General features: G+C 66.0%; 49 protein-coding genes and 1 pseudogene (2 of these 50 running past the window's edge). 29 read left to right on the top strand and 21 right to left on the bottom strand.

Annotated features, from left to right (window positions below):
• Both F7R19_RS16125 and F7R19_RS16120 read left to right on the top strand, forming a co-directional pair.
• A protein-coding gene (locus F7R19_RS16125) for a hypothetical protein (RefSeq protein WP_061958809.1) crosses the window boundary here: on the top strand, positions 1-572 show its 3' portion. The gene continues 361 nt to the left of window position 1, outside the view; the window shows 572 of its 933 coding nt (coding positions 362-933); its start codon lies beyond the left edge, outside the window; it ends in the stop codon at positions 570-572.
• 17 nt (positions 573-589) lie between these two features.
• Positions 590-1,408 carry a hypothetical protein gene (locus tag F7R19_RS16120; protein ID WP_150981237.1) on the top strand — a complete coding sequence of 273 codons (819 nt, stop codon included), beginning with the start codon at positions 590-592 and terminating at the stop codon, positions 1,406-1,408.
• Here F7R19_RS16120 and F7R19_RS16115 read toward each other — a convergent pair.
• Positions 1,372-1,737, bottom strand: a complete 366-nt coding sequence (locus F7R19_RS16115) for a hypothetical protein (protein ID WP_150981236.1) — start codon at positions 1,735-1,737, stop codon at positions 1,372-1,374. The genes F7R19_RS16120 and F7R19_RS16115 overlap by 37 nt on opposite strands.
• Before the next feature lie 94 nt (positions 1,738-1,831).
• Between F7R19_RS16115 and F7R19_RS16110 the strand changes: the two genes are divergently transcribed.
• On the top strand, positions 1,832-2,965 hold the full coding sequence (locus F7R19_RS16110) for a hypothetical protein (RefSeq protein WP_150981235.1): 1,134 nt from the start codon (positions 1,832-1,834) through the stop codon (positions 2,963-2,965).
• A 90-nt stretch (positions 2,966-3,055) separates the two neighbouring features.
• On the opposite strand, the gene F7R19_RS16105 is transcribed toward F7R19_RS16110, so the two are convergent.
• Positions 3,056-4,045, bottom strand: a complete 990-nt coding sequence (locus tag F7R19_RS16105) for an NADPH:quinone reductase (protein ID WP_150981234.1) — start codon at positions 4,043-4,045, stop codon at positions 3,056-3,058.
• 114 nt (positions 4,046-4,159) lie between these two features.
• Between F7R19_RS16105 and F7R19_RS16100 the strand changes: the two genes are divergently transcribed.
• Positions 4,160-4,507 (top strand): winged helix-turn-helix transcriptional regulator, encoded by a 348-nt coding sequence (locus F7R19_RS16100; RefSeq protein ID WP_061958805.1) that lies wholly within the window; start codon positions 4,160-4,162, stop codon positions 4,505-4,507.
• A gap of 104 nt (positions 4,508-4,611) precedes the next feature.
• Here F7R19_RS16100 and F7R19_RS30195 read toward each other — a convergent pair.
• The 3 genes and pseudogenes from F7R19_RS30195 to F7R19_RS16085 form a co-directional block, all read right to left on the bottom strand.
• A pseudogene (locus F7R19_RS30195) lies at positions 4,612-4,731 on the bottom strand (transcription initiation protein); the annotation flags it as partial.
• A gap of 94 nt (positions 4,732-4,825) precedes the next feature.
• Positions 4,826-6,940, bottom strand: a complete 2,115-nt coding sequence (locus F7R19_RS16090) for a LamG-like jellyroll fold domain-containing protein (RefSeq protein WP_150981233.1) — start codon at positions 6,938-6,940, stop codon at positions 4,826-4,828.
• A gap of 213 nt (positions 6,941-7,153) precedes the next feature.
• Positions 7,154-8,050, bottom strand: a complete 897-nt coding sequence (locus tag F7R19_RS16085; protein WP_150981232.1) for a LysR family transcriptional regulator ArgP — start codon at positions 8,048-8,050, stop codon at positions 7,154-7,156.
• A gap of 101 nt (positions 8,051-8,151) precedes the next feature.
• Between F7R19_RS16085 and F7R19_RS16080 the strand changes: the two genes are divergently transcribed.
• Positions 8,152-8,769, top strand: a complete 618-nt coding sequence (locus tag F7R19_RS16080; protein WP_061958803.1) for a LysE/ArgO family amino acid transporter — start codon at positions 8,152-8,154, stop codon at positions 8,767-8,769.
• Between the two features lie 134 nt (positions 8,770-8,903).
• Here F7R19_RS16080 and poxB read toward each other — a convergent pair whose 3' ends face one another.
• The 4 genes from poxB to F7R19_RS16060 all read right to left on the bottom strand — a co-directional run bounded on the left by poxB (position 8,904) and on the right by F7R19_RS16060 (position 16,577).
• On the bottom strand, positions 8,904-10,631 hold the full coding sequence (poxB, locus tag F7R19_RS16075; protein ID WP_150981231.1) for a ubiquinone-dependent pyruvate dehydrogenase: 1,728 nt from the start codon (positions 10,629-10,631) through the stop codon (positions 8,904-8,906).
• A gap of 164 nt (positions 10,632-10,795) precedes the next feature.
• Positions 10,796-12,199: an efflux transporter outer membrane subunit gene (locus F7R19_RS16070; RefSeq protein ID WP_150981230.1), complete on the bottom strand. Its 1,404-nt coding sequence runs from the start codon at positions 12,197-12,199 to the stop codon at positions 10,796-10,798.
• Positions 12,196-13,383: an efflux RND transporter periplasmic adaptor subunit gene (locus F7R19_RS16065; RefSeq protein WP_150981229.1), complete on the bottom strand. Its 1,188-nt coding sequence runs from the start codon at positions 13,381-13,383 to the stop codon at positions 12,196-12,198. Before F7R19_RS16065 ends, F7R19_RS16070 begins: the two co-directional genes overlap by 4 nt.
• Positions 13,380-16,577, bottom strand: a complete 3,198-nt coding sequence (locus tag F7R19_RS16060) for an efflux RND transporter permease subunit (protein ID WP_150981228.1) — start codon at positions 16,575-16,577, stop codon at positions 13,380-13,382. The genes F7R19_RS16065 and F7R19_RS16060 overlap by 4 nt, the downstream gene beginning before the upstream one ends.
• A gap of 188 nt (positions 16,578-16,765) precedes the next feature.
• On the opposite strand from F7R19_RS16060, the gene F7R19_RS16055 reads away from it, so the two are divergent.
• Together F7R19_RS16055 and F7R19_RS16050 are read left to right on the top strand one after the other, a co-directional pair.
• Entirely contained in the window at positions 16,766-17,440 is a 675-nt protein-coding gene (locus tag F7R19_RS16055; protein WP_061956925.1) for a heavy metal response regulator transcription factor, read from the top strand.
• Entirely contained in the window at positions 17,437-18,873 is a 1,437-nt protein-coding gene (locus tag F7R19_RS16050; RefSeq protein WP_061956873.1) for a heavy metal sensor histidine kinase, read from the top strand. Before F7R19_RS16055 ends, F7R19_RS16050 begins: the two co-directional genes overlap by 4 nt.
• Before the next feature lie 20 nt (positions 18,874-18,893).
• On the opposite strand, the gene F7R19_RS16045 is transcribed toward F7R19_RS16050, so the two are convergent.
• Positions 18,894-20,306, bottom strand: a complete 1,413-nt coding sequence (locus tag F7R19_RS16045; protein WP_150981227.1) for an FAD-binding oxidoreductase — start codon at positions 20,304-20,306, stop codon at positions 18,894-18,896.
• A gap of 96 nt (positions 20,307-20,402) precedes the next feature.
• Positions 20,403-22,010, bottom strand: coding sequence for a MocR-like pyridoxine biosynthesis transcription factor PdxR (pdxR, locus tag F7R19_RS16040; protein WP_061956875.1), 1,608 nt, complete (start codon positions 22,008-22,010; stop codon positions 20,403-20,405).
• A gap of 110 nt (positions 22,011-22,120) precedes the next feature.
• Between pdxR and F7R19_RS16035 the strand changes: the two genes are divergently transcribed.
• The 13 genes from F7R19_RS16035 to F7R19_RS15975 all read left to right on the top strand — a co-directional run bounded on the left by F7R19_RS16035 (position 22,121) and on the right by F7R19_RS15975 (position 38,356).
• The gene (locus tag F7R19_RS16035) at positions 22,121-23,449 is read left to right on the top strand and encodes an ArgE/DapE family deacylase (protein ID WP_150981226.1); all 1,329 of its coding nucleotides are present in this window, start codon (positions 22,121-22,123) and stop codon (positions 23,447-23,449) included.
• Between the two features lie 130 nt (positions 23,450-23,579).
• Entirely contained in the window at positions 23,580-25,178 is a 1,599-nt protein-coding gene (locus F7R19_RS16030; protein ID WP_061956877.1) for an ABC transporter substrate-binding protein, read from the top strand.
• 76 nt (positions 25,179-25,254) lie between these two features.
• Positions 25,255-26,259 carry an ABC transporter permease gene (locus F7R19_RS16025; RefSeq protein ID WP_061956926.1) on the top strand — a complete coding sequence of 335 codons (1,005 nt, stop codon included), beginning with the start codon at positions 25,255-25,257 and terminating at the stop codon, positions 26,257-26,259.
• Positions 26,256-27,095, top strand: coding sequence for an ABC transporter permease (locus F7R19_RS16020; protein ID WP_061956878.1), 840 nt, complete (start codon positions 26,256-26,258; stop codon positions 27,093-27,095). The genes F7R19_RS16025 and F7R19_RS16020 overlap by 4 nt, the downstream gene beginning before the upstream one ends.
• An 11-nt stretch (positions 27,096-27,106) precedes the next feature.
• Positions 27,107-28,759, top strand: a complete 1,653-nt coding sequence (locus F7R19_RS16015) for an ABC transporter ATP-binding protein (RefSeq protein ID WP_061956879.1) — start codon at positions 27,107-27,109, stop codon at positions 28,757-28,759.
• 37 nt (positions 28,760-28,796) lie between these two features.
• The gene (gene gabT / locus F7R19_RS16010) at positions 28,797-30,059 is read left to right on the top strand and encodes a 4-aminobutyrate--2-oxoglutarate transaminase (RefSeq protein ID WP_150981225.1); all 1,263 of its coding nucleotides are present in this window, start codon (positions 28,797-28,799) and stop codon (positions 30,057-30,059) included.
• 22 nt (positions 30,060-30,081) lie between these two features.
• Positions 30,082-30,381, top strand: coding sequence for a cupin domain-containing protein (locus tag F7R19_RS16005; protein WP_150981224.1), 300 nt, complete (start codon positions 30,082-30,084; stop codon positions 30,379-30,381).
• Complete coding sequence (locus F7R19_RS16000) at positions 30,378-32,072, top strand: thiamine pyrophosphate-binding protein (RefSeq protein WP_150981223.1); 1,695 nt, start codon at positions 30,378-30,380, stop codon at positions 32,070-32,072. The genes F7R19_RS16005 and F7R19_RS16000 overlap by 4 nt, the downstream gene beginning before the upstream one ends.
• A gap of 38 nt (positions 32,073-32,110) precedes the next feature.
• Complete coding sequence (locus F7R19_RS15995; RefSeq protein ID WP_061956883.1) at positions 32,111-33,184, top strand: histone deacetylase family protein; 1,074 nt, start codon at positions 32,111-32,113, stop codon at positions 33,182-33,184.
• 16 nt (positions 33,185-33,200) lie between these two features.
• Positions 33,201-34,454: a Zn-dependent hydrolase gene (locus F7R19_RS15990; RefSeq protein WP_150981222.1), complete on the top strand. Its 1,254-nt coding sequence runs from the start codon at positions 33,201-33,203 to the stop codon at positions 34,452-34,454.
• Positions 34,451-35,956 (top strand): aldehyde dehydrogenase, encoded by a 1,506-nt coding sequence (locus tag F7R19_RS15985; RefSeq protein WP_150981221.1) that lies wholly within the window; start codon positions 34,451-34,453, stop codon positions 35,954-35,956. The genes F7R19_RS15990 and F7R19_RS15985 overlap by 4 nt, the downstream gene beginning before the upstream one ends.
• A gap of 147 nt (positions 35,957-36,103) precedes the next feature.
• A complete protein-coding gene (locus tag F7R19_RS15980) occupies positions 36,104-37,045 on the top strand; it encodes a LysR family transcriptional regulator (RefSeq protein ID WP_150981220.1) in 942 nt (313 codons plus the stop codon).
• 102 nt (positions 37,046-37,147) lie between these two features.
• Positions 37,148-38,356 carry an MFS transporter gene (locus tag F7R19_RS15975; protein ID WP_211922740.1) on the top strand — a complete coding sequence of 403 codons (1,209 nt, stop codon included), beginning with the start codon at positions 37,148-37,150 and terminating at the stop codon, positions 38,354-38,356.
• A 126-nt stretch (positions 38,357-38,482) separates the two neighbouring features.
• On the opposite strand, the gene F7R19_RS15970 is transcribed toward F7R19_RS15975, so the two are convergent.
• On the bottom strand, positions 38,483-38,674 hold the full coding sequence (locus F7R19_RS15970; RefSeq protein WP_061956927.1) for a hypothetical protein: 192 nt from the start codon (positions 38,672-38,674) through the stop codon (positions 38,483-38,485).
• Positions 38,675-39,066: 392 nt separating this feature from the next.
• Here F7R19_RS15970 and F7R19_RS15965 point away from each other — a divergent pair, with 392 nt between their 5' ends.
• Entirely contained in the window at positions 39,067-42,012 is a 2,946-nt protein-coding gene (locus F7R19_RS15965; RefSeq protein ID WP_150981219.1) for an HD domain-containing phosphohydrolase, read from the top strand.
• A 45-nt stretch (positions 42,013-42,057) separates the two neighbouring features.
• Here the strand turns inward: F7R19_RS15965 and F7R19_RS15960 are convergent, their stop codons facing one another.
• The gene (locus F7R19_RS15960) at positions 42,058-42,540 is read right to left on the bottom strand and encodes an RrF2 family transcriptional regulator (protein ID WP_150981218.1); all 483 of its coding nucleotides are present in this window, start codon (positions 42,538-42,540) and stop codon (positions 42,058-42,060) included.
• Between the two features lie 84 nt (positions 42,541-42,624).
• Between F7R19_RS15960 and F7R19_RS15955 the strand changes: the two genes are divergently transcribed.
• Positions 42,625-43,599, top strand: a complete 975-nt coding sequence (locus F7R19_RS15955) for an alpha/beta fold hydrolase (protein WP_150981217.1) — start codon at positions 42,625-42,627, stop codon at positions 43,597-43,599.
• A 212-nt stretch (positions 43,600-43,811) separates the two neighbouring features.
• Complete coding sequence (locus tag F7R19_RS15950; protein WP_150981258.1) at positions 43,812-44,648, top strand: class I SAM-dependent methyltransferase; 837 nt, start codon at positions 43,812-43,814, stop codon at positions 44,646-44,648.
• A gap of 99 nt (positions 44,649-44,747) precedes the next feature.
• Here the strand turns inward: F7R19_RS15950 and F7R19_RS15945 are convergent, their stop codons facing one another.
• On the bottom strand, positions 44,748-45,194 hold the full coding sequence (locus F7R19_RS15945) for a winged helix-turn-helix transcriptional regulator (RefSeq protein ID WP_150981216.1): 447 nt from the start codon (positions 45,192-45,194) through the stop codon (positions 44,748-44,750).
• A gap of 97 nt (positions 45,195-45,291) precedes the next feature.
• Between F7R19_RS15945 and F7R19_RS15940 the strand changes: the two genes are divergently transcribed.
• From F7R19_RS15940 to F7R19_RS15925, 4 genes are all read left to right on the top strand, one after another.
• A complete protein-coding gene (locus tag F7R19_RS15940; RefSeq protein ID WP_223506044.1) occupies positions 45,292-46,524 on the top strand; it encodes an MFS transporter in 1,233 nt (410 codons plus the stop codon).
• 100 nt (positions 46,525-46,624) lie between these two features.
• The gene (locus F7R19_RS15935; RefSeq protein WP_061956928.1) at positions 46,625-46,954 is read left to right on the top strand and encodes a hypothetical protein; all 330 of its coding nucleotides are present in this window, start codon (positions 46,625-46,627) and stop codon (positions 46,952-46,954) included.
• A gap of 219 nt (positions 46,955-47,173) precedes the next feature.
• The gene (locus F7R19_RS15930; protein WP_061956894.1) at positions 47,174-47,548 is read left to right on the top strand and encodes an ArsR/SmtB family transcription factor; all 375 of its coding nucleotides are present in this window, start codon (positions 47,174-47,176) and stop codon (positions 47,546-47,548) included.
• Complete coding sequence (locus F7R19_RS15925; RefSeq protein ID WP_061956895.1) at positions 47,514-48,005, top strand: SRPBCC family protein; 492 nt, start codon at positions 47,514-47,516, stop codon at positions 48,003-48,005. Before F7R19_RS15930 ends, F7R19_RS15925 begins: the two co-directional genes overlap by 35 nt.
• A gap of 87 nt (positions 48,006-48,092) precedes the next feature.
• Here F7R19_RS15925 and F7R19_RS15920 read toward each other — a convergent pair whose 3' ends face one another.
• The 6 genes from F7R19_RS15920 to F7R19_RS15895 form a co-directional block, all read right to left on the bottom strand.
• Positions 48,093-49,397, bottom strand: coding sequence for a CaiB/BaiF CoA transferase family protein (locus F7R19_RS15920; protein WP_150981215.1), 1,305 nt, complete (start codon positions 49,395-49,397; stop codon positions 48,093-48,095).
• A gap of 17 nt (positions 49,398-49,414) precedes the next feature.
• Entirely contained in the window at positions 49,415-50,308 is an 894-nt protein-coding gene (locus tag F7R19_RS15915; RefSeq protein WP_150981214.1) for a MaoC family dehydratase, read from the bottom strand.
• A gap of 14 nt (positions 50,309-50,322) precedes the next feature.
• Positions 50,323-50,721, bottom strand: a complete 399-nt coding sequence (locus F7R19_RS15910; RefSeq protein WP_061956898.1) for a Zn-ribbon domain-containing OB-fold protein — start codon at positions 50,719-50,721, stop codon at positions 50,323-50,325.
• Between the two features lie 12 nt (positions 50,722-50,733).
• Entirely contained in the window at positions 50,734-51,900 is a 1,167-nt protein-coding gene (locus tag F7R19_RS15905) for a thiolase domain-containing protein (RefSeq protein WP_150981213.1), read from the bottom strand.
• A gap of 113 nt (positions 51,901-52,013) precedes the next feature.
• On the bottom strand, positions 52,014-53,123 hold the full coding sequence (locus F7R19_RS15900; protein ID WP_150981212.1) for an acyl-CoA dehydrogenase family protein: 1,110 nt from the start codon (positions 53,121-53,123) through the stop codon (positions 52,014-52,016).
• Between the two features lie 17 nt (positions 53,124-53,140).
• On the bottom strand, positions 53,141-54,334 hold the full coding sequence (locus tag F7R19_RS15895; RefSeq protein WP_150981211.1) for an acyl-CoA dehydrogenase family protein: 1,194 nt from the start codon (positions 54,332-54,334) through the stop codon (positions 53,141-53,143).
• Between the two features lie 213 nt (positions 54,335-54,547).
• Here F7R19_RS15895 and F7R19_RS15890 point away from each other — a divergent pair, with 213 nt between their 5' ends.
• Together F7R19_RS15890 and F7R19_RS15885 are read left to right on the top strand one after the other, a co-directional pair.
• A complete protein-coding gene (locus tag F7R19_RS15890) occupies positions 54,548-56,056 on the top strand; it encodes a class I adenylate-forming enzyme family protein (RefSeq protein ID WP_150981210.1) in 1,509 nt (502 codons plus the stop codon).
• Positions 56,057-56,074: 18 nt separating this feature from the next.
• On the top strand, positions 56,075-57,094 hold the full coding sequence (locus tag F7R19_RS15885) for a tripartite tricarboxylate transporter substrate binding protein (protein WP_061956903.1): 1,020 nt from the start codon (positions 56,075-56,077) through the stop codon (positions 57,092-57,094).
• 42 nt (positions 57,095-57,136) lie between these two features.
• Here F7R19_RS15885 and F7R19_RS15880 read toward each other — a convergent pair whose 3' ends face one another.
• Positions 57,137-57,671, bottom strand: partial view of an enoyl-CoA hydratase/isomerase family protein gene (locus F7R19_RS15880; RefSeq protein WP_170292597.1) — the 3' portion only. It continues 263 nt past the right edge of the window; 535 of the gene's 798 nt are visible here — the last part of the coding sequence; its start codon lies beyond the right edge, outside the window; its stop codon occupies positions 57,137-57,139.

Here is a 57,671-nt window from a genome sequence, read left to right as displayed (position 1 = left end):
AGAGCATGCTCGTCGGCGGCAGCGCAGGGGCGGTGGGCGGTGCCACGCTGGCCGCCGGCGCCTGGGGGCTGGCCGGCATGGTCGGCACTGCCTCGACGGGCACTGCCATCGGCACGCTGAGCGGTGCGGCGGCCACCAATGCCACGCTCGCGTGGTTGGGCGGAGGTGCCGCATCGGCTGGCGGGCTTGGCATGGCCGGCGGCGCAGCCGTGCTCGGTGGCATCGCACTGGTGCCGGCGGCAATCTTTGCGATGTACTTTGGCCATAACAAGGCGAAGGTTCAGCTCGACGAGGCCCGCAATTTCCGCGACGAAGTCGAAGTATTCGTCGAGGAGGTCAACACAATGGTCAGTCAGATGTCGAAGGTGACCGAAGCTGCCGAACTGATGATCGACGTGATTCGCGCGCTGGACACCGTGGTGCGCGGCCAGAACGCACGCATGCATGCCGCCATCTCACTCACGGGCCAGCGCGCGGCGGCGCTCCAGAACGCGCTCGATATCGAAATCGTCGATGCCGCCGGCAAGCTCGTGCCGGACGCCCTCGACGGATTCCGCACGCTTGCCGCCTGACTCGCCAAATTTCCATCATGTCGAATTTCAAATTCTCAAGCTTCCTGCGCTTTGGGTCTGATCTGCGCGCGGCCAGCCGCGCCCGCCAGCAAGACGCGGCACAACACATCAAGGCGACGCGCGCGCGTATCGCGCAAGCCGGCAAAGCGGCCGCCGAAGCGCTACGGCAGATCGATGCCACCAGGGCGGCGCTCTTCGAACGATCGATCGTGCCGATTCAGGCGCTGCGTCGCGGCAGCATTGTGATGACCGCCACCGCGCCGGCGATGGGTCAGGCAGAGCGCTTCCTGGCCGCCGCGCCGGTCGCGCCCGAGATCCCGTCCCTGCGATCGGCCAGCGTGGGTGTCGCCGCGTCGGTGCTTGGCGCGGCAGGCGTTGCAGCGGCAGCGATTGCTTTGATGCCGTCCGCGGGCGTTGTTTTGCCAGTCGCCGTGGCAGGCGTCGGTGCCCTGTTGTGCTCGATGGGCGTGGCATATCGCGTGGCGCACGCCAATGCGCAAACGATTGATGGCTTTGCCGCACAGGTGGGCGACTTCGGCGTGGCCGCGGATCGGTTCGCGGCGCAAGCGCATGCTATCGAGACCGGCGCCGACGACGCGCGCAGGGCGCTCGAAGCGCTGGCCAGTGAGGCCGATGCTTCCGTCACGCAACTGGAACCTGTGGTCATGGAGGCTGCCAATGCGGCCGTGCTGCTGCGCGGCGTGCTGGAGACGGCTTTGCTGGATGGCGAAGGTGCGCTGGTGCCAAATATCATGGCGCAGCTTGGCGGCCACAGGCAGGCCATCGAGACGTTTGACCATCAGACGGCGGCAACGCCGGTACTGTCCGCCGCATGAGCCAGCCGTCCGTTCCTTTCCCGGCTGTGCGGGACATTTGCGATAGGCCGGATGAAGATATCCGCGACGCAGCGGGCGCGACGATGGTGGCGCAGCAGACCATCGCCATCATGATCGAGCGATTCGGCCGCGCGACCGCCGAGCACTACGGCAGTCACGCCGATTTGTCCAAGATCGCCGGCCATCGGGTCAATCCAGACTATCGCGATCAGAACCTGCGGCAGCAGGCAGGCTTCTCGGCAGAGGTCAAGCAAGTGGCGCGGCAGAATGCGGAATCGATTGCTGCGCGCGATGGCCGGCGCATCATCCGGACGGATGACCTGGGACACGTCAACCATCCGGTGGCCGACATCGTCGCCGTGGACCCGCACACCGGGGGCGCCGCAACTGAACCCGGACGGCACCTTTGCGGATGGCGCCCAGATGAAGGTCCACAAGGACCTGAAGAAGTACCGGCAGTTGTACGGCGAGAACTTCGAGAAGTACCGGAGCGTCGATCTGGTGCTGCCGCCCGATCAGTTCGATGCAGTGATGGCGGACTGGGACGCGCAGGTAAAGTCGCTCGAAAAGCAACGCGACAAGCTGGCTGGCAACGGCAACGCCGAGGTTGCCGCGCAGAAGCAGCAACAGATCGACGCGATCGAGGACGCCCGGCGTCGCGCGCGCAAATCGGATGTCACCACCGCCGACGCGATGGAGGCACGCACTGCACCAACCACCAGCGTGGCGCGCGACGTGCTCGATTTGTCGCATCGCGCCGGTCTGGAAGCCGCAGCGCAGGGGGCCATGATCGGTGGCACGTTCAGCGTGGTCCGGAACACGTACCAGGTGGTGCGCGCCGACAAGGACATCCGCGAGGCCGCTGCCGACGTGGCCATCGACACCGGCAAGGCGGCGCTGGGCGCTTACGCCGTCGGCGCGTCGTCCACGGCTTTGGCCGGGGCCATGCAGAATGCCGGCAACCAGCTCGTGCGCAACATGGGTCGCTCCAATGCGCCGGCGGTCATCGTGCAATCGGCGGCGATGCTCGCCACGGCGTTCTACCGCATGCTCGACGACGATCTGCCGCCCAGCGAGTTTGCCGCGCATGTCAGTCGCGAAGGCGTGCTGCTGGCGACTTCGATGACGGGCTCCAATCTCGGCGCCATGGTTGGAACGCTGGTGATGCCGGGCGTGGGCACGCTGGTGGGCGGACTGGTCGGTGGCATGGTGGCAACGATGCTAAGCGGCAGCCTCTATGCGGAGTTGCAGCGTTCCGCGCGTTCCGTTGCGCTGTCCGAACTGAAGCGGCAGCAGACCGCGGCCATGTGCAGTGCACTGATCGCACAACATCGGCAGTATCGCGCCGACATGAACGCGATGTTCGACACCTGGTTTGCCGAAAGCCGCGAACGAATCGGCGCCGGTTTCCAGTCCATGTCGGACGCGCTGGTCGCGGGACGCAGCATCCATGACGGGCTGGGGCAGGTGGCATCGGCAATGGGATTGACGCTCCGGTTTGCGGACAGCGATGCATTCGGCGAGCACCTGCGCAGCGGTAGGCCGTTGGTAATTTGAGCCGGGCAGCGTGGTCGGAAGGCGCTCAAGCACGCCGTGCCGACCGATCGTCCTCCTTTATGCCGAAAACCCTCAGTGATTCAATCTGAGTCAGCCGCGCGGCGTAACAATGATCTTGCCGATGACCCGCCCGGATTCCTGAGCTTCGTGCGCCTCGACGATGCGCTCCAGCGGCAGGCGCAGGCCTATCGTGGGCGCATAGGCCCCGTCCGCCAGGCATTGCCCGATCGCGGACACAGCGGCGAGCTTGGCGGCCGCTGGCACCGTATAGATGTAGACAAAGCGGAATGCGCTGCCTGCGATCATGGCGCGCAGCAGCGGAAGGGGCAGATGGTCTGACGCCGTCTGCACGGCATAGGCGCTGATGACACCGCCATGCGCCAGACACTGCAGGTCGATCTCGAAGTTGTCCTGCAGGCTGACATCGACGATGCGGTCGACACCTCGCATGTCGGTTTCCGACCTTACGATCTTGGCAACGTCCTGTGACCATCGGTCGATGACGATATCCGCGCCCGCACGTCGCGCAGCTTCCGCCTGGGCCGGTGAAGAAACGGTGGTGGCGACCCAGGCGCCCGCCCATTTCGCCAACAGGATGGCTGCCGTACCGACGGCCCCCGCTCCACCGTGGACGAGCACCGCGCGGCCCTTCAACTCGCCGTCGGCGAAAAGGCAGCGATGCGCAGTGAGTGCCGGAACGCCCAGACAGGCCCCCACTTCGAACGAGCAGTTGTCAGGCAAGGCAATGGCCTGCTGCGTCGGCACGATCGCATATTCTGCGGCCGTGCCGAAGGCGCGCTGATATTGCGCTTCATATAGCCATACCCGTTCGCCAATGCGCGTGGCTGCAACCCCGGCTCCGACCGCGTCGATTACACCTGCTCCATCCTGATGCGGAATCACCAATGGAAATTTGGCCGGGCCGGAGAAACCGGTGCGCGCCTTGATGTCGCTAGGATTCACACCGGACGCATGGATCCGCACGCGGACCTCGCCCGGCGCCGGCTGCGGATCGGGAAATTCGCCAAGCCTCAGTACCTCCGAAGCCTTGCCCTGACGCTCGTAATATGCGGCCCTCATCGATCTGACTCCCTGCTTGCAATGAAAGCACCACTATCGGCAGGCAGGGGCTTTTGTACAAGTAGGCACATCTTTGGTATATAGGGATACAAAGTATCCTATTGGGAGCAAACATTGACTTCTTCGGCTACCACGTATCAATGCTCAGTCGCCGCAACGGTAGACGTTGCGGGAGGGAAATGGAAACCGCTGATCGTGCATTACCTGCTGGATGGCACCAAGCGGTTTGGCGAGTTGCGGCAGTTGATTGGAACCGTGACGCAGCGCTCGCTGACGCTGCAACTGCGCGAACTCGAGGCGGACGGCATCATTACCCGCAAGGTGTTTGCCGAGGTGCCGCCCCGGGTCGAATACTCGTTGACCGAGTTTGGGAAGACGCTGGCGCCCGTGCTGAAAGCGATGAAAAAATGGGGAGACGCCTATATCGATCGCCTGGAGGCTCGACCATCGGGACGCCGCTGACGGTCAATCGCCGAGTCAGGGTGTCAACCGGCCATCGCGATCGATGTGAGCGATGTGGTCGATGCGGTCGATGCGGTCGATGCGGTCGATGCGGTCACTGCCCGTCAGCTTTCCGGGTCATATCCAAACTCCCGGAGTTCCTGTGCGCAGCGGCAAGCGTTGGCGATCTTTGCCGCCCACTGAATGGCGGCTTCGCGCGATGCAAGCTCCAGCACACAGAAGCCTGACGCTGGCGCGCGCCGCCACGCAATGTCGCATGGCGGCGCGGACCATCCAGCGCTGTTATGCCGCGCGGCGTTGGCGCTCAAGCGCCGTGGTTCAGGCGCGGCGTGCCGTCAGCCATTTGTCCGACGTGAGCGGTTCCGTGCAGATGCGCACTTCGCCGATCTGGCCGAGAAAGCCGTTTGACGGAACGTTGGCATAGACGCCGCCGCCCACGAAGAAGCGGCTGGTGGCGCCGACGGTGGCAATGCCGCGCGTATTGGACGTGTTGCGCAGCACCGGAGCGCCTTCCACATACATCACCGTCTCGTTGGTCGACGGATCGTTGACCACGGCGACGTGGACCCATTTTTCGACGATGATCTCGCCGGACCAGCTCGCGGCAGGGTTCTTGGCGCCGGCCGTGCTTGGCGTCACTTCCCATTGCACTTCGCGCAGGCTGGAGATGGCGAAGATCAGCGGGCTTTCGTCGCCGTCGCCGCTGCCAAAGCCCGCCACCGCGCTGCGCTGGCCTTCGCGCTCCATGATGTTCATCCATGCGTTGTTGGCTGCCGTCCACGATGCCGGCACCTTGATGAACGCTTCCACGGTGTAGCCGCTGTCGAACGTCATCGCATTCAGTGCCGCGGTGGTCTGGGTCGTGAAGTAACTCATGCGCTGCGGACTATTCGTCGAATTGGCGAACTTCACGCTGCCGGGCGCAGCCGACAGGTAGTGATGATCGTTCGACCACGTCAGGTCGCCCAACTGGGCCGCGCCGCCGTTGGCCAGCGCCTCGCGCGTCAGCGGATTGGCACCGGTTACGTCGGCGATCACTTGGCCTACCGGCACGGCCGCACCGTCGGCGCCGCCGAAGAAGCGCCAGTGCGCCACGGTGGACGCCACCTGCGGGTAGTCGTTGGCGTCGGCGGCGGCCTTCTTGTCGGCCACGTTCGGCTCGGTGTAGTTGGCCAGGATCGCGGCCTTGGCGCGATCGTTGATCGGATCGTTGCCGGCCGGGGGCACAGCGAAATCGGGGTTGAAGCGTGCAAAACGCTTGCGGAAATCGAAGGAAAACTCGAACTGATGGTTCTTGTCGGTCAGCACCGCCACGTCGAACTCGTTCAGTGTCTCCGCAGGCTTTTGCGGCACCCACGGCGAGAACGAGATGACTTTAATCTTGCTGTTGGTCAGGTCGAATTCGTACAGGCGCATCAGGCCGTTGCCGCCCATGTACGCCATCTGGTAGTCGACCACCATTTCCTCGACCGGGTTGCCGAAGTCGTTGGTCTTGGTGAGATGCGCCGCGCCATGGTAGTGGCCGTTCAGCGTCATGAAGATCTGGTCGTTATCCCTGATCAGCTTGTCCCACAGCATCAGCCCATACGGCACTTCCAGCGGGCTCACGCCGTCCGGGCCGATGTTGAGCAACTGGTGCGTGGATAGGATGACCGGCACCTTCGGGAAGCGCTTGAGCACCCCGCGCGCCCACGCGATGGCGGCGTCGGACGCGCGCCACGACATCGACAGGACCATGAAGCGGTTACCGTCCACCTCGAAGAAATGGTACTCATGGAAGCCCGACGGATCGCGCCCGCCGAAGGTGGCCTGACGCTGCGCGCGAGTGGTCGTAAAAGTCTTCAGATACGGCTCGTTGGCCAGGTTGCGCTGCGCGTCGGTGTTCGACGCCTGGCTGCTTGCGTCGACGTAGTCCACATCCGAGATCACGTCGTGGTTGCCCGCCAGAATCGAATACGGCGCGCGGGCGGCCTCCATGACTTGCATGGCCTCGTCAGCGATCTGCCATTGCAGCGGCTTGCCTTGCTGATCCACTACATCGCCGAGGTGAATGGTGAAGGGAATGCGCAGCGCGGCGGCGTTCTGCGTGATCCACTTGGTCTGCGCCAGGAACGGCGTGGAGCCGTACTTGCGTTGGAACTGCAGGTTCTCGTCGGTGGTGGCGTAGCGCGAATAGAACTGCGTGTCCGGCAGCACGGCGAGCGCGAAACTCGATACCTTGGCCGACGGCGCGCCGCCCCCGGGCGTAGCGCCGGGCGTCGTGGCCGGCGAGCTGGCGCCATCGTCGCCGCCGCCGCACGCGGCCAGCAGCGCCGAGCTGCCGAGCGACAGGCCAAGGCCCGCTCTGAGCAGCAGGCGGCGCTGGCGGTCTGGAATGCCTTCGAGGCTGGCAATATCGATGTTGGCTGGTTTGCCCGATGTTTTGTTTTGCATTTCCACTTCCCCGTTGTCCCACGAAAAGTTCGGGATTCTGGGGCGCGCCCGTGACAGCGTGTTGATCGAACTGTGACGGTTCGAAGTCGCGGGAGAGAAGGGGCAATGGCGCGGCATGCGACCGGCCAGTTGGATATCGGCGTTGCTCTTTGCCGGACTCTTGTAAAGCGCCTGATGCCCGCAGCGGTTGCCTTTTTGAGATCGATTGACCCTTTACTCGACCAACGCCACGGCAGCGGCCGCCTGTAAGGCGCGGGTGATGTGCTGCAGCGTGCTGGAACGCACGGCGGCGTGTTGCCAGTACAGGGGCACATCGAGCCATCGTGCGGGTTCGAGGACCACGATACGTCTGGCGCGCAGCGCGGGTTCGATCAGGGTCTCGGGTGCCAGGCACCAGCCCAGGCCGAGCGCAGCGGCCTCGACAAAGCCGGTGGACGTGGGTAGGTAATGAACCGGCGGCTTGATGCGTGCGCGCGTGATGCGCCGCATGAATCGCCATTGCAGTTCGTCCTTGCGGTTGAACACGATCATCGGCGCGTGGGACAGCGCAGTCGCCTCCATGCCGTCGCCGAAATGACTTGCTGCAAATGCCGGAGAGGCGATGGCGCGATAACGCAAAGCGCCCAGCGCGTGGGACTCGCAACCTTGCAGCGGCTCTGCCTGGGCGGTGACGGCGCCCAGGACCGCGCCGGCGCGAAGAAATTCGAGCGTGTGGTCCTGGTCGTCAACGCGCAGGTCGAACAGGAAGCCATGTTCACGATGCAGCGTAGCCAGTGCCGCTAGCAGCCAGGTTGCCAGCGAGTCGTCATTGACTGCAATGGCGACCGGGCGCGCCAGCGTCGTGCCGTTCTTTTCGGGAAGAAAATCGGCCAGCGCTTCGGCTTGCAGCGCCTGCATGGGTCGGACGCGCCGCAACAGCAGTTCGCCCGCGGGCGTGGGGCGGCATGGCGTCTGACGCACGACGAGTACCTGCCCCAGCCGCTCTTCCAGCGCCTTGATGCGCTGGGACACTGCCGATGGCGTGACGGAGAGCATCCGCGCGGCGGCCTCGAAGCTGCCTTCCTCGATCACCACGGCAAAGGCCGCCAGTTGCGGATGGATCAGGTCCATTTTTTGCCCATTAGTTTTACTTCAGTGGATTCAGAAATATTAGCTTTTCTTTTGTGGATGGGATAGGGCACCATGCGGGCTTTTCCATTGCGAGACTTTCCATGTTTGCTGCTGCCGCGTCTGCCGGCTTCATGACAGGTGCCGGACTCATCATCGCCATTGGTGCGCAGAACGCATTTGTGCTGCGACAGGGCCTGCAGCGCAGAAACGTCGGCCTTGTCGTCGCGGTTTGCTCGCTCGGCGATATCGCGCTGATACTTTGTGGTGTCGCGGGCATCGGCGCGTTGGTACAGGCGTGGCCGGGGATGTTGGAGACTTTGCGGTTTGGCGGTGCGGCGTTTCTGGGCTGGTATGGTTTCCAGGCGGCACGGCGGGCGTGGCGTGGAACGGGCGGGCTGGCACCGAGCCAGGGCGACGAATCAAAGTGGTCGCGCGTGTTGCTTGCCTGTCTTGCCTTTACCTTCCTGAACCCGCACGTCTACCTCGACACCATGGTGCTGGTCGGCAGCCTTTCCACGCGGTACACGGGAATGGTGCGCTGGGCGTTCGGACTGGGCGCCTGTGCGGCCAGCCTCTTGTGGTTCTCCACGCTCGGCTACAGCGCCCGCCTGCTGGTGCCGGTGTTTCGCAAGCCGATGGCATGGCGCGTGCTCGATGCGGTCATTGCGCTGTTCATGCTGGTGCTGTGCGTGACGCTGCTGCGCCATCCGCTTTCCTGATTTGCGGCCCGTGGCCCGATACATGGCGCCAGGTCGCGCAGCCCGGTTCGATCGTTGGCTTCGTGAAACACAGCAGACCGGCTCCTGCGGTCAGCCCACAAAGCCCCTTGCCTGATCGGCAAGGGGCGTCCGCTCTAGCGCAGCAGGTTGGTGCGAGCCAGTTCCACCAGCTCGTCGGCGCGGCCGTTCATCACCGCCTTCATCGCCCATACGCTGAAACCTTTGACCTGCTCGGCCTTGAGCTTCGGCGGCATCGCCAGTTCCTGGGTGTTGGTCACCACGTCGAGCAATGCGGGGCCGTCATGAGCCAGCATGCCGTCGATGGCCTGGGGCAGCGCCAGCGGGTCTTCCACGCGCTCGGCATGCACGCCCGCCGCGCGCGCCATCGCCGCGAAATCGGGATTCTCCAGCGCCGTGCCCGATTCCAGAAAGCCGGACGCCTTCATTTCCAGCGCCACGAAGCCGAGCACGCTGTTGTTGAAGATCACCACCTTGATCGGCAAGCGCTGCTGCACCAGCGTCAGGAAATCTCCCATCAGCATGGCAAAGCCGCCGTCGCCGGAAAACGTGATGACCTGGCGGCCCGGAAATGCGCATTGCGCGCCGATGGCCTGCGGCAGGGCGTTGGCCATCGAGCCATGGGACAGCGATCCGATCATGCGCCGCCGCCCGTTCATGCGAAGGTAGCGCGCCGCCCAGATAGTCGTCGTGCCGACGTCGAACGTGAATACTGCGTCGTCCGATGCCTTGTCGCTCAGCAAGCGGGCCAGGTACTGCGGATGGATCGGCCGGCGGCCGCTGTCGCCGGTGGCCAGTTCGTCCAGTTGCCCGCGCGCGCTATGGTAGTGGCGCAATGCGGTGTTCAGGTGAGCGTCGTCTTGCTGCGGCGAAAGCCGGGGCTGAAGCTTGTCGAGCGTGGCGGCGATGTCCCCAACCACACCCATGTCCAGCCGCGTCCTGCGGCCCAGGTTTTCCGGCCTGACGTCGATCTGCACGATCGTGGCGTTCTCGGGATAGAACTGTCGATAGGGAAAATCGGTGCCCAGCATGACCAGGGTGTCGCAGCTCTCCATCGCGTGATAGCCGGAACTGAAGCCGATCAGCCCCGTCATTCCCACGTCGCACGGATTGTCGTACTCGACGTATTCCTTGCCGCCCAGCGCGTGCACCACAGGCGCCTTCAAGGTCTGCGCCAGGCGAACCACCTGGTCGTGGGCCCCGGCGCAACCGCGGCCGCACAGCAGCGTGGTCTTGCGGCTGCTGGCCAGCAGGCTGGCCAGCGCATCGAGCTGCGCGTCGGTCGGCGTCACGACCGGCGCGGCGAGCGTCAGCGATGCCGGTGCCGAGATCGCGGCAGCGGCTTGCCTGAGCGCCACGTCGCCCGGGATCACCACCACCGCGACGCCGCGCCGGCCAATCGCTGTACGGATGGCGGTCTCCAGCACGCCCGGCAATTGCTCGACGCTGGTCACCAGCTCGCAGTAATGGCTGCATTCGCGGAACAACTGATCCGGATGCGTTTCCTGAAAATAGCCCCGGCCGATCTCGGCGCTGGGGATATGGGCGGCAATCGCCAGCACCGGCACGCGCGACCGATGACAGTCGAACAGGCCGTTGATCAGGTGAAGATTGCCGGGACCGCAGCTTCCGGCGCATACAGCCAGGTTGCCGGTCAGGTGAGCCTCGGCGCCGGCCGCGAATGCCGCGGTCTCCTCATGGCGCGTGTGAATCCATTCGATGTCCTTGTGCCGGCGCAGCGATTCTGTGATGCCGTTGAGGCTGTCGCCGACGACGCCATAAATTCGCCTGACGCCGACGCCGTCAAGCACACTGGTGATCAGATCTGCCGCGGTTGTCGCCATGGAATATCTCCTGGTGGGAAATGGACGTAGGGTTTGGTGCGCCCAGGATGGTAGCTATCAGACTAGATCCCGCCGGGCCGCCTGTCTTGCTTCGGCGCCCGACGTTTTTCGGTTGGCACGTTCGGGCGCGCTCCGCCTGCACAATGATAGGCGCGGCGAATGTGTCAGGCGGGATCCCCTGCGCCATCCCATCCGCCGCCAAGCGCCCGGAACAACGCGACGCTGGCTGCGAGCTGGCGTCGATGCACGGCCTCCAGGGCACGCGCATCGTTAAGCGCGGCGGCTTGCACCACGTTGACGTCGAGATAGGTGGCGGCGCCTTTGCGATACCGTTCGGTGGCCTGCTGCAGCGCGCGGCCGGACGCCGCCACCGCGGCCTGCTGGCTGCGCGCCTCGTCGTCGAGGATCCGCAGTGCAGCGTAGTTGTCTTCCACATCCTGCACGGCCTTGAGCACGGTCTCGCGGTAGTCGGCCGCGCTGGCGTCGAACTGCGCATGCGCGCTGTCCACGCCGGCCTGGCGCTTGCCGCCGTCGAAGATCGTTGCGGCCAGGGCCGGCCCCACGGCCCAGAAACGGCTTGGCGCCGTCAGCCACCCGGCTAAACCCGAGCTTTCGAGTCCGCCAGTGAGATTCAACACCAGCGTCGGGAAGAATGCCGCGCGCGCCACGCCGATTTGCGCATTGGCTGCCGCCACGCGGCGCTCCGCCGCAGCGATATCGGGGCGGCGTTGCAGCAGCATCGCCGGCACGGCGGCCGGCGCGGCAGGTAGCGCGATCGTCGCATCGGCACGGGTGGATTCGCCAGGCAGCTCGAAAGTGCTGGCGGGCTCGCCTGCCAGCGTCGCCAGCGCATGCAGCAACTGCGCGCGGGCCAGCCGCAGATCGGCCAATTGGGCGCGCGTGCTTTCCACCTGGGCCTGTGCCTGCGCGACGTCGCCTTCGGCGGCAATGCCGCCGCGGTAGCGGTTGGTCACCAGTTGCAGCACCGATTCGTAGGCGTCCACGGTCTGCTGCAGCAGCGCCGCCTCGCGATCGAGCGAGCGGATGCCGAAGTAGTCGATCGCGGCTTCTGCCTGCAGGCTGAGGCGCACTGCGGCCACGTCGTCGGCGCTGGCCTGGACGCGATCCTCGGCGGCATCGACGTTATTGCCGATGCGGCCGAACAGGTCGGGCTCCCATGTGGCGCCCAGGCCGATGAGGTGATCGGGCGTGGTCTTGCCGGCCAGCGAATGGCCTTTCACATTGGCCGACAAGTGCGTGCTGCTGACGCTGGCCGTGGCGCCGATAGTCGGAAAGTAGTCGGCCCGCGCCGCGCTGACCTGCGCGCGGGCGTCGCGCAGCAGCGCCATCGACTTCAGTACGTTCTGGTTCGATGCGCCGATGCGGGTCAGCAGCGCGTCGAGCGTCGCGTCGTGGTAAGCGCGCCACCAGTCCGGCGCGATGGCGTCAGCGCCCACGCCGTGGCTTTCGCGGTAGGCGGCCGGCATCGGCATCGCGGGAGGCTGATAGGGCACGCTGGCGCAGCCGGCCAGCCACGCGCAGGCCAGAATCGCGGCGGCGCGCTTCATGCCGGGCCTCCGTTCGACGCGGCGGCCACCTGCACCGCCATGCCGGTCACGATGCCGTCGCCCGGATTGACCACGACCCGCTCATTGCCCGTCAGCCCGGCCAGTACTTCGACGTGCGAGCCAAAATCGCGGCCGAGATCGACGTGACGCAGCGTCAGCCGGTTGTCCGCGCCCACCACGGCCACCATCGGGCCACCAGCCGGGAACATCAGCGTGCTGGCCGGCAGGTCCAGCGCGGCCTGCGCGCTGCCGATGCGCAGATGCGCCTGCGCGTAGGCGCCGGGCAGGATGTGCCCGTCCTGGCTGTCGACGTCGAGCTCGACGCGCAGGCTCCGCGTGACCGGATCGATGGCGCCGGCGGTGCGCGCCACGGTTGCGGGATAGCGTTGACCCGGCGCTTGCGGCAGCGTCAGCCAGGCCTGCGTGCCGGGCCCGAGCGTTGCGTCGGCGTCGTCCTGCGGCACCTGCACATAGACGCGCAGCCGCGTGCCGGCCGAGAGATGGAACAGCTCGCGACCCTGGCCCGGCGCGCTGCCGGCATCGACCAGCGCGCCGGTATCGACATTGCGCGCCGTGATCACACCATCGAACGGCGCGTGAATCTCGGTGTAGCGCTGCAGTTGCGCAAGCCGCGACGTATTCGATCGGGCTGCGGCCAGTGCCGCTGCCTTGGCATGCATGTCGGCCACTTTCTGATCGGTCTCCTGTTGCGCCACGGAATGGGTGGCCTGCAGGTCCAGCCAGCGTTGGGCCGTGCTGCTGGCCAGTTGCCAGTTGGCGGCGGCCGTGGCCTCGTCGGCGCGCGCCTGGCGCAGTTGGTCGGCCACTTCGGGGGCGTCGATGATCGCCAGCAACTGGCCGGCCTTCACGCGCGCGCCGATGTCGACGTACCAGCGACGCAGATAGCCACTGACGCGCGCGTGGATCGCGGCGTCCTCATAGGCGTGCACGTCGGCCGGCAGGACGATCTCGTGCGCGGCCGTCGCGGCGTGCGGCAGCACCACGCGCACGATGGGCGTCTGCGCGGCCTGCGCACGTTGCTGCAGCACGGCGCGGCTTTGCCAGCGCGGTACAACGCCGGCGGTCAGCGCCAGCGCCATGCACAGGCCGGCCGCTGCCAGCATGGCCAGGCGTGCATTGCGGTGCGGCGCGACGGTCTCGATGTCGGGTTCGGTGGGTTTCATGCCAGGCTTTCGTGAGGGATCGGATGGTTGTCGGAGTGGGCGCGCCGGGCCATCCAGCCATGCAGCGCGGCAAAAAAGACCGGCACCAGCACCAGCGTGGCGATCGTGCCGAATGCCAGGCCGCCGATCACGGTGCGGCCCAGCGGTGCGTTCTGGGCCCCGGCGCCGCCGGACCCGAGCGCCATCGGCACCATGCCGAACAGCATGGCCAGCGCCGTCATCGCAACCGGACGAAAGCGGCTGAAGCCGGCTTCCCATGCGGCATCGCGCGGGGATTTGCCGGTGGCCAGGCCGTCGCGCGCGTGGCTGATCACGAGAATGCTGTTGGCGGTGGCGATCCCCACGCAGATGATGGCGCCGGTGAGTGCCGGGACGCTGATCGTGGTGTCCGTGGCAAACAGGATCCACGCCATGCCCGCGAGCGCCACTGGCAGTGCGCCGACGATCGCCAGCGGATCGAGCCACGACTGGAAGTTCACCACCATCAGCAGGTACACCAGCACGATCGCGGCCGCCAGTCCGGTCAGCAGTCCGGCAAAAGATGCGTGCATGGTCTGCACCTGGCCGCGCACCACGATGTCCGACCCGGCAGGCAACTGCGTGCGCGCCTGGTCGACAATGTGCTGCACGTCGGCCGCCACTGCGCCCAGATCGCGGCCACGCACCGCGCCGAACAGATCCAGCACGGGCTGGACGTTGTAGTGCGACACCACGCCCTGCTGGCTAGCTCGCACGATGGTGCCGAACTGCCCAAGCTGACCGGCACCGCCCTGCAGCGCCGTGTCGGCGCCGAGCCCCAGCGGAATGCTGGACAGCGTCTGCAGCGAGTTCATCGCGTACTGCGGCACCGAAACCGCCAGCGGATAACTGACGCCGTTCCTGGGATCGAGCCAGAAATTCGGCGCGGTCTGGCCGCTGCCGGATAGCGCAATCAGCAGGTTCTGCGCCACCTCGCGCTGCGAAAGCCCGGCCTGCAGGGCGCGGGTGCGGTCCACCTCGACGGTCAGCGCCGGCTGGTCCGCCGGCTGCTGCAGGTGCAGATCCGCCAGGCCCGGCACGCCGGCCAGCTTGCGCAGCAACTGATCGGCCACCTTGCGGTTGCCAGCCAGGTCTTTGCCCACGATCTGGATGTCGATCGGCGCGGGCAGGCCGAAATTGAGAATCTGGCTGACCATGTCCGCCGGCAGGAACGAGAAGCTCACGCCCGGGAAGTCCTTGCGCAACGCCGCGTCGAGCTGTTCGATCAGCACGCCCGAACGCTCGGCGCCCGGCTTCAGCGACACCAGAATCTCGGCGTCTGCGGTGCCGATCGGCAGCGCCGCGTCATAGGTGAGGTTGATGCCGCTGACCGGCAGGCCGATGTTGTCGACGATGCCGGCCACGTAATCGGGCCCCGCCACGCGCCGGATCTCGCCTTCGACCCCATCGGCAATGCGCGCGGTTTCCTCGATGCGCGTGCCGGTGCGCACGCGCATGTGCAGCCGGATCTCGTTGCCATCGACGGCGGGGAAGAAATCCTGCCCGAGGAACGGCACCAGCGTCATCGATGCGGCGCAGGCGAGCGCAAACACCAGCATGGTGCGGCGCGGCATGGCCAGCGCCGCCGCCAGCAGGCGTGCATAGGCGGCGCGCACGCGTTCAAACGCGGCCTCGAAGCGCGCATGCGCCTGACCACACCAGCGCGCAATCGGGCCGGTGGCGGGACGCGCCGCTGCCTCGCCGCGCAGCAGGTAGTGCGCCAGCGTGGGGATCAGCGTGCGGGACAGGAAATAGGACGCCATCATCGCAAATACCACGGCCTCCGCCAGCGGTACGAACAGGTAGCGCGCCACGCCGCTGAGCAGGAACATCGGCAGGAACACGATGCAGATGCACATCGTCGACACCAGCGTGGGCAGCGCGATCTCGCCCGCCCCGTCGAGGATGGCCTGTTCCAGCGGCTTGCCCGTTTCACGATGGTGGGCAATGTTCTCGATTGCCACGGTGGCGTCGTCGACCAGCACCCCCACGGCGAGCGCCAGACCGCCCAGCGTCATGATGTTGAGGGTTTGGCCGAGCGCCGCGAGCGCGATCAGCGCGGCCAGCACCGACAACGGGATGGTGATCGCAATGATCAGCGTGGCGCGCCAGCTGCCGAGAAACAGCAGGATCATCGCCGCCGTCAGGCATGCGGCCACCAATGCCTCGTGCAGCACGCCATCGATGGCCGAGGTGACGAACACGGACTGGTCCGACAGCGGCTGCACCTGCAAGGACTTCGGCAGGCCGGCCAGGATGTGCGGCAACAGTGCGCGGATCTGCGCCACCACGGTGAGGGTGGACGCGCTGCCGGTCTTCTCGACCTCCAGCAGTGCCGCGCGCTTGCCGTCGTGTCGCACCACGTTGGTCTGCGGCGCGTAGCCGTCGCGCACCTGGGCCACATCGCGCACCAGCACCGTGCCGTCCGGGCCGCTGCGCACGGGCAGGTCGTTGAGTGCGGCCACGGTCTGCGTGCTGCCGTTGAGGTCCACGCGGTATTCGAGCGCGCCGATCTTGGCGGAGCCGCCGGGCAGCACCAGGTTTTGCGCGTTGATGGCGTTGACCACGTCCAGCGGGGCCAGGCCGCGTGCCTGCAGCGCCGGCATGTTCAGGTCCACCATCACCTGGCGCACCTTGCCGCCGTAGGGCAGCGGCACCGCAGCGCCCTGCACCGTGGCAAGCTGGGTGCGGATGAAGCTGTTGCCCAGGTCGTACAGCTGCTGCTCCGGCAACGTGTCGCTACCGAGCGCCAGCCGCAGGATCGGCACGGTCGACGCGTTGTAGCTCAGCACCAGCGGCGGCGTGGCGCCGGGCGGCATCTGCTTGAGGATCGATTGCGCGCCGGCCGTGGCTTGCGAAATCGCACGGTTGATGTCGGCGCCGGGATGGAAGAACACCTTGATCACCGCCACGCCGGGCAGCGATTGCGACTCGATGTGCTCGATGTTGTCGACGTCGGTGGTCAGCGACCGCTCGTAGCCGGTGACGATGCGCTGCGCCATGTCCTGTGCGGACAGGCCGTTGTAGCTCCACACCACGCTCACCACCGGGATGTCGATCGACGGAAAGATATCGGTCGGCATGCGCACGATGGCTACCGCGCCGCCCAGCAGGAGCAGGATGGCAAGGACGATGAAGGTATAGGGCCGGCGCAGGGCGAGCCTGACAATCCACATGCAATGTCTCCCGGCGCGTGGCGGCGCGGCAATCGGTTCAGGAATGAATGGCGATTCTAAAAAGCGGCCGCCCTGTGCAATCCGGTCAAAACGATTACAGTCTTGTCATCCATACGCGCGATGCCGCCCGCTACCATGTTGCGGGCGATGTACAAGCGTGTGCGCTGCCGCAAGCAAGGGACTGGACCATGAAGATCCTGGTGATCGAAGACGAACCGAAAACCGGCGAATATCTGCGCAAGGGGCTTACCGAGTCGGCCTTTGTGGTGGATGTCGCGCGCACCGGCGCGGACGGCCTGCATCAGGCGATGGAAGCCGATTACGACCTGATCATCCTCGACGTGATGCTGCCCGGCATGAATGGCTGGGACGTGTTGCGCCGGCTGCGCGAATCCAAGGACACACCGGTGCTGTTCCTGACCGCGCGCGACGAAGTGGAGGATCGCGTGCGCGGTCTGGAACTAGGCGGGGACGACTATCTGGCCAAGCCCTTCGCATTCGTGGAACTGTTGGCGCGGGTCCGTACGCTGCTGCGGCGCGGCCCGGTGCGCGAGGCCGACCGCATCGAGGTGGGCGATCTGGAGATCGATGTGCTCCGGCACCGTGTGACGCGCGCCGGCCAGCGCATCGATCTGACGCCGCGCGAATTCGCGCTGCTGCATTTCCTGGCGCGCCGCTGTGGCGAAGTGCTGAGCCGCACCCAGATCGCATCGCACGTCTGGGACATGAATTTCGACAGCGACACCAATGTGGTCGACGTGGCGATCCGTCGCCTGCGCGTCAAGATGGACGACCATTTCACGCCGAAGCTGATTCACAGCGTGCGCGGTATCGGCTATGTGCTGGAGAACCGCAAGCCGTGAACGCGCGCCGGCTTGCCCGTTCGCTGACCGCGCGGCTGGCGCTGGCGTTCGCGCTGACTGCGGGCTGCGCGTTCGCCGGCGTGGGCCTGTATCTCTATCGCGCGCTGGCCATGCAGATCATCGAGCGTGACGACTCCGAACTGCTGCGCAAGGCCATGCGCGCGCGAACCGAACTGGCCAGCCTGCCCGCTGGCGCGCCCCCGGCTGAGCAGTGGCGCGAAATCAGCGGCATTGTGAGCGGCAACGAGGAATTCGGCCTGCGGCTCCTGGCGCCCGACGGCACCCTGATGATCGAGGCCGGCGCACGGCCGGGCGAGGTGCCCGCGATGACACCGGTGGGCTTGAACGATCCACCATCGGCCACCGCAATCCAGACCTGGCAGACGCGCGGCGACATTCCCGTGCGCGGTCTCTCGATGCTCGCGCGCACGGGCGCCGCGCCCGAAACGATGCGGGTGGACCTGTACCAGGTGGCCACTTCGCGGGTGGCGTTGCTGCGCGACTATCGTCTGAAACTGAGCATCGCCGTCTGTCTCGGCGCACTGGCGGCGGGCCTGCTCGGTTACGCCGCATTGCATGCGGGCATGGCGCCACTGCGGCGCATTGCGGCGGGCACCGCATCCGTGACATTTGCCAGCGGCACGCTGCCGGTGGACCCGTCGCGCCTGCCGGCCGAACTGGACGAACTGGCGCGGGCGCTGCAACGAATGATCGACCGGCTGCGCGAGCGCTATGAACGGCTGTCGCAGTTTTCGGCCGACCTGGCGCACGATTTCCGCACGCCCATCGGCAACCTGCTGGGCCAGACCCAGGTGGCGTTGTCGAGCGAGCGGCCGGTGGAGGAATACCAGGCGTTGCTGGCCTCCAATGTGGAAGAGTACGAGCGGCTGTCGCGCATGATCGAGAACATGCTGTTCCTGGCTCGCGCGGACAATGCGCAGGTGGCGATGAAGCGCGTGACGCTGGATCTTGGCGCCGAGCTGGCGCGGCAGGCCGACTATTTCGAACTGCTGGCCGACGCGCGCGGCATCGCCATCGAGGTGGCAGCCAGTGGCACGCTCGAGGCCGACGCCACGCTGTTCCGGCGCGCGTTGGGCAACCTGCTGTCGAACGCCGTGCAGTATTCGCCCGAAGCGGCCGTGATCACGCTGCGCAGCTGGCGCGAGCAAGATCGGGTGGTGATCGAGGTGGCCAATCCCGGCCCCGGCATCGCGGCCGAGCACCTGCCCAGGCTGTTCGACAGATTCTTCCGTGGCGACCCCGCTCGCGCCAATTCCGGCGAGTCGTCGGGCATCGGCCTGGCCATCGTCAAGACCATCATGGATCTGCACCACGGCAGCGTGCAGGTGGAGTCTGTGGTGGACGGACTGACCGCGTTCCGGCTCGTGTTCCCGGACGCCCCGACCGGCCCCGGCACGCCTGCCGCGGCCTGAACGCCTGCCGCCCGGGTTTGCTACGGCGACGGAACGTCGATCACCCTGCCCGGATTCAGAATGCCCTTCGGGTCCAGCGCCTGCTTGATGGCGCGCATCAGCGCCAGTTCCGCGGGGCTGCGCGAGTGGTGGAGGAACGGCTTCTTGTGCACGCCGATGCCGTGCTCGGCCGATATGCTGCCGGCAAACTGGCGGACGACCTGGTAGGCCACGGCGTCGATGGCGGCTTCGGGAAAGTCCGCTGCGGCCACGCCGGGCAGGTGCACGCTGAAATGCAGGTTGCTGTCGCCGACATGACCGAAGTTCACCAGTTCGGCGCCGGGCCACTGCGCCAGCACCGCGGTGCGCAGCGCGTCGGCAAACGCGCCGATCCGGCCGATCGGCAGGCTCACGTCGAACGCGGCGTTCGGCGCCCACATCTGCGGAAATTCCGCCACGGCGTCGCGCAGTTTCCAGAAGCTCTCGGCTTCCTTGCCGCTGGCGGCGATGGCTGCGTCGACGATCAGTCCTTCGCTCATGGCGTCCTCAAGCATGCGCTCGAATGCCGCACCGTCTGCATCGGCGTCGCTGCCTTGCAGGTCGACGAGCACATAGAACGGATGGCCTGAGGGGAGGGGCGCACGCACGCCGGGTACGCGCGTGGTGACCAGCGTGTAGTAGTCGGCCCACATCGCCTCGAACGCCGAGACCCGGCCCGACAACGCACGCTGCGCATGACGCAGCAGCTTCACCACGTCCTCGAACGATGCCAGCGCGCAAAGTGCGGTCTGCGTGCTCGAAGGCAAGGGCGCCAGCCGCAGCACCGCGCGCGTGATGACGCCAAGCGTGCCTTCGCTGCCGACGAAATACTGGCGCACGTCGTAGCCAGCGTTGTTCTTCAACATCTTGTTCAGCGATGTCAGCACCGTGCCATCGGCCAGCACCACTTCCAGGCCAAGCACCTGATCGCGCATCATGCCGTAGCGGATCACGCGATTGCCCCCAGCATTGGTGGCGATATTGCCGCCGATCTGGCAACTGCCGCGCGCGCCAAGGTCGACCGCCAGCAGCCATCCCGCTTCGCGCGCCGCATCCTGCGCGGCCTGCAGCGTGGTGCCCGCGAGCACGGTCATGGTGCCGGACTGCGCGTCGATTTCCTCCACGCCGCGCATGCGCTCCAGCGACAGCACCAGTTCGCCAGCGTGGGGCGTAGCGCCGGCCGCCAGCCCCGTCAGCCCGCCCTGGGGCACCACGGGCTGACCGTGGCGATGGCACAGCGCGAGGATCGCGGACACTTCCTCGGTCGAGCGGGGCCGCGCCACGGCAAGCGGCGGCGCGCCGAGCGGCGCATACCAGTCCTTGCGGAAGCGCATCTCGATGGCGTCGCCGGTTTGCAATCCGGCGGGATCGAGTAGCGCGGCGAGTTCGGCTAACAGGGGCGTATTGGCAGTCATGGAAACAAGTAGAGGGACGTCGTCACGATGATGCGCAACCTACTTGGCGCATGCCGTCGCGTAAAGAACCATTCGCGGGCGGCGCGATGGCACCAGTCATGCACCGCTCCAGGCCTGCTCACTGATGCGCGCGGCAATCGTCCTGGGCGGCTCCTGCATGCGCGCCATATGTTCCAGCGCGGGCTCGATCACTTCCGCCAGCTTGCGGAATGCGGGCCCGATCTCGGCTTCGGGCACGCATGCATAGCCCAGCAGCAGGCCCTGCTGCGTCGCCGCGCCTTCACTGTAGTAGCGCGACAGCGGCCGCGCCGACAAGCCTTGCGTGCGCGCCGCCATGCTGATGCCAAGATCGTCGGCGCCCGGCGGCAGATGCATCACCATGTGCAGGCCGGCCTCGTGCGTGGAGGTGGGCCAGTCGTCGCCGAAGCGGGTGGCGATCGCCTCGCGCAGCAACGCCTGGCGCTGCGCATAGCGTTGCCGCATGCGGCGGATATGGGTGGCGTAGTGGCCTTCCTCGATAAAGTCCGCCAGCACGGCCTGCTGTACCAGCTGGCCTTCGCGATACAGCTCCGACAGCCCCGTGGCGAAATGCGGCGCCAGCGGCTTTGGCAACACCATGAAGCCCATGCGCAGGCCCGGGAACAGGGTCTTCGAGAACGTGCCCATGTAGATCACGCGGTCGTTGTCGTCGAGCCCCTGCAGCGATGCGACGGGACGGCCCTCGAAGCGGAACTCGCTGTCGTAGTCGTCCTCGATGATCCACGCGCCGCGCTGTCGCGCGTATTCCAGCAGCATGCGGCGCCGCGACAGGCTCATCATCATGCCCAATGGATACTGGTGCGACGGCGTGACAAAGATGAAGCGCGGCGGATCCTGCAGCGTGGCGGCCGTCGGTGCGATGCCTTCGTCGTCCACCGGCACCGGAATCGGCTCCACGCCGGCGCTGTATAGCAGGCTGCGGGTGCCCCAGTACCCGGGGTCTTCCATCCACGCCTTGTCGCCGGGGTCGGCCAGCAGGCGCGCGATCAGGTCGACGGCCTGGTGGATGCCGGTGGTCAGGATGATCTGGTCGGGCTCGCACCGCACCGATCGCACCAGCCGCAGATGCTCGGCCAGCAGTTTTTTCAGCGGCAGGTAGCCGCCGTGGTGCGCATACGTCAGCAATTGCGGGCTCGGATTGCGCCAGTGCTTGTTAAGCAGACGCGCCCACACGGCGTGCGGAAACAGCGAGACATCGGGCACGCCGGCCACGAACGCGCCCCATTGCCGGTCCGATGCACTGGCATGGGACACCAGATGCTGGCCGCGTCGCGATAACGCATATCGGTTGGGATGTTGCTGCATTGCGGGCACATCGATGGTGCCAGTCGGCGCACTGCCGTTGTGCAATGCACGATGGTCGGGAACCGTATGCGACACGAAGGTGCCACTTCCGCTCGACGCGGTGACGTACCCCTCGGCGAGCAACTGCTCATAGGCATATAGCACCGTGTTGCGCGATACGCCGATCTCCTTTGCCAGCACGCGCGACGCGGGCAGCTTGCTGCCCGCAGGCACAGCACCAGCAAGGATTTCCTGCCGGATGATCACATAAAGCTGGCGATTCATATGCTCGCCGGCCTTGCCGTTCCATGCACCATCCTGGGTTGCTGCGCGACGTTCCAGACGTTGCAGCAGCAGCTCGGAGAGAAGGGTCTCTTTCAAAGTGGCTCCGGACAAAAAACTGCATATGGACCTACCGATGGTACCAACCATCGGCTAATTTTCCATCCGTGCCGATGCAGATTTTTTCGATGTCCGTTTGTGGAGCCCCCATGCCGAATACTGCCACTGCCCTTGCACCCGATCTCGCCACGCAGTCGCTTGCCGAAGCGGTACGCGCGCTGACGCCGTACATGGTGGAAACCCTGAGCGGCTTCGTTGCCGCGAAGAGCCCGTCGGGCGCCGAACAGCCGGCGGTGGACTTTCTTGAGGGCGCGCTGCGCGACCTCGGCCTCACGTCCGAGCACATCATGCTCAACACGGCGCAACTGAAAGACCTGCCGCTGTTCTCCACACCATGTTGTCCCGATGGCGGCCGCTACAACCTGCTGGCCACCCATCGTCCGCGCGAACGCGGTGGCCGCTCGGTGCTGTTCAATGGCCATCTCGACGTGGTGCCGACCGGGCCCGATGCGATGTGGGCCGAATCGCCATTCAAGGCGTATGTCGAAGATGGCTGGCTGTTCGGCCGCGGCGCTGGCGACATGAAGGCTGGCATCGTGTGCGCGCTGGCCGCGTTCAAGGCGCTCAAGAACCTCGGCGTGCAGCCCGCGGGCAATGTCGGATTCAATGCCGTGCTGGAAGAAGAAAGCACCGGAAACGGCGCGCTGGCCACGGTGGCGGCACTGCGCAACGCGGTGGGCGCGGGCAAGCTTGCGTCGTTCGATACGGTGCTGATCCCCGAGCCGCTTGGCGAGTCGCTGATGACGGCGCAAATGGGCGTGTTCTGGATGTTCGTCGACCTGACGGGACGCCCCGCGCACGCTGCGTACATGACCACGGGCGTGAATCCGGTGGAAGCCGGCATTGCCGTAATGGCGGACCTGCGCGAGTTGGAAGCCGAGTGGAACCTGCCGCGCAATCGCCCGGCCGCGTATCGCGATCACGCGCATCCGATCAACTTCAATCTTGGCCAGATCCACGGCGGCGAATGGAATTCGTCGGTGCCCTGCACATGCACGCTGGGCATCCGCATCGGCTTCTATCCGCATATGGATGTGAACGAGGCCAAGGCCATCGTCGCCCAGCGCGTGCGCGATACCCTGGCGCGGCTGGGCAGCACGCTGCAGTTGGAGATTCGCTACGAAGGGTTCCACGCGCCGGGCTGCGAGTTCGATCTCGACAACGCGCCGATGCGCGCGCTGGCCGAGGCGCATCGCAAAGTGCACGGCAGTGAGGTGGCACGCACGGCCACTACCGCCACCACCGACGCGCGGCACTTCCGCATCACGCTCGATACGCCGGTCACGTGCTACGGCCCCGAGGCGCGCAATATCCACGGCATCGACGAATCGGTGTCGATCGACAGCATGGTGCGCGTCACCACTACGTTTGCGCAGTTTCTGGTCGACTGGTGCGGCGTGGAGCCGGCCGTGGACTGACGGCCGCCTGACGTGCAACCGCGGCGCCATCGCGCGCCGTTGATTTTCCCTCGTTGTAAGCAACCCCCGGACAACGTGCGCCGCACGCTGCCCGATGACCCTGCCTGTCCCAAAAAAAAGGAAACGACCGATGAAATGCATCACTGCCAGCGTCCAGTCACGCATCAGGGGGAGCCTGGTGTCGATGGCTTTCGTTGCCGCGGCCGGCCTGATGGCCGGCGCCGCGCTTGCCCAGACCACCGGCGGCACACTGTCCGGCATCGTGCAGCCGGAACCGCCGATCCTGGTCAGCGCGCTCAATTCGCAAGCCCCCACGCAGTACATCGCAGGCAAGATCTACCAGGGCCTGCTGACCTACGGCCCCGATCTGAAGCCGCGTCCGGAGCTGGCCAAGTCGTGGAAGATCTCGCCCGACGGCCTCACCTACACCTTCGAGCTGCAGCAGGGCGTGAAATGGCATGACGGCAAACCGTTCACGTCCGCCGACGTGGTGTTCTCGATCGACAAGATGCTGCGCGAAGTGCATGTGCGCACCCGCGCGGTCATCAACAAGTACATGGCGTCGATCCGCGCGGTCAACGACAGTACGGTCGAGATCAAGCTGAAGGAGCCGTTTCCGCCGTTCATCTCGATGTTCGAGACCGGCACCATGCCGATGATGCCCAAGCACATCTACGACGGCACCGACTACCGCAACAACCCCGCCAACCAGAAGCCGGTGGGCACGGGTCCGTTCGTGTTCAAGGAATGGAAGAAGGGCGCGTACATCAAGCTCGCCAAGAATCCGAACTACTGGAAAAAGGGCCAGCCGTACCTGGACGAACTGGTCTTCTACGTGATTCCCGATTCGGCGTCGCGTGCCGTGGCGTTCGAGAAGGGCGACGTGCAGGTGCTGCGCGGCGGCGACGTGGACAATGTCGACGTCAAGCGTCTGCGTGCGCTGCCCAACGTGGAATACACCACCAAGGGCTGGGAGATGTTCGCGCCCATGGCCAGCCTGTTGCTGAACCAGCGCAAGCCGCCGTTCAACAACGTGCAGGTGCGCCAGGCCGTGATGCATGCGCTGAACCGCAAGCTGATTGTCGACAACATTTTCTTCGGCATGGGCAAGCCCGCGGTCAGCCCGTTCTCGTCGAGCACGCTGTTCTTCGACAAGAACATGCCGACGTTCGATTTCAGCATCAAGAAGGCGCGCGACGAGATCAAGGCGTCCGGCGTGGACGTGGGCAAGTACCCGGTCAAGATCCTGTCGACGTCGTACGGCGCCAACTGGGATCGCCTGGACGAGTACATCAAGCAGATGCTCGAGCAGCTCGGTTTCAAGGTCAGCATCGATTCGGCCGATGCCGGCACGTGGTCGGCGCGCGTGGGCAACTGGGACTTCGACATGACCGTGACGTACACGTACCAGTATGGTGATCCGGCGCTGGGCGTGGAGCGCCTGTACGTGACGCGCAACATGGTCAAGGGCACGCCGTTCGCCAATGTGCAGGGCTACAGCAACCCCACCGCGGACGACTTGTGGGCCAAAGCCGGCGCCACCATGGATGGCGCCGAGCGCCAGAAGCTCTACAGCGAGCTGCAGAAGATCCTGGTGAACGACGTGGCCAACGCCAACCTGTTCGAGATCGAGTTTCCGACGCTGTATCGCAAGAACGTCAAGAACCTGGTGACCACGGCCATTGGCCTGAACGAGTCGTTCGACAACGTTTCGATCGAGAAGAACTGATCGACGCCGGCATCGCGCGCTGGCGGACTGCCGCCGGCGCGCCGTGCCACAAGGTCATGGTTGTGCGGAGGTGATCGTGAGTTTTCTGTCTTTCCTGATGTCCCGGCTGGCCAAGGCGCTGGTGGTGGTGATCGGCGTGGTGGTCATCAATTTCTTCCTGATCCGCATGGCGCCCGGCGATCCGGCCACCGTCATGGCAGGCGAGGCCGGCGCTGGCGACGCGGCGTACGTGACGCAGCTGCGCGAGCAGTTCGGGCTCGACAAGCCCGTGCTCACGCAGCTGGGCATCTATCTCAAGGGCGTGGCCACGCTCGATCTGGGCTACTCGTACCGCAACCATCTGCCCGTGCTGGACCTGATTCTCGATCGGCTGCCTGCCACGTTCCTGCTGATGAGCGGCGCGTTCGTGTTCTCGATCGCGATGGGCGTGCTGCTGGGCGTGATCTCCGCGCGAACCCGCTATGAGAACCGGCGGCGATGGATCGACAGCGCGGTGATGTCCGGTGCGCTGCTGCTCTATGCGACGCCGCTGTTCTGGTTGTCGCTGATGGCCATCATCCTGTTCTCGGTCGTGCTGGGCTGGCTGCCGGCCTTCGGCATGGAAACGGTCGGCGCCAACCTGACCGGCATGGCGCGCGCCAAGGATATCGCGCTGCATTTGGTCCTGCCGACGATCTCGCTCGGCTGCTTCTTCATGGCAGTGTATGTGCGGCTGACGCGCGCGTCGATGTTGGAGGTAATGGGCATGGACTTCGTCAAGACCGCGCGCGCCAAGGGCGTGCCAGCGCGTCGCGTGATCCGCGTGCATGTGCTGCGCAATGCGCTGCTGCCAGTGATCACGTTTGCGGGCATCCAGCTGGGCCAGATGGCTGGCGGCGCGGTGCTGACCGAGACCGTGTTCTCGTGGCCCGGCATCGGCCGGTTGATGTTCGACGCGCTGCTGCAGCGCGACTACCAATTGCTGCTGGGCATCTTCTTCGTGACGTCGGCGCTGGTGGTGTTTTTCAACCTGGTAACCGACGTGATCTATCGCTTCATCGACCCCCGCATCGCCATCGGCGGCAAGGAGGCCACTGCATGAAATCGTTCGTCAAACGCTATTGCCGCAATTACGGCGCGGTGATCGGCCTGCTGCTGCTGGCCGCCGTGGTGGCGGTGTCGTTCGTGGCGCCGCTGCTGTACGAGGAATCGCCGTGGCTGATGGTGGCCGATCCGCTGATGAAGCCGTTTGCCGACATGGCTTACCCGTTCGGCACCGACATGCTCGGGCGCGACATCACGGCCGGGCTGCTGTACGGCGCGCGCGTGTCGCTGCTGGTCGGCGTGATCTCGACGGCCGTGGCGCTGGTGCTGGGCGTCATGGTGGGCGCCGTGGCCGGCTATTGCGGCGGGCGCATCGACGACGCGCTAATGCGCCTGACCGAGTTCTTCCAGACCATTCCCCAACTGGCGATGGCCGTGGTGATCGTGGCCATCTTCAATCCTTCGATTTATTCGATCGTCGGCGCGATCTCGGTGGTGTCGTGGCCGCCCGTGGCGCGGCTGGTGCGCGGCGAATTCCTGTCGCTCAAACAGCGCGAATTCGTGCAGGCCGCCGTGGTGATCGGGCAGCGTCCGCTGCGCATCATCGTCACGCAGATCCTGCCCAACGCGATGTCGCCCATCATCGTCTCGGCATCGTTCATGGTCGCCACGGCAATCCTGACCGAATCGGCGCTGTCGTTCCTGGGCCTGGGCGATCGCAACATGATGAGCTGGGGCTTCATGATCGGCGCGGCGCGCACGATGATCCGCGAGGCATGGTGGATGAGCGTGTGGCCCGGCGTGGCCATTCTGCTGACCGTGCTGGCCATCAACCTGATCGGCGAAGGGCTCAACGACGCCCTGAACCCGCAACTGCGCCGCCGTGGCGAGTAAGGAGCGCTCCCATGACGCAAACCAGCCATTCCCCGCAATCGCCCCAGCCGCTGCTGTCGATCCGCAACCTGTCGATCGCGCTGCCGCGCGGCGGCGACCGTCCGCACGCCGTGCGCGATATCTCCTATGACCTGCACGCGGGCGAGATCCTGTGCATCGTGGGCGAATCGGGCTCGGGCAAGTCGATGAGCGCCAACGCCATCATGGGCCTGCTGCCCACCTACCTGAAGCCCGAGTCTGGCCAGATCCTGTTCCAGGGGCGCGACCTGTTGGCGCTGGACGAGTCCGCCTTGCTCGGCATGCGCGGCAAGGACATGGCGATGGTGTTCCAGGAGCCGCTGTCGGCGCTGAACCCGGTGATGACCGTGGGCGACCAGATCGCCGAGGTCATGCGCGTGCATCGCGCCTATCCGGGCGATGCGTGTCGGCGCCGCGTGCTGGACCTGCTGGAATTCGTCGGCCTGCCTGATCCGGCCACGCTGGTGCACAGCTATCCGTTCCGCTTGTCGGGCGGACAGCGCCAGCGCGTGGTCATCGCCATGGCCCTGGCGCTGGAGCCAAAGCTGCTGATCGCCGACGAACCGACCACCGCGCTGGACGTCACCACACAGGCCCAGATTCTGCGGCTGATCCGCCGTATCCAGGCGGAGAAGGGCATGGGCGTAATGTTCGTCACCCACGATTTTGGCGTGGTGGCCGAGATTGCAGATCGCGTGGCCGTGATGGAAAAGGGCGAACTGGTGGAGATTGGCGCGGCACGCCAGGTGCTCGAACATCCGCAGCATCCGTATACGCGCCGGCTGATCAGCGCCGTGCCGCACGGCCGCGCCAGGGACGCCGGCCACGATGCCGGCGCCACCGTGCTCAAGGTGCGCAACCTGCGCAAGACCTACGTGTCGGGCGGCGGGCTGTTTTCAAAAAAACGCGTGACGCACGCGGTGGACGACGTGTCGTTCCAGGTGTGCCGCGGCCAGACGCTGGGCATCGTCGGCGAGTCGGGTTCGGGCAAGTCCACCATCGGCAAATGCCTGCTGCGGCTGACCGGCGTCGATGGCGGCCAGATGCTGTTCGACGGCCAGGACATCGCGCGGCTGTCCGAGCGCCAGTTCCGACCGTTCCGGCGCGATGTGCAGATGATCTTCCAGGATCCGTTTGCATCGCTGAATCCACGCCACACGGTGGGCCGCATCATCACCGACGGCCCGGTCGCCAACGGCGTGCCGCTGGACGATGCACGCAAGCGCGCGCGCGAACTGCTGCAACTGGTGGGGCTGGAGCCCTCGGCGTTCGATCGCTATCCGAACCAGTTTTCGGGCGGGCAGCGCCAGCGCATCGGCATCGCGCGGGCGCTCGCCCTGGAGCCCAAGCTGCTGGTCGCCGACGAATCGGTTTCCGCACTCGACGTTTCGGTTCAGGCCCAGGTGCTGCAACTGCTGGCCGACCTGCAGAAGAAGCTCGACATCGCGCTTATCTTTATCACGCACGACCTGCGCGTTGCCGCGCAGATCTGCCATCACATCATCGTCATGCATCGCGGCCGCGTGGTGGAGTCCGGTCCGCCCGCGCAGATTTTTGACGCCCCCGAACACGATTACACGCGCAGGCTGATCGACGCCATTCCGGGCAAGTCGTGGGACCCCACGCTGATCCGCGCCGCCGCCTGACGCCTTTGTCCCTGACGCATTCACTGGAGCCATACACATGAAGAACGCAGAACTGGTCCGCCGCAAGGACGCCGCCACCCCGCGCGGCGTGGGCGTGATGTGCAATTTCTACGCCGAACGCGCCGAGAACAGCGAGATCTGGGATGTCGAAGGCAAGCGCTATATCGACTTTGCCGCGGGCATCGCCGTGCTCAACACCGGCCATCGCCATCCGCGCCTGGTGGCCGCGCTGCAGGAACAACTGAACCGCTTCACGCATACCGCCTACCAGATCGTGCCGTACGCCAGCTATATCGAGCTGGCCGAGAAAATCAACCAGCGCGCACCGGGCCGCTCGGCGCGCAAGACGGCGTTTTTCACCACCGGCGCCGAAGCCGTCGAGAACGCCATCAAGATCGCGCGCGCCGCCACGGGACGGCCGGGCGTGATTGCCTTCTCGGGCGGTTTTCACGGCCGCACGATGATGGGCATGGCGCTGACTGGCAAGGTGGCGCCTTACAAGGTGGGCTTCGGCCCGTTCCCGGGCGAGGTCTATCACGCACCGTATCCGTCGGCGCTGCACGGCGTGAGCGTCGACGACGCGCGTCGCGCGCTCGATCATCTGTTCAAGGCCGATATCGATCCGCGCCGCGTGGCCGCGATGATCTTCGAGCCGGTGCAGGGCGAGGGCGGCTTCAATGTGGCGCCGCCGGAGTTCGTGCGCATGTTGCGCGCCATCTGCGACGAGCACGGCATTCTGCTGATCGCCGACGAAGTGCAGACCGGTTTTGGCCGCACCGGCAAGCTGTTTGCGATGGAGCACTACGACGTAGCGCCGGACCTGACCACCATGGCCAAGAGCCTGGCGGGCGGGATGCCGCTGTCTGCGGTGTGCGGACGGGCCGAGATCATGGACGCGCCGTCGCCGGGCGGGCTGGGCGGCACCTATGCGGGCAACCCGCTGGCCGTGGCGTCGGCGCTGGCCGTGCTGGACGTGCTGGAGTCGGAGAACCTGATCGCCCGTGGCGCCGCGCTGGGCGAACGCCTGACGGAGCGGCTCAACAGTCTTAAGCCGCGCGTGCCGCAGATCGCCGAGGTGCGGGGCATCGGCGCGATGGTGGCCGTGGAATTCCGGCGCGCCGACGGCAGTCCCGACGCTGATTTCACGCGCGACGTGCAGAACCGCGCGCTGGAGAAGGGTTTGCTGCTGTTGTCGTGCGGCGTGTACGGCAACGTTATCCGCTTCCTGTTCCCGCTCACGATCGAGAACGCCGTGATGGACGAGGGCCTCGACATCCTCGCCGAAGTACTGACCCGCTGATCCGCCGACCAAGGACCAACCCATGACCCGACCGCAAGCCGTACCGACCGTCCAGGTCGACAACGATCGCGTGATCGTGACCGAATGGCGCTTCGCGAAGGGCGCCGAAACCGGACACCATCGCCATGGCCATGACTACGTGGTGGTGCCGATGACCACCGGCGCGCTGCTGCTGCAGACCCCGCAGGGCGAGATCACCAGCCAGCTGGTGGCCGGCCAGGCATATTCACGACCCGCCGGTGTCGAACACAACGTGATCAATGCGCACGATGGCGAATGCGTGTTCGTTGAAATCGAGATCAAGCGTGGAGGCCTCGCATGAGTACGCTGCGCGAGCGCAACGGCGGCCAGATCCTGGTCGACCAGCTGCGAATCCACGGCGCGCGGCGCGTATTCCTGGTGCCCGGCGAAAGCTATCTGCCCTGCATCGACGCGCTCAATGAGCACCGCGACGCCATCGCGCCGATCGTCTGCCGCCAGGAAAGCGGCGCGGGTTACATGGCCGAGGCCTACGGCAAGCTGACGGGCGAGCCCGGCGTGTGCTTCGTCACGCGCGGCCCCGGCGCCACCAATGCCAGCATCGCTGTGCATACCGCGTTCCAGGACTCCACGCCGATGATCCTGTTCGTTGGCCAGGTCGGCAACGATTTCTACGAGCGCGAGGCGTTCCAGGAAATCGATTACCGGCGCATGTTCGGCCAGATGGCGAAGTGGGTGGCGCAGATCGATCGCACCGATCGCATTCCGGAATTCATCGCGCGCGCCTATGCGGTGGCCACCAGCGGACGGCCGGGGCCGGTGGTGCTGGCATTGCCCGAGGACACGTTGTGGGGGCGGGCCAGCGTGCCCGACATGCCGCGCTACCAACGCGCGTACGGCGCGCCCACGCCGGCGTCGATCGATCGGCTGGGCACGATGCTGGCCGGCGCGCAGCGGCCGTTCCTGTTGGTGGGCGGATCGGGCTGGACGCCCGCCGCGCTGCGGCAGATCGAGGGGTTTGCCGAACGGTTCGCGCTGCCGGTCGGCGTGGCATGGCGTCGGCTTGAATGCTTCGACAACGACCATCCCAACTTTGCCGGACATGTCGGCTGGGGCATGACCGACGCGCTGCGCCAGCGCATCCGCGATGCCGATCTGGTGATCGCCGTGGGCACGCGCATGGGCGAGGCGACGACCGAGGGCTACACGCTGATCGAAAGTCCGCTACCCAAACAGCAACTGGTGCACGTGTACCCCGACCCCGACGAGCTGGGCCGCGTGTTTCGCGCGACGCTGCCGATCGCGGCCGACGTGGTGTCGTTCGCGGCGGCCGTCGCGCAACTGTCGCCCGCCACGGCGCCGGCGCGCGCGGCGGTGGCCGAGGCGCACGCCAGTTTCCGCGCCGGGCAGGCGCCCCAGGCAGCGCCGGGCGCGTTGAACCTGAACCGCGTGGCATGCCACGTGCGCGACCACGTGCCGGCCGATGCGTGCATCACGGTCGGCGCCGGCAACTACGCGCTGTTTGCGCATACCTATCACCGTTTTCACGGCGTGGGCACCAGCCTGGCGCCAACCGTCGGATCGATGGGGTACGGGCTGCCCGCCGCGATTTCCGCCAAGCTCGAGCGGCCCGATCGCACGGTGGTCTGCTACGCGGGCGATGGCTGCTTCCAGATGAATCTGCAGGAGCTGGGCGTGGCCATGCAGTACCGGCTCGGCATCGTGATCCTCGTGTTCAACAACGGCATGTGGGGCACGATCCGCGCCCACCAGGAACGCGAGTTTCCGGGCCGCACGATTGCGCTGACCTTCGACAATCCTGCATTCAGCGAGCTGATCCGCGCGTATCGCGGGCATGGCGAAGTGGTCGACAACGATGAGGCGTTCGGTCCCGCCTTTGCGCGCGCACTGGAGTTTGCCGCGCGCGAAAACCTCCCGGCGCTGATCGAGCTGCGCTACGAACCCGATGGCATCGCGCCCGGCGTGACGCTGTCAGGCATCCGCGCGGCCGCGCTGGCGCGGCAATCGCACTGACCGGCCCATCCACCAGAACCTTTTTCGTGAATCCCACAATGCGCGCCTTCTTTTCGGATGACCAGTTGCTGCACCAGCCTCGGCAGTTCATGCGCGCAGGCCGGCTGTGCGAGCCGACCGATGTGCCGGCTCGCGCCGCCGCGCTTCAGCGGGCGCTCGATGCCCGCGGTATCGAGCTTGCCACGCCCCCGGACTACGGCCGTGCGCCGCTGGAAACCGTGCACAGTCCGGCCTACCTCGATTTCCTTTCCACTGCGCACGTGCGCTGGATGGCCATGGCGTCGCCCACGCTGGACCCAGGTATCGAGGTGCTGCCCAATCTCTCGCCGTACTACAACGGCCGGGTCGACAAGACGCGGCGCGGGCCTTGTCCGTCCGGCAGCGTGATTGCCGAAGCTGGCTATTACCTGGGCGACCTGAGCTGCCCGCTGGGACCGGACAGCTGGCGCTCGATCCTGCGCTCGGCGCATAGCGCGGTGGCCGCGGCGCGGCATGTCTGCGCGCCGCACGACGGCAACGGCATGGCCTATGCGTTGTGCCGGCCGTCAGGTCATCACGCACATGCCGACCGGGCCAGCGGATTCTGCTACGTCAACAACTCGGCCATTGCCGCACAGACGCTGCTGGAGCGCTTCGACAAGGTAGCGGTGCTGGACGTCGACGCCCATCACGGCGACGGCACGCAGCAAATTTTCTATCAACGCTCGGACGTGATGACGATTTCGCTGCATGCCGATCCGGGCGCGTATTACCCGTTCTATACCGGCTATGCCACGGAGCGTGGCCACGGCGCGGGTTACGGCTACAACCTCAATTTTCCGCTGCCGCACGGCACGGCCGATGCGGGTTTTCTGTCCGCGCTGGACAGTGCGCTCGATGCGCTGCGCGACTACCGCCCGCAGGCGCTGGTGCTTGCGCTCGGTTTCGACACCTACCGCCATGATCCGATCAGCGTGCTGCAGGTGGGCATCGATGCGTATCGCAGCATTGGCGAACGCATCCACGCGCTGGGCGTGCCAACCGTGGTGGTGCAGGAGGGCGGCTATGAGGTCGACGCCATCGGCATGGCGCTGGAATCGTTCCTGGCTGGCTTCGCGCCGGCCATCGCATGAACATCGGGAGCAAGCGATGACGACTTTGCATATCGACGGCAAGCGGCTGTGGCAGTCGCTGATGGATCTGGCCGCGATCGGCGCGACGCCGAAGGGCGGCAACGCGCGGCTCGCGCTGACCGCACTCGACGGCCAGGGCCGCGACCTGGTGACCGGCTGGATGCGCGATGCGGGCCTGACGGTGACCGTGGACCGCGTCGGCAATATCTTCGGCCGCCGCGCCGGCCGCGATGACAGCCTGCCGCCGGTGATGACCGGCAGCCATATCGACACCCAGCCCACCGGCGGCAAGTTCGACGGCTGTTTTGGCGTGCTGGCCGGGCTGGAAGTGATGCGCACGCTGAACGATCACGGCGCGCGGACCGAGGCGCCGCTGGAACTGGCGATCTGGACCAACGAGGAAGGCACGCGGTTTGTGCCGGTGATGATGGGCTCCGGCGTGTTTGCCGGCGTCTTTCCGCTGGAGGTGGCGCTGAACGCTGTCGACACGGCCGGCAAGCGCGTCGACGACGAACTCCGCGCGATCGGCTACGCGGGCGATCTGCCCGTGGGCGGCCGTCCGGTCGGCGCGTATTTCGAAGCCCATATCGAGCAGGGCCCGATCCTGGAAGCCGAGGACAACGTGATCGGCGTGGTGACGGGATCGTTGGGGCTGCGCTGGTACGACGTGACCGTGACCGGCATGGAGGCGCACGCCGGGCCGACGCCGATGCCGCTGCGCCGCGATGCGCTGTATGGCGCCACGCACCTGATGCAGGAAGTCGTCCGCATCGCTCACGACTTTGCACCCCATGGCCGCGGCACGGTGGGCGTGGTCAACGTGCATCCGGCGTCGCGCAACGTGATTCCGGGCAGCGTCACCTTCACGGTCGATCTGCGCCATCAGGACGCGCAGCAGTTGCAGGCGATGGACAGGCGTTTTCGCGACGCTTGTGCAGCGCTGGCGGAGGGCGCCACCACGGGTGCCGCGCTCGACGTAAAGATCGTCGATGTGCAGTACTTCGCGCCGACGCCTTTCGCGCCGGAACTGGTAGCGCATGTACGCAGCGAGGCCCGCGCCCGCGGCTACAGCCATCAGGACATCGTGACTGGCGCGGGTCATGACGCGGTGTATATCGCCGGCGTAGCGCCGACGGCGATGATCTTCGTGCCGTGCAAGGACGGCATCAGCCATAACGAAGTGGAAGACGCCAGGCCCGAACACCTGGAAGCCGGCGCCAACGTACTGCTGGGCGCGATGCTGGCGCAAGCGGGCAAGGAGCACGCATGAGCGAGGAACTGGGCACCCTGCGCGACTGGCAGGCGAAGGCCGCCGCACTAGAGATCGGCGCGCAGGCGTATATCGACGGGCAATGGACGGGCGCCGCCGATGGCGCGACATTCGACTGCATCAACCCGGCCACCGGCGCGCTGCTGGCGCGCGTACCGGCTTGCGGTGCGGCCGATGTGGACCGCGCCGTGGCCGCCGCGCGACGCGCCTTCGATGCCGGTACGTGGCGCGACATGCCGCGCAGCGAGCGCAAGGCGGTCCTGCTGCGGCTGGCCGCGCTGATCGACACGCATCGCGACGAACTGGCGCTGCTGGAAACGCTCGACATGGGCAAGCCCATCGCCGACACGATGCTCTACGATATCCCCGAGGCGGCGCGCACCTACGCCTGGTACGCGGAGAGCATCGACAAGGTCTATGACGAGATCGCGCCGACCGACAGCAACGTGCTGGCAACCATCACGCGCGAGCCGGTTGGCGTGGTGGCCGCCGTGGTGCCGTGGAACTATCCGCTGCTGATGGCAAGCTGGAAAGTGGCTCCCGCGCTGGCTGCGGGCAACAGCGTGGTGCTCAAGCCGGCCGAGCAATCGCCGCTGACGGCGATCCGCCTTGCCGCGCTGGCCGAACAGGCGGGCGTGCCGCGGGGCGTGTTCAACGTGGTGCCGGGGCTGGGCGCCGATGCGGGACAGGCGCTTGGGCGCCATGCCGATGTCGATTGCCTGGCCTTTACTGGGTCGACCGCCACCGGCAAGCGTTTCATGGAATACAGCGGGCAGTCCAACCTGAAGCGGGTCTGGCTTGAGTGCGGCGGCAAGTCGCCGCATATCGTGTTCGACGACTGCCCGGACGTTGAGCGCGCCGCGCTGGCCGCCGCCATCGGCATTTTCAACAACCAGGGCGAGATCTGTATCGCCGGATCGCGTCTGTACGTGCAGCGCGGCATCTACGAAGCCTTCCTGACGCGCCTGCAGGCGCATGCCGCCGCCATGCAGCCGGGAGATCCGCTCGATCCGGCCTCGGCCATGGGCGCGATCGTCGATGGGCGCCAGTTCGATCGCGTGATGTCGTATATCGAGGCGGGCCGCAGGGAAGGTGCGACGCTGCGCGCGGGCGGACAGGCTGCCCGTGGCGGCAGCGGCGGCTGGTTCGTGCAGCCGACGATCTTCGAATGCCCGTCGCAGGCGCTGACCATTGTGCGCGAGGAAATCTTCGGACCAGTGCTGGCCGTGACCGTGTTCGACACCGAGGACGAGGTGGTGCGCATGGCCAACGATTCGCCGTATGGCCTCGGGGCGGGCTTATGGACGTCCGACCTGTCGCGCGCGCACCGCGTATCGCGCAAGCTGCGCAGCGGGCTGGTGTGGGTCAACTGCTACATGGATGGCGATATCACCGTGCCGTTTGGCGGCGTCAAGCAATCGGGCTTCGGTCGCGACAAGTCGCTGCACGCGCTGGAAAAATACCAGGACCTGAAAACTACCTGGATCCGGCTCGGCGATTAGCCCGGCGGCAAGCGGCAAGCTCAGTGGTATCGGCTTTAGCCGGCTATCGGTGTCGCCGATTGCGGAAGGCGCCGCGCGGGGGGTAAGCTGCGGCTTGCCAACCGTAGCGGGGCGCGGCGTTGCCGGCCCCGAAACCGCCATCGAAGCATGGATAAATTTTTCGCTCTGAAGACGTTCGTCGAGACCGTGGACGCCAAGGGTTTTTCGTCTGCGGCGCGCCGAATGGGGCTGGCCACGTCATCGGTGACGCGCGCGCTCGATGCCTTGGAAACTGAGCTGGGCGCGGTCCTGTTGAACCGGTCCACGCGACAGGTGACGGTGACGGAAGCCGGGGCCAATTACTATCAGCATGCCCGCCGCATCCTCGAAGCGGTGGAGGAAGCCGATGCGCTGATCGCCGATCGCGGCGAGATGCCGGTTGGGCAGTTGCGTGTTTCGCTGCCGGTGGCATTCGGACGCTGCTGCGTGTCGCCTTACCTCGGCGACTGGATGGCCCGTTATCCGAAGCTGGAACTGGACGTGCAACTGACAGACGAGATCGTCGATCTCGTCGCGCAGCGAATCGATGTTTCGGTGCGGCTGGGCAGTGCATCGGCATACGATGACGTGATCGCGCGCGAGATTGGCCGCTTCCGCCGGCTGGTAGTTGCCAGCCCGTCCTATCTCGAACCACAACCCGCCGTGGCCGAGCCGGCCGATCTGGTCGATCATCGATGCCTGCGATTCAGCTTCGGCGGCCGCGAGCAGGTCTGGACATTTCGCCCGCCGGCGCCCGGCCAGGATGCGCAAAAGGTGGTAGTGCCCGTCCAGGGCAGCCTGCGCAGCAACAATATCGAAGTGCTGCGCGACGCCGCGCTGTCGGGGCTGGGCATCGGCCTGCTGCCGGACTGGCTGGTAGCGGCCGATCTCGCCGACGGCCGGCTGGTTGCGTTGCTGGACGCCTGGGAAGTCACCCCGAACCAGTCCTCGTCGTCCATTACGGCGCTTTATCTGCCCAGTCACCGTGGATCGCGGCGCGTGGCGGCGTTTCTCGATTTTCTCGGCACGCTGCCGGGCCCGACCGGGCTTCAGTCTCCACGCGGCTCGTAACGGCTTTGCCCCCTGCGCAACGCTGCGTTGCGCGCGGTTGCGATTCTCGCAACGTCGCCTGGGCCTTAACCTCCGTGCATCCCCTTACAGGAGTCCGGAGTCATGTCTTCCCAGTCCTCCCCCACGATTGCAGGCAGTGCAGCCGCGCCGATGTCCGCAGGTCTCGTCGCGCTGTTTTCCCTTAGCGCCGGCGTGCTGGTCGCCAATCTCTACTACGCGCAGCCGATCATCGAGCTCATTGCGCCGGCCATTGGCATGTCGCTCGAGCGCGCCAGCGTGATCGTGTCGCTGACCCAGATCGGCTACGCCATCGGGCTGTTCTTCCTTGTGCCGCTAGCCGATCTGCTCGAAAACCGCCGCCTGCTGGTCGTCAGCGGCGTGGCGGCCGCGGCCAGCCTGGCGGGCGCCGCGCTGGCTTCGCAACCCACGGTGTTCCTGCTCGTTTCGCTGCTGCTCGGGATCAGTTCGGTCAGCGTGCAGATCCTGATACCGCTGGCGGCCCATCTGGCGCCAGAAGCGCTGCGCGGGCGCACCGTCGGCACCATCATGGGCGGCCTGCTGTCCGGCATTCTCCTGTCGCGCCCGTTGTCCAGCATGGCCGCGCAATGGCTGGGATGGCGCGGGGTGTTCGTCATCGCGGCAGTGATGACGCTGCTCACCGTGGGCATCATTGCAGCGACGTTGCCGCGCCGCGTGCCGCAACATCGCGCCACCTACGGCAGCCTGCTGGCCTCGCTGTGGCATCTGTTCGGCCGTTATTCGGTGCTGCGCCAGAGAGCGCTGTTGCAGGGCCTTCTGTTTGCCGCCTTTAGCCTTTTCTGGACAGCCGTGCCGCTGGAACTCGGCGGTCGCCTGGGGCTGTCGCAATCGCAGATCGGACTGTTTGCGCTGGTCGGTGCACTGGGCGCGGTGGCTGCGCCGATTGCCGGCCGCCTTGCCGATGCCGGACATAGCCGCCTCGCCTCGCTTGCCGCACTGATCGTGGCGGCCCTGAGCTTTCTTCCCGGGATGGCAGGCGGCAGCGTGGCGATCTTCGGTCTTGCGGCGACCGGCATCCTGCTCGACTTTGCCGTCCAGATGAATATGGTCCTGGGGCAACGTGCGATCTATGCGCTCGACGCAGCGAGCCGCGGACGGCTGAACGCCCTCTATATGACGGCGATCTTCGTGGGCGGGGCAGTTGGGTCGGCGATGGCCAGCACGCTGTACATCCACTTCGGATGGACAGGCATCGTCGTCACCGGCGGCGGGCTCGCACTGCTCGCCCTTGCCGGGCTGCTCGTGACGTCGCGGCGCCAAGCGCTGCCTTAAGTGCTGCCTTAAGCGCTGCCATAAGCGCTGCCGTAAGCGGGCAGCGCGCGGCGCGCCGGCCACGCTCGTGGGCGGTGCGCTTTCATTCGGCCGTCGGCGTCGACCTGCGCGTCGGCGCCGAGGCGGCTAATCCCACTCCAGCTCTGACACCAGCTCGGCGCAAACCACGCCGTCCACACGCATCTGATAGAGCTTGCGGTAGCAGACCGGGCAGGGCGCCCAGTCGCGTGCCTGGTTACCGGCCAGCGCGAAGCGCAATTCCCTGATCCGTACAGGCGCACCGCATCCGCACACGAGAATCTGGGTATGGTCGTCCATCGTCATCTCCCCCTTTGAGATCGCTTGCAGTGTGCGGTGGGATGCCAGTCCCGGAAATCCTTGGGTCGCCCCACACGCAGACCGCAGCTTGTTGGCAAAGCCCGACGTGAACCGTTATTGACGTCAAGCCTACTTCCCGATTTTGTATGTGTGTGCATTCTCAGACTGGGTCGATTCCTGTTGGAAGCAAACAATTCCGCGGACAAGGCTGCGCGCGTCGCGACGACAGCCGCCGCGGCGGGCGCGATCATCGATATCGCAAATGCTGGTAAATCATCCTAAGATCGCAAGTGTCGTAAAGATATCCGGGGATATCGATAAATCTCTTTCCCCGACAAACGCCACGATTGCAAGCGCCGGAAGCGTCAGGCGACGCCCACCAAGGACATTCAATGCCAAAGCTCAGGGATCTCCCGCTTCACGTCCATCTGTGGATGCTTTTCGGGAGCCTGGTGCTTGTGGTCGGGGCGCTGACCTGCGCCATCAACTTCGTCATGACCAAGCAGGCGCTGGAAACCGCCACTGCCGATGCCACGCGCCGCATCAGCCGCCACACGCTCGACGAGGTGGAGGAACTGATGAACCCGGCGCAGATGGCCGTCAAGCTCATCAGTCATAGCTCGCTTGCCGATGCGCGGTCCCTCGATCAGCGCCTGCAAAGGCTCGCGCTGATTCGCGACGCGCTCGAGACGTCCCCGATCCTGCAGTCGCTGTACCTCGGTTACGCCGATGGCAGCTTCTTCTACATGCGGCTGCTGCGCACCGACGCCGAACGCCGGCTGTTCAGGGCGCCGCAACCAGCGGCCTACGTCGTGCGCAGCGTCGATGCGGCGGCGACAGGCACCAAAGAACCAACGGGTCGGCTGATCTTCCTCGATGCGAGCCTGGCAGTGGTGGGGCAGGCCGACGACGCGGATTTCGCGAGCAAGTTCGACCCGCGGCAACGACCGTGGTACGTCCGTGCGATGGCGGCGGGCGGCCTGATCCGCACCGATCCCTATATGTTCTTTGCCGACCAGGACGCGGGCGCAACGCTGGCGGTGCCGGCCCAGGGCCGGCAGGCGGTGGTCGGCGGAGATTTCAGGCTCGATTCGCTCGGCCAGATGCTGGCGCGCGAAGAGACCACGCCGGGGTCGGTGCTTGCGCTGCTGGATGCAGGCGGCAAGGTCCTTGCGGTCGACCGGAGGCCGCCCGAGTCCGACGCAGCGCCCGACGCGATCCAGCTTGACGTGCCGGCCTCGGCGGCCCGCTACCGTATCCCAATCCTGACGCACGTGGCCGCGGGTATCGCAAGGCTGGGCGCGAAGGCTTCGGCGGCCGCGACAGAGTCGGTTGACGGCAGGACCTGGTACACCCAGATCGACCGCGTGACGCCAAGCGACGGCGATCCGCTGTTCCTGGTGTCGGCCATCCCGCAAGCGGAACTGCTGAAAGATGCGCGGCAACGCGCGCTGGTGAGTCTGGCGGCAACGGCCCTGGTCATATTGCTGTCAATGCCGCTGATCTGGCTCGCGGCGCGGCGGATTTCGCATCCGCTGCAGAAGCTGGCCGAGGGCGTCGAGGCCATCCGCAGGTTCGATTTTTTTGATCCGGTCGCCGCGCGGTCGCGCATCAAGGAGGTCAATGCGCTGGCCGCGGCCACCGAGAGCATGCGGCAGACCATTCAGCGCTTTCTGGCGATCGCGACGGCAATCTCGGCCGAATCGCGGCTGGAAACCCTGTTGCCGCTGCTGTTGCGCAAGACGCTCGACGCCGCGGGTGGGCGCGCCGGCGTGCTTTACCTGGCCGATGATGACGCACTGAACACCGGGGCGGCGCTGGACCGGGCCGGCGAGGATGCGTCGGCCCGCGTGCCGCCGACCACCATCGAACAGGCCCCGCCGCTGGTCCGTTCCGCGGCGGTGTCGCTGGCGCCGCAGGCCGGCGCCATGCCGATCGACGCGCTGCGCGCCGCCGGCCTGGAAGGACTGGTGTGCGGCGACGCCAGCCATGCCGTGGCGATTCCGCTCGTCACGCGCCAGCAAGAGCTGCAGGGCGTGATTCTGTTGCTGCGCGACACCCCGATGGAAGCGGCCCAGCTTGCCTTCGTCAGGACGCTGTCGGGGCTGTGCGCGGGCGCCATCGAGGTGCGCGCGCTGACGGAGGCACAACGCGTGCTGTTCGATGCGTTCATCAAGTTGCTGGCCGGCGCCATCGACGCCAAGAGCCCGCATACCGGCGGCCATTGCGAACGTGTGCCGCATCTGGCAAAGATGCTGGCGGCCGCTGCTTGCGATGCCACCGAGGGCCCGTACAAGTCGTTCCAGATGACCGATACGCAAAAAGAGGCGCTGCATGTGGCCGCGTGGCTGCATGACTGCGGCAAGGTGACGACTCCCGAGTACATCATCGACAAGGCCACCAAGCTGGAAACGTTGCACGATCGCATCCACGAGATTCGCATGCGTTTTGAAGTGCTGAAGCGCGATGCGCAAATCGATTACCTGCGCGCAATTGCAGCGGGCGAAGACGAGCACGCCGCCAGGGCCCGGTGTGACCAGACATGCCAGGCGCTGGACGACGACTTCGCTTTTGTCGCCACCTGCAACCAGGGTGCGGAGTTCATGGACGCCGCGCACAAGGACCGCCTGCTGCAGGTGGCATCGCGCACTTGGCAACGCACGCTGGACGACCGGCTCGGCATCTCGCGCGAGGAACTGTCGCGCAAGGCGCGCGTGCCGGCGCAGCCGCTGCCCGCATGGGAGCCGCTGCTGGCGGACAAGGACGAACACATCATCGAGCGCACCGCACACGACACGATTCCTGCCGACAATCCGTGGGGTTTCAAGCTCGATACGCCGCGGCATCTCTACAACCGGGGCGAGCTGCACAACCTGATGGTGAGGCGCGGCACCCTGAGCACAGAGGAGCGCTTCAAGATCGAGGACCATATCGTGCAGACGCAGATCATGCTGTCGCTACTGCCGTTTCCCAAGGCGCTGCGGCAGGTGCCGGAAATCGCCGGCAGCCATCACGAGAAGATGGATGGCACCGGCTATCCGCGCCGGCTGCATCGCGAACAAATGAGCCCGCTGGCCAGAATGATGGCGATTGCCGATGTCTTCGAAGCGCTTACCGCGGCCGATCGGCCATACAAGCCGGCCAAGACGCTATCGGAATCGGTCCGCATCATGGCAATGGCCCGCGACCAGCACCATATCGATCCGGAATTGTTCGAGCTGTTTCTGACCTCCGGCGTGTATCTGCGCTATGCGCAGCGCTTCATGCGGCCGGAGCAGATCGATCACGTCGACATCACGCAATACCTGGGAGCGGATGCGCACAGCAACATCGGCTGAAGTGGCAGTCGTGGCGTTCCCGGCGATTCAGCCGAATTCGTCGTGTTAACGCCCAGTCTGCCGCAGCTTTCCATTCGCTGGGCCTTGGACTTGGCCGCTGGATTCTCCCGATGTCGATGCAGTGACATCGCGGGCGATTGTGGCCAGGCTCTTCTTGCCAAAGATCCGCAGCATCGCCGCTTCCGCGGCACCAAGGGCGTCATTGAGATAGCGATTTACGGCAGCCTCTACCGGGCATGCCGGATTGTCATCGGCGGGGCCCAGTGCGAAAAGCGTCGTATGGGCGATCGCCTCGAAGACATCCCTTACCGTGAAATCCTCCGGATCTCGCGCGAGTTCCCACCCGCCCCCTCGTCCGCCCGCAGACTGGACGTAGCCGGCGTCCCGCAGCGCTGCCATCGTTCTTCGCACCACAACCGGGTTGGTGTGAAGCATCAGTGCGATGTTGTCGGATGTGGTCGAACCACCGCGTAGATGCATGTGCACGAGAACGTGCAGGAGCCGGGCCAGTCGGGTGTCGAGTCGCATGAAAACCGATCTATTGATGTTCCGTAATGTTTGATGTTACGCTAACGCAATCCGTGTTGCAAACGATCATAAGACCGAGCCCACATGACCGCCCACCGTCATCGCTTTATTGAAGCCAATGGCATCCGATTGCATGTTGCTGAGCAGGGCAACGGGCCATTGGTGCTACTTTGCCATGGGTTTCCAGAGACCTCGCATGCGTGGCGGCATCAACTCGCAGCACTGGCGCAAGCCGGTTTTCATGCTGTCGCGCCGGACTTGCGCGGATACGGCTTAAGCGAGTGCCCCGAAGATATCGGGCAATACACGACGCTCGACGTTATCGGCGATCTTGTTGCGCTCGTTGGCGTACTCGGTGAAAGCCAAGCCGTGGTCGTCGGAAACGATTGGGGCGCAACTATTGCGTGGCAGGCGGCAATGCTACGGCCCGATCGATTTCGCGGTGTCGCGGCGCTTGGCGTGCCGATGATGAGTCGCGCGCCCTGCGCACCAAGTCGCCTCTTTCCGCAGAACGAGCAGGCGTGGTTTTACACCCATTACTTTTCCGAATGCGGACTTGCCGACCGCGAGCTTGCGCTTGACGTTGGGGCGACGCTGCGCAAGATCTATTTTTCCGCCTCGGGCGACGTCGGCGTTCGCGACGCCAGCACTCCGAATCCGTTTGGATTGGTGCCGCGGGACAAGCCATATCTCGATACTCTCGATGATTTCCCGTCTTTGCCGAATTGGCTTGGGGCCGCCGATCTGGAAGAGTTCGTGCACGCCTTCGAAGTCTCCGGCTTTCGAGGCGGCCTGAACTACTATCGCAATCTGGACAGAAATTGGGAAATGCAAGCCGCGTTCGAGGGGCTGCGCATCGAAGTGCCTGCCCTTTACCTTGTGGGCGAAAGAGATACGGGGCTGGCCATGCCCGGCATGCGGGAAATGATCGATGCCATGCCCAAGACAGTGCCAAATCTGCGCAAGTCTGAAGTTGTAGCGGCGGCGGGGCACTGGCTACCCCAGGAAGCACCGGGCGTGGTCAACGCAGCGCTAATCGAGTTTCTCAACGGGCTTTGACGCCTTCAACCGGTTCGGCGGAGCGTAAGCGGCGGCACCCGCAAGGCATCTCGGATGCCCGTGCAGGCGTGGGGAATATAGCATCACAAACGCGCGTCTTAATGGCTGAATTGACGACGCCGGCCGTCGCGTTCACCATGGTGCGTGGCCGCTGGCCCGCGCGCCCGATGGGCAGCGGCGCGGGGCCCGCAACGGCTTTCAGGGGGGGCAATATGACTGAGCGCGACACGATCTTTGCTGGCTCGATCCCCGGGTTTTACGACAAGCTGATGGTGCCGCTGATCTTCGCGGATTACGCCGACGACCTGGCGCAGCGCGTGGCCGCCGGCTCGCCGGAAGCGGTGCTCGAAACGGCTGCCGGCACCGGCGCGGTCACGCGCGCATTGGCACCGCGCCTCGGCCCGCGAGCCCGCTATGTGGTCACCGATCTCAACCAGCCGATGCTCGACTATGCCGCCGCGCGGCAGGGCGCCGACAGTCGGATCGAATGGCGGCAGGCCGATGCGCTGCACCTGCCGTTCGACGATGGCGCCTTCGACGTCGTCTGCTGCCAGTTCGGCGCGATGTTCTTTCCCGACCGCGTTGCCGGCTACGCCGAGGCGCGTCGCGTGCTCAGGCCCGGCGGCCGGCTTGTTTTCAATGTCTGGGATCGCATCGAGCACAACGCGTTTGCCGACGAAGTCACCCAGGCTGTTGCCGCCTCGTTTGCCGACGATCCACCCCGATTCCTCGCCCGCACGCCGCACGGCTATCACGATGTTGCGCGGATTCGCGATGATCTGCGCCGCGCCGGCTTTGCCGACATCGCAATCGAAACTTTGGAGAAAGTCAGCCGCGCGGATTCGGCGCGCGATGTCGCTACGGCTTATTGTCTGGGAACGCCACTACGCGGCGAAATCGAGGCGCGCGATGCCGGGCTGCTGCAAGTGGCGATCGAGCGCGCGGCGCACGCAATCGCGCAGCGCCATGGCGACGGCCCGGTGAGCGGCAGGATTCAGGCGCACGTGATCGTCGCGGCCGGCCAGCGCGGTGCATCGGCTGCCGCCTAGGCGCTGCGCCGGCGGGCGCATCGGCCGTCCATAGGCTCACAACGTTGGGCCAGATAGGGACAGTATTTTTGGCGTGCGGCGATGCACTGCGTGCCATCGCTACCGGACCTTGCGCACCTCGGTGTCGGCCGGCCTGATCACGGTGCCGTCGCGGGTCATGGGGTCCATGCGTCCCACCGGTTTGCCCGTGCGCCGGTCGACCAGCACGGAATGGCGCTCGCCACTGGCGAACAAATTGCGCTCGCCCCACTGGCGCAACGCCACGACCACCGGGAACAGACGTTCGCCGCGCGGCGTCAGCACGTATTCCTGATAGGCCGACCCATCGGACGCCGCCTGGGTTTGCAGCACGCCGGCCTCCACCAGTTTCTGCAGCCGCCCCGCCAGGATATTGCGCGCCACGCCAAGGTTGCGCTGGAAATCGCCGAAGCGGCGCACGCCATCGAATGCATCCCGAACGATCAGCAGCGACCAGCGGTCGCCAATCACGTCGAGCGATCGCGCTACCGGGCACGGCTGGTTTGCGGGTTCGGGCTGGCTTGGCATCGGCTTTCTCGGTGATTCTGATGTGGTTGCATTTTAAAACCTGTTGCCCTAGCATTCAACGAGTTTCATTTTGCAACCACATGACGAGGTATTTGCGATGAGTGTCCCACCGGTTCGGGCCGACATGCCGCGCGGCTTGCTGATGCTGTTTGCCGTGGCCAGCGGCCTGAGCGTGGCCAACGTCTATTACGCTCAGCCATTGCTCGATGCGCTGGCGCTGGAGTTCGCCATGGCGCCGGCGCTGGTCGGCGGCGTGGTCGCGATGACGCAGGTGGGATGCGCGCTGGCGCTGCTGCTGGTGGTGCCGCTCGGCGATGTCTTGCCGCGCCGCCGCCTGATGGGAATTCAGCTCGCGTTGCTGGTCGGTGTGCTGGTGCTGGTCGGCATGGCGCGATCGGCGCCGATGTTGCTGGTGGGCATGCTGGGCGTGGGCCTGCTCGGCACGGCGATGACGCAGGGCTTGCTGGCCTATGCGGCAAGCGCAGCGTCCGCGCGGGAGCAGGGCAGGGTGATCGGCATCGCACAGGGTGGGGTGTTTATCGGGTTGCTGTCGGCGCGGGCGTTTTCCGGGGCGGTCAGCGATCTTGCGGGCTGGCGTGGCGTGTACCTGCTGGCGGCACTGCTGATGGCGTGCGTGGCCGTGCCGCTGTGGCGGCGTCTGCCCCGCCTGGTCGACGCCGCCGCGCCGCTCGGGTACTGGCGGCTGATCGCATCGATGTTTTGGCTGCTACGCACCGAGCCGGTACTGCAGGTCAGGGGCATCCTGGCGCTGCTGATGTTCGCCGTATTGAATATCTTCTGGAGCGCGTTGGCGCTTGCCCTCAGCGCGCCGCCGTTCCACCTTGCCCACACCGTCATCGGTGCGTTCGGGTTGGTCGGGGTGGCCGGGGCGCTGGCCGCGGCGCGCACCGGCCGCTGGGTCGATGACGGCTACGCGCCGCGCGTGACCGTGATGGCGCTGGTCCTGCTGCTGCTTGCATGGTGGCCGTTGTCGCGCATGGATGCGTCGCTGTGGCTTCTGGCATTGGGCATCGTGCTGCTGGACGCCGGCGCGCAGGCGCTGCATGTGACCAACCAAAGCCTGATCGTGCGCACCCACGCCAACGCCCACGGTCGGCTGATCGGCCTCTATATGCTGTTCTATGCGGCCGGCAGCGGCCTGGGCGCGATGGGCGCCACGCTGGCCTATGCGCATGGTGGCTGGCATGGCGTTTGCGCGCTGGGCGCCTCGGTCAGTGTGCTGGCGCTGGGGTTCGGCGTCTGGACGCAGCGCATGCAAGCTGGCCAGTTGATCGACTCGGCGCGTTGCCCGCAGCGGGCGCCGCGCTGAATGGCTGTGCAAATTGAAAAAAGACGGGCAAATCCGATCAGGCGACGCGCCGATACGGGGCATGCTGGGCGATGTCTGGCCCTTACCTGAGAGGATGATGATGCTGAAGAAGACCGTACCGACGTTGATGGTGGCAGCCCTGACGGCCCTGGGCGCCGTGCAATTGGCCCACGCGCAGCAGGCGCAAAGGAAGGTCGATCCGTACACCGACGGCGCAAAGACCGGCAAGCCGGATCCCTATCTGGATGGCGCCAAGTCTGGCAAGGCCGACAAGTTCGATGTGCAATCGAAGTCGAGCACCCGCACCGACCTGGCGCCGCGCAAGACCGATCCGTACACGGACGGCGCCAAGACCGGCAAGCCCGATCCGTATCTGGACGGCGCCCGCGTGGGCAAGGCCGATCCGTACACGGACGGCGCGAAGAAGTAAGCGCCTGGCACCGCGGCCCGGCTTGAAGTCACGGGCTGCAAATGGCTGCAAACGCATTACCGGCCCGCTCCATCGAGCGGGCTTTTGTCGTCGCAAGCGCCGGTGGCCTGGCGGAGTTTGCGTCTGCGCTTCCTTCATTCGACCCCCACACACTTCCACCCGACACGGCGTGCGCGTGAAAACTTGCGGCGCGCAGCATGCCTGCATATACTTAGCTCAATGGCTAACTATCAAGCTCAGATCAGCGAAGTGTTCCAGGCGCTGGCCGATCCCACGCGCTGTGCGATCGTCGCTGCGCTGGTCGGCGGCGCGCAGCCCGTGTCGGTGCTGGCCGCACCGTTCGACATGGCGCTGCCGTCATTCATGAAACACATCGGCGTGCTGGAGCGCAGCGGCTTGATCCGCACCAGCAAGCTCGGTCGCACGCGCACCTGCGAACTGGTGCCGGCCAGGCTGTCCGAGGCCGAGCAGTGGATTGCCGCGCAACGCGCCATGTGGGAGGCACGCGCGGACCGCATGGTGGCATTTGTCGAAAACCTTCATCAACAGGAGACAACCGATGACGCAAACCGCAGCCGCAGCCGCAAGCGCTGATTCCCGCGATCTGATCATCACGCGCGTCTTGCGCGCACCGCGTGCCGCACTGTGGCGCGCATGGTCCGAACCGGACCTGTTGGTGCAGTGGTGGTGCCCCAGGCCGTGGACCACGGAAGTGCATGCCTTCGATCTGCGCGCCGGCGGCGCCTTCCACACCGTCATGAAGGGCCCGGACGGCGGTGTCAGCGACAATCGCGGCAGCTTTCTCGACGTGGTGCCGCAATCGCGCATCGTGTTCTCATCGATGCTCGAAGCGGACTGGCGTCCCGCCAAGCCGTGGCTGGGCTTTACCGCAATCGTCACGATGGAGGACGAAGGCGCGGGATGCCGCTACACGGCCAAGGTGATGCATCAGGACGAAGCGGGGCGCGACCAGCACGAGAAGATGGGCTTCTTCGACGGCTGGAACACTGTGATCACGCAGCTCGAAGAATTCGCCGCAGCGCTGCGCTAATTCGCCGCGGCGCGCTCGATCTTCCTGGCGGCGGGGTGCTGGGGCTGGCTGCGCGCCTCGATGGCCAGACGCATTGCCGCCACGGCGCTACAGCACACCTTTGGCGCGCAGTTCCGCGATCTCTCCCGCGCCGAGATGCAGCGTGTCGCGCAGCACCTCATCGGTATGCTGGCCCAGCGCGGGCGGCGCGTGGCGCAGCGTGGTGGGCGTATCCGACAATCGCAACGGGCTGGCCGTGGTGCAGATGCGGTTCACCGGATCGGCCGAGGCGTCGTTGCTGGCCTCCGCCGACGACCCATAGCGGAATTGTTCGACGCGCAGCCCGCGATACTGGACCTGCTCGTCGGCAAACGCCTGCGCGATATTGTTGATCGGCCCGCAGGGCACCGATGCCGCCTCCAGCAGGCCGATCCATTCGCGCGTGGTCTTCTTGCGCGTGATGTCGCTCATCATCGGGATCAAGGTCTGCCGGTTGGCCACGCGGCTGCTGTTTGCCGCATAGCGTGGATCGCGCGCCCAATCTACGTCTGCCACTTCGCAGAAGCGCGCAAACTGCCCATCGTTGCCGATGGCCAGCAGCATGTCGCCATCGCGCGTCGGGAAATCCTGATACGGCACCACGCTGGGATGCGTATTGCCCTGGCGCGTCGGCACCGTGCCCGCGTTCAGATATCCGGTGCCCTGGTTGGCCAGCACCGCCATCGCCACGTCGAGCAGCGCGATATCGATGCGCTGGCCGCGCCCAGTGTGATGCCGCGCTTCCAGCGCGCCAAGGATCGCCGTGGTGGCGTACATGCCCGTGAACACGTCGATCACGGCCACGCCAACGCGCACCGGTCCCGCGCCAGGCTCGCCGTCGGCCTGGCCGGTAATGCTCATCAGGCCGCTCATGGCCTGCACCAGCAGGTCATAGCCGGGACGCGCCGCGTAAGGGCCGGTCTGGCCGAAGCCGGTGATCGAGCAATAGATCAGGCGCGGATTCAGCGCGCTGAGCGTGTCGTAATCGAGGCCATAGCGCTTGAGCCCGCCGGTCTTGTAGTTTTCGATCAGTACGTCGCTTTGCGCGGCCAGTTCGCGGATCAGCGCCTGTCCCTCGGGCGTGGCGATATCGACCGTCACCGAGCGCTTGTTGCGATTGCACGCGGCGAAATAGCTGGCCTGGCTGGTTGGGCCGTCGTCGCCGCACAGGTATGGCGGGCCCCAGCGCCGCGTGTCGTCGCCCTCGCCGGGTTTCTCGATCTTGATGACATCGGCGCCCATGTCGGCGAGATTCTGGGTGCACCAGGGCCCGGCCAGTACGCGCGAAAGATCGAGCACGCGCAGATGGCTCAGTGCGCCGGTTTGCGATGAGGGGGACGGCAGGCCGTTGGCCGGATCGGATGGCGTTGTCATATCGGTTCGATTGGCGGTCAGGCGATTTCCGCCCAGCCGTGGCTGAGCACGACCTTGTCGCGTTCCAGCACACGCGCGCGCAGCGCAAACTGGTTGGCGTGCGCGGGATCGCGCCAGATCTCCGTCACCAGCGTTTCGCCCGGGAACACCGGCGCGGTAAAGCGGATATCGAGCGCCCGCAGCCGCGCTGCATCGTGATCGGCACATTGCCGCAGCAGCGCATGCGCCACCAGCCCGTAGCTGGCCAAACCATGCAGTATGGGCCGCTCGAATCCCGCCGCAGTGGCCACCGCAGGGTCCGCGTGCAGCGGATTGAAATCGCCCATCAGCCGATACAGCAGCGCTGCTTCCGGCCGCGTGGGCTGGGTGTCGATGAAATCGGGTGCGCGGTCTTCGGGCGTTGGATGCAGCGCGGGCAACGGTTCGTCGCTGGGCTGGCCGCCGTCCTGCTGACTGTAGCCGCCGTCGCCACGCAGAAACGAAATCTGCTGCACCGTGGCCAGCAATTCGCCCTGCGCGGTTTCCAGGCGGCGTTCCGTCACCATTACGGCGCCCTTGCCTGCACCCTTGTCGGTCAGATGCGTGATGCGGTTATGTCCCACCACCTCGGCTTCGGCCGGCAGCGGACGATGCAGGCGCAGACGCTGTTCGCCGTGCAGCGGCTTCACCCAGTCGATGCCGGTGTCCCGCTCGCGCGCCCAGAAGCCGGGATAGCCGAGCACCACCGCCTGAGACGGCAGTGCGCGCAGGCCTCCCGGCGCGCCTTCGTAGACGAAGGGCAGCGCGCGTGCGTTCATCGGATCGTTGCCAAGGCCCAGGCTTAGCGCATAGAGCATGGTGTCGCGCGCGGTGTAGCGCTGACGTACCGGCGCAAACACGCGATTGCGTAGATGCTGATAGCTGATCGGCATGTCTGTCTCCCGCGTCAGACCGGCGCGAAAACCGGCACGGGCGGACCGCCTTCGGAATCGGCAAAGCGCACCTTCACGCGCTGGCCGATCCGCACGCTGTCGAGATCGGTATCGACGATGTGGGTCATCATCGTCACGCCTTCGTCCAGCTTCACATAGGCGATGCAGAACGGATTGGGGCCGGCGCGGCGTGTGATGCTGAACGAATAGATCTCGCCGAAGCCGCTGGCGGATTTCCATTCGGTCTCGCCCATGCAGAACGGGCACAGCACACGCGGATACCAGTGCGGCTTGCCGCAGCCCTTGCAGTGGCGCACCAGCAGCTGGCCTTCGCGCGCGGCCTGCCAGAAGGCGGCGTTGTCGGGGAGTTCGTCGGGCGCCTTGAACGGCGAGGGGACGTAAGGAGTGGTCATGGTTGTCATCCCTTATTCACGTTCGAGGATCAGCGTAGCGGAGCCATGGCGCGATCCCATGTACCCGCCGGTTCCCTGCGCCAGCGCCAGGCCGCAGTCCTTGACCTGCACGGCGGGGTGCGCTTCGCCGCGCAACTGGCGCACGGCTTCGATCACCTTGGTGATGCCGCCGCGATTGGCCGGATGGTTGTTGCACAGGCCGCCGCCGTCGGTGTTGATCGGCAGCTTGCCGACGCCGGCAATCAGGTTGCCGTCCATCACGAACTTGCCGCCTTCGCCCTTCTTGCAGAAGCCCAGATCCTCGAGCTGCATCAGCACGGTGATCGTGAAGCTGTCGTAGATCGACGCGTACTGGATATCGGCGGGCGTCACGCCCGCTTCGGCAAACGCCGCCGCCCCGGATACGCGCGCTGCCGACCATGACAGATCGACATGGCCGCCCAGCAGGCCCTTGACATGCTCGCCCGCGCCCAGCACCTTGATTTTCGGGCGCTTGAGCGTGGCGGCGATTTCCGGGCGCGCCACGATCAGCGCGCCGCCGCCGTCCGACACCACGCAGCAATCGAGCCGATGCAGCGGATCCGAGATCATCGGGGAATTGAGCACGTCCTCGACCGTGACCAGCTCGCGCAGCATGGCGTTGGGATTGTGCTGCGCGTGATGCGACGCGGCCACCTTGATCCATGCGAGCTGTTCCGGCGTGGTGCCGAATTCGTACATATGGCGCTGCGCCACCATTGCATAGAGGTTCACCGTTACCGGGCTGAAGGGCGCCTCGAAGGGCTGGTCCGGCAGGTTCGCGCCCCAGTTGCGCGCCTGCGTGCCGCTCGACCCTTCCGAGCGCGGGCGCCCGGCCAGCGTGATCAACGCCACATTGCACTTGCCGGCAGCGATGGCCTGCGCGGCATGCGACACGTGCGCGATATAGGACGATCCGCCCATCTCGGTGGAATCGACATGTCGCGCATTGAGGCCCAGATAGTCGACCATGTTGACCATGCCGAGGCCCGGCGCGTCGCCGGCGCAGAAATAGCCGTCGACATCGGCCAGCGTGAGCCCCGCGTCCTCCAGCGCGCCCTTGGCGCTTTCGGCGTGAAGCTGCGCCACGGTCTTGTCCGGCGCCTTGCGGGTCGGGTGCTCGTAGGCCCCGACGATGTATGCCTTGCCATTGATGGTCATCGATATCTTCCGTTGAGGCGGGCCGTGACGCGATGGCGGTCATCGCGCCCCGGCGGGCCTGGTTTGCGTTGTTGCCGAGCGATTGCGCACGGCTGCCGATTGGATGGCTGCTGTCAGGCTGCCATGGCGCCGCAGTAGCGCTCCATGTGCAGATCAGTATCGCCCAGCAATACGTCTGTCATGGTCAGCGCCTTGAAATAGTCGCCCACTTCCAGCTCGTCTGTCATGCCCATGCCGCCGTGCAGTTGCACGGCCTGCTGGCCGACGAAGCGCGCCGCCCTGGCCGTAATCACCTTGGCGGCGGACACCTTGCGGCGGCGTTCGGCCGCATCGGCGGCATCGAGCCCCTGCGCAGCCACATAGGCCATCGACAGCGCCAGCTCCTTGTGCATCAGCATCTCGGCCATGCGGTGCTGTAGAGCCTGGAACGATGCCAGCGGCTTGCCAAACTGCTTGCGCGCGCCCAGGTATTCGGCGGTGATTTCGATCAGGCGCTCCATTGCGCCGGCCGCTGCCGCGCATTGCGCGGCGATGCCGTGGTCGATGCCGAATTCGAGCGCCCCGAGGCCATCGGCCGTGACGAGCGTGGCCGGCGCGTTCTCCAGGGCGAGGTCCGCACCCGCCAGTCGGTCGATCGTCGGATACGGCGTCACGCTCACGCCCGGCGCGTCGCGCTGCACCACGAACAGCGCGAGCGCGCCATCGAGCTTGGCGCTGACGAGATACATGTCGGCCGCGCCGCCGTGCCACACCGTCGACTTCACGCCATCGATCACGTAGCCCTGGTTGGCGCATGGCGTGGCCGCCGCTTGCGCGGTGTCCAGCCGGTAGCGTGTGGCCGGTTCCAGATACGCCAGCGCGAAGACCCGTTCGCCATTGGCGATGGCCGGTAGCCACTGCGTCTGCAGCGCGGCCGGCGCGTAGTGCGAGAGCACCGCGCCAGCGATGACAGCGCCGGGAATCACGGGTTCCTGCACCAGCGCGCGGCCCAGTTCGCGCTGTACCACCACCTGGCTGGCGGGGCCTTCGCCAAAGCCGCCGTGTTCGGCCGGAATGCCGAGACCCAGCACGCCCATCTCGGCCAGCGCCGACCAGATGCGCGGGTCGAACGCGCCGTGATCGCGCGCGTTGCGACGGCGATTTTCGAACGTGTATTCGGACGCGACAAAGCGGCGCAAGCTGTCAGCCAGCATCTGCTGCTCTTCGCTGTAGGTGAAATCCATGCCTGTCGTCCTTTGCCTTAGAAGCCGATGATCATCTTCGAGATGATGTTCTTTTGCACTTCCGTCGATCCGCCGTAGATGGTGGTCTTGCGCATGTCGTAATAGGTGGAGGCGGCGGGCGCGGCCCAGGCGGGTCCACCTGCGGGACGCGGCGCGCCGGGCTCCAGCCAGTCGGGCGAATAGGGCCAGCCGTTGGGACCGGCCACTTCCATTTGCAGCATCGCGATGTCCTGCTGCAGCTCCGATCCGCGGATCTTCACCAGCGACGCCTCGGGCCCCGGCGTACCGGCCGCCTGCGTTGCCACGCGCAGCAGCAGCATTTCCAGCGCCAACAGGTCCATTTCCAGGCGGGCGATCTTGTCGCGCATGCGCGCGTCCTCGATCAGCGGTCGGCCGCGGCCATCGGTGGTCTCTGCCGCGTAGTGCCGCAACTGGCGCAGTTCGCGATAGCAGTGGCCGATGCCGGCGATGCCGGTGCGCTCGTGGCCCAACAGATACTTGGCGTAGGTCCAGCCCTTGTTTTCCTCGCCGAGCAGGTTTTCCGCCGGCACCTCGACATCCTCGAACCATGTCTCGTTGACATCGTGCCCGCCATCGAGCGTCTTGATCTGCCGCACCGTCACGCCCGGCGATTTCATGTCGATCAGCAGCATCGAGATGCCTTCCTGGGCCTTGGCCTCGGGGTCGGTGCGCACCAGACAGAAGATCCAGTCGGCAAAGTGCGCCATGGTGGTCCATGTCTTCTGGCCGTTGACAATGAACTTGTCGCCGCGCCGCACCGCGCGCGTGCGCAGCGATGCAAGATCCGAACCGGCGCCGGGTTCGGAATAACCCTGACACCAGAAGTCATCCACGCCCGGAATGCGCGGCAGAAAGCGCTCCTGATGCGCGGGGCTGGCGTACTTCATCAGCACCGGGCCGATCATCGTCAGTCCGAAGGGCAGCATGCGCGGCGCGCCGGCGCGCAGCGTTTCGATTTCGAAGATCAGGCGCTGCAACGCATTCCAGCCCGTGCCGCCCCATTGCTTGGGCCACGTCGGCGCGCCCCAGCCATGGGCGTGCAGGATGCGGTGCCAACGCACGTAGTCGTCCTTTTCAACGCGCTGGTGGCCCAGCACCTTGTTGCGGATGTCGGACGGCAGGCTGGCCTGGACAAAGGCGCGCACTTCCTGGCGGAAGGCTTCTTCTTCTTTTGTGAAACGCAGGTCCATGAATCTGTCTCCAGTCGGTGGATCGATTCTATGGGGGGGCGTGCGCCGGTGGTTCGAGATTGCCGAATCCGGCCTTTGAGAATGCGGAATGCGGTACCCGCCAGGCGGTTTCGCGGCATCGAAGCCGCCCCTTGCCATTTACGAATGGCGCGCCAAAAACTTTGCGGTCATGCTGCGCGGACATTATCGGCATTGCAAAGGACGGCAAGACTCGTGACTACGCGGATCCATCATCTGCTCGACCAATGGCTGAGCGAAGCGCCCGATCAACCGTTCATCCATCTGCCGGATGGCCGCAGCGTGACCTTTGCCGAGCTTGGCGCGCTGACCGACACGGCGCAGGCGGAGTTGTTGGCGCTGGACGTGCGTCCCGGCGATCGCGTCATGGTGGTGGCGGAGAACTGTCCCGAGCATGCCGCGCTGATCCTGGCCTGCAGCCGCGTGGGCGCATGGTCGTGCGGTGTCAACGCGCGCATGGCGCCGGCGGAGATCGACGCATTCGCCGACAAGGCCGACGCCCGAGTGATCTATTTCACCGCCGCGGCGTCGCGCGCCGCCGACGCGCATGCGCGCCGTTTCCACGCATCGCCATCGGCGCTGCCCGGCATGGAGCACGGCGCGGTGCGCAGCGACGCCCGGCCCGAAGCGCAGCCGTTGCGCGACGAGGTCGCGGCGCTGATCTTTACCTCAGGCACCACGGGCACGCCCAAGGGTGTGATGCTGACGCACGACGCGCTGATCCACTTTGCCCGCGTTACGCGCGACGCGCGCGCGCTTGGACCCGCGGATCGCAGCTATGCGTTTGTGCCGATGACGCACATCTTCGGCCTGGGCACGGTGCTGTTGAGTTCGCTGCTGGCCGGTGCGCAACTGGTGATGCGTCCGCAGTTCGATCCCGCCGATCTGCTCGACGCGCTGGCTCGTCACGGCGTGTCGCAACTGCAGGGGCCGCCCACGTTGTTCTCGCGTCTGCTCGCGTATTTGCAGGAGCAGGGTATCGAGCGGCCCGTGGCCCCGGCATTGCGTTATCTCTACACCGGCGCTGGCCCGCTGGACCTGGCGCTCAAGCAGCGCGTCGAGGCCACGTTTGGGCTCACGCTGCACCATGGTTACGGGCTATCCGAGTATGCGGGATCCGTGCATGTCACACGGCTCGACGAGCAGCGCGCCGATACCAGTGCCGGTTATGCGGTGGCCGAAGCCGAGGTGCAGGTGACCGACGCGACCACTGGGCAACCACTGCCGTTGGGACAGCGCGGCGAACTGTGGTTGCGCGGGCGCGGCCTGATGCCCGGTTATTTCCGCGACCCGGCCGCCACGGCGGCGGTGATGCGCGAAGGCGGCTGGTATGCCAGCGGCGACCTCGGGGAAATGCATGCCGATGGCGCGCTGTTCGTGGTCGGCCGCTTAAAGGAAATGATCATCCGCTCGGGCTTCAACGTGTATCCGGCCGAGGTCGAAACCGCACTGAACACCCATCCCAGCATCCAGCGCTCGGCCGTGGTGGGATGCCCCGAAGGCGATGGCAACGAGGAAATCGTCGCCTTTGTGGAATTGCGCCCCGGCGCGGCGCTGGAATTGAGCGCATTGCAAAGCCATTTGCGCACGCGTCTGGCCCCTTACAAGCGGCCCGCGCGCATCGTGGCGCTGTCCGAATTGCCCACCAATAACAACGGCAAGATTCTCAAGCGCGTGCTGCAGGAACAGGCCGCCTCGAGGTAAGCCACAAGGAGACTCCGCATGCATTTTCCCCGTACTTTCGCGCCCGACGCACCCGATTCGCCTTCCCTGATGCGGCGGCGCCTGCTGGCGGCGGGCCTGCTCGGCATGGCGGCGCAACCGTTTGCGGCCCTGGCGGCCGACGCGTGGCCCAGCAAGCCGGTGCGGCTGATCGTGCCGTTTCCGCCCGGTGGTCCGGTCGACAGCACGGCGCGCATCTTCAGCCAGAAGCTTGGGGAAATGTGGAAGACGCCCATCGTGATCGACAACCGCGCCGGCGCGGGCGGCACCATCGGCGCGGCGCTCGCCGCCAAGGAAGCGCCGGACGGCTACGGGCTGTTCCTCGGCTCCATCCACCACGCGGTCAATCCTTCGCTGATGGGCAAGCTGCCCTATGACATCGAAAAGGACTTCGCCCCGATCAGCTTCGCGGCGATGTTCCCGGTATTCGTGGTCGCACATCCCTCGGTGCCCGCCAACAACATCAAGGAATTGATTGCCTACGCCAAAAAGAGCGAGCGGCCGTTGGCCTATGGATCGTCGGGCAACGGCGGCGGCACGCATCTGGCCGGCGAGCTCTTCAACATGGAAGCCGGCACCCGGCTGCAGCACATCCCGTACAAGGGCAGCGGCCCGGCCATGAGCGATCTGCTGGGCGGCCAGGTGCAGTTGATGTTCAGCGACGCACCGACCGCGCTGCAACACATCAAGTCCGGCCGTATCAAGGTGCTGGGCGTGGCCAGCCGCAAGCGTTCCGGCATGCTGCCCGATGTGCCAACCGTGGCGGAATCGGGCTTGCCCGGCTACGAGGCGTATTCGTGGGCCGCGCTGTTCGCACCGGCCCAGACACCGCAGCCGCTGCTGGACAGAATCAACGCGGATTTCAACGTCGCCATGAACGATGCGGGCGTGCGCCAGCGCCTGCTGCAGGCCGGTGCCGAGGCGGACCCCGGCACGCAGGATCAGATGCGCCAGCGGCTGCACAGCGAAATCGTCAAGTGGAAGAAGGTGATCCAGACTGCCGGCATCACCGCCGGCTGAATTGCGCGGCGCGTAGCCGGCCTTACCGGGCCGGCGTATGCATCAATCGTCCAGCGCCGCCGGCCATTGGAACAATGGCGGCTCCTTCTCCTTGAAGCGACGCACGGCTTCGCGGTGATAGCTGGTGGTAAACGCAATGCCCTGGCCCAGAGCTTCCATTTCCAGCATGGCGCGCACATCGCTGCTCAGCGACTGGTTCAGGGCGCGCTTGGCCAAGGCAAATGCGGTGGGCGAGGCGCCGGCCAATCCGTGCGCGAGCTGCCTGGCGCGGTCGTGAAGCCGGTCCTGCGCCACGATCTCGAACACCGCGCCGATCTCCTGCGCTTCCTGTGCGCCCATTTCGCGCGCGCTGAACACAAGATCGCGCGCACGAGCCATGCCCACCACGCGCGGCAACGTATATAGCGCGGCGCAATCGGGCACCAGTCCAACTTTCATGAACGGCATGCAGAAGCGTGCGCGCGGCGAGGCCACGATGAAATCGGCCAGCAGGGCCAGGCTGAATCCGGCGCCATACGCCACGCCATCGACGGCCGCCACCACGGGCCGGTCAAGATCCATCAGCGTGGCAATCCAG

Source organism: Cupriavidus pauculus, from assembly GCF_008801835.1.
Classification (GTDB): domain Bacteria; phylum Pseudomonadota; class Gammaproteobacteria; order Burkholderiales; family Burkholderiaceae; genus Cupriavidus; species Cupriavidus pauculus.
Note: the sequence above shows the minus strand (reverse complement) of the source record. Positions and strands in the feature narration are given on the sequence as shown.

Excerpts from the sequence above, each read along its gene's own strand:
- F7R19_RS15920 (WP_150981215.1), bottom strand. The coding sequence starts at position 49,397 with ATGACAACGCCATCCGATCCGGCCAACGGCCTGCCGTCCCCCTCATCG.
- F7R19_RS16110 (WP_150981235.1), top strand. The coding sequence starts at position 1,832 with ATGAAGGTCCACAAGGACCTGAAGAAGTACCGGCAGTTGTACGGCGAG.
- F7R19_RS15965 (WP_150981219.1), top strand. The coding sequence starts at position 39,067 with ATGCCAAAGCTCAGGGATCTCCCGCTTCACGTCCATCTGTGGATGCTT.
- F7R19_RS16070 (WP_150981230.1), bottom strand. The coding sequence starts at position 12,199 with ATGAAGCGCGCCGCCGCGATTCTGGCCTGCGCGTGGCTGGCCGGCTGC.
- F7R19_RS16045 (WP_150981227.1), bottom strand. The coding sequence starts at position 20,306 with ATGACTGCCAATACGCCCCTGTTAGCCGAACTCGCCGCGCTACTCGAT.
- F7R19_RS15930 (WP_061956894.1), top strand. The coding sequence starts at position 47,174 with ATGGCTAACTATCAAGCTCAGATCAGCGAAGTGTTCCAGGCGCTGGCC.
- F7R19_RS15940 (WP_223506044.1), top strand. The coding sequence starts at position 45,292 with ATGAGTGTCCCACCGGTTCGGGCCGACATGCCGCGCGGCTTGCTGATG.
- F7R19_RS15935 (WP_061956928.1), top strand. The coding sequence starts at position 46,625 with ATGCTGAAGAAGACCGTACCGACGTTGATGGTGGCAGCCCTGACGGCC.
- F7R19_RS15915 (WP_150981214.1), bottom strand. The coding sequence starts at position 50,308 with ATGCCGATCAGCTATCAGCATCTACGCAATCGCGTGTTTGCGCCGGTA.
- F7R19_RS16035 (WP_150981226.1), top strand. The coding sequence starts at position 22,121 with ATGCCGAATACTGCCACTGCCCTTGCACCCGATCTCGCCACGCAGTCG.
- F7R19_RS16015 (WP_061956879.1), top strand. The coding sequence starts at position 27,107 with ATGACGCAAACCAGCCATTCCCCGCAATCGCCCCAGCCGCTGCTGTCG.
- F7R19_RS15945 (WP_150981216.1), bottom strand. The coding sequence starts at position 45,194 with ATGCCAAGCCAGCCCGAACCCGCAAACCAGCCGTGCCCGGTAGCGCGA.
- F7R19_RS16080 (WP_061958803.1), top strand. The coding sequence starts at position 8,152 with ATGTTTGCTGCTGCCGCGTCTGCCGGCTTCATGACAGGTGCCGGACTC.
- F7R19_RS15990 (WP_150981222.1), top strand. The coding sequence starts at position 33,201 with ATGACGACTTTGCATATCGACGGCAAGCGGCTGTGGCAGTCGCTGATG.
- F7R19_RS15950 (WP_150981258.1), top strand. The coding sequence starts at position 43,812 with ATGACTGAGCGCGACACGATCTTTGCTGGCTCGATCCCCGGGTTTTAC.
- F7R19_RS16105 (WP_150981234.1), bottom strand. The coding sequence starts at position 4,045 with ATGAGGGCCGCATATTACGAGCGTCAGGGCAAGGCTTCGGAGGTACTG.
- F7R19_RS15985 (WP_150981221.1), top strand. The coding sequence starts at position 34,451 with ATGAGCGAGGAACTGGGCACCCTGCGCGACTGGCAGGCGAAGGCCGCC.
- F7R19_RS15900 (WP_150981212.1), bottom strand. The coding sequence starts at position 53,123 with ATGGATTTCACCTACAGCGAAGAGCAGCAGATGCTGGCTGACAGCTTG.
- F7R19_RS15970 (WP_061956927.1), bottom strand. The coding sequence starts at position 38,674 with ATGGACGACCATACCCAGATTCTCGTGTGCGGATGCGGTGCGCCTGTA.
- gabT (WP_150981225.1), top strand. The coding sequence starts at position 28,797 with ATGAAGAACGCAGAACTGGTCCGCCGCAAGGACGCCGCCACCCCGCGC.
- F7R19_RS16060 (WP_150981228.1), bottom strand. The coding sequence starts at position 16,577 with ATGTGGATTGTCAGGCTCGCCCTGCGCCGGCCCTATACCTTCATCGTC.
- F7R19_RS16085 (WP_150981232.1), bottom strand. The coding sequence starts at position 8,050 with ATGGACCTGATCCATCCGCAACTGGCGGCCTTTGCCGTGGTGATCGAG.
- F7R19_RS15885 (WP_061956903.1), top strand. The coding sequence starts at position 56,075 with ATGCATTTTCCCCGTACTTTCGCGCCCGACGCACCCGATTCGCCTTCC.
- F7R19_RS16090 (WP_150981233.1), bottom strand. The coding sequence starts at position 6,940 with ATGCAAAACAAAACATCGGGCAAACCAGCCAACATCGATATTGCCAGC.
- F7R19_RS16055 (WP_061956925.1), top strand. The coding sequence starts at position 16,766 with ATGAAGATCCTGGTGATCGAAGACGAACCGAAAACCGGCGAATATCTG.
- F7R19_RS15960 (WP_150981218.1), bottom strand. The coding sequence starts at position 42,540 with ATGCGACTCGACACCCGACTGGCCCGGCTCCTGCACGTTCTCGTGCAC.
- F7R19_RS15955 (WP_150981217.1), top strand. The coding sequence starts at position 42,625 with ATGACCGCCCACCGTCATCGCTTTATTGAAGCCAATGGCATCCGATTG.
- F7R19_RS16120 (WP_150981237.1), top strand. The coding sequence starts at position 590 with ATGTCGAATTTCAAATTCTCAAGCTTCCTGCGCTTTGGGTCTGATCTG.
- F7R19_RS15975 (WP_211922740.1), top strand. The coding sequence starts at position 37,148 with ATGTCTTCCCAGTCCTCCCCCACGATTGCAGGCAGTGCAGCCGCGCCG.
- F7R19_RS15980 (WP_150981220.1), top strand. The coding sequence starts at position 36,104 with ATGGATAAATTTTTCGCTCTGAAGACGTTCGTCGAGACCGTGGACGCC.
- F7R19_RS15925 (WP_061956895.1), top strand. The coding sequence starts at position 47,514 with ATGACGCAAACCGCAGCCGCAGCCGCAAGCGCTGATTCCCGCGATCTG.
- F7R19_RS16065 (WP_150981229.1), bottom strand. The coding sequence starts at position 13,383 with ATGAAACCCACCGAACCCGACATCGAGACCGTCGCGCCGCACCGCAAT.
- F7R19_RS15910 (WP_061956898.1), bottom strand. The coding sequence starts at position 50,721 with ATGACCACTCCTTACGTCCCCTCGCCGTTCAAGGCGCCCGACGAACTC.
- F7R19_RS16000 (WP_150981223.1), top strand. The coding sequence starts at position 30,378 with ATGAGTACGCTGCGCGAGCGCAACGGCGGCCAGATCCTGGTCGACCAG.
- F7R19_RS15995 (WP_061956883.1), top strand. The coding sequence starts at position 32,111 with ATGCGCGCCTTCTTTTCGGATGACCAGTTGCTGCACCAGCCTCGGCAG.
- F7R19_RS15895 (WP_150981211.1), bottom strand. The coding sequence starts at position 54,334 with ATGGACCTGCGTTTCACAAAAGAAGAAGAAGCCTTCCGCCAGGAAGTG.
- poxB (WP_150981231.1), bottom strand. The coding sequence starts at position 10,631 with ATGGCGACAACCGCGGCAGATCTGATCACCAGTGTGCTTGACGGCGTC.
- F7R19_RS16030 (WP_061956877.1), top strand. The coding sequence starts at position 23,580 with ATGAAATGCATCACTGCCAGCGTCCAGTCACGCATCAGGGGGAGCCTG.
- F7R19_RS16020 (WP_061956878.1), top strand. The coding sequence starts at position 26,256 with ATGAAATCGTTCGTCAAACGCTATTGCCGCAATTACGGCGCGGTGATC.
- F7R19_RS16005 (WP_150981224.1), top strand. The coding sequence starts at position 30,082 with ATGACCCGACCGCAAGCCGTACCGACCGTCCAGGTCGACAACGATCGC.
- F7R19_RS15905 (WP_150981213.1), bottom strand. The coding sequence starts at position 51,900 with ATGACCATCAATGGCAAGGCATACATCGTCGGGGCCTACGAGCACCCG.